The organism is Azohydromonas caseinilytica (assembly GCF_012927045.1).
Taxonomy (GTDB): domain Bacteria; phylum Pseudomonadota; class Gammaproteobacteria; order Burkholderiales; family Burkholderiaceae_C; genus Azohydromonas; species Azohydromonas caseinilytica.
On the sequence record NZ_JABBFW010000036.1, the window covers coordinates 1 to 47,048 of the forward strand.

41 protein-coding genes are annotated in these 47,048 nt (G+C 68.6%); 18 read left to right on the top strand and 23 right to left on the bottom strand.

Going from position 1 to position 47,048, the window contains the following annotated elements; all coding sequences use genetic code 11:
• Together HHL10_RS26995 and HHL10_RS27000 are read left to right on the top strand one after the other, a co-directional pair.
• Positions 1-134: NAD(P)(+) transhydrogenase (Re/Si-specific) subunit beta (locus HHL10_RS26995; protein WP_169163519.1), on the top strand; the 134-nt coding region annotated here is incomplete at its 5' end.
• A gap of 155 nt (positions 135-289) precedes the next feature.
• The gene (locus tag HHL10_RS27000) at positions 290-1,984 is read left to right on the top strand and encodes a long-chain-fatty-acid--CoA ligase (protein WP_169163520.1); all 1,695 of its coding nucleotides are present in this window, start codon (positions 290-292) and stop codon (positions 1,982-1,984) included.
• A 45-nt stretch (positions 1,985-2,029) separates the two neighbouring features.
• Here the strand turns inward: HHL10_RS27000 and HHL10_RS27005 are convergent, their stop codons facing one another.
• Entirely contained in the window at positions 2,030-2,818 is a 789-nt protein-coding gene (locus HHL10_RS27005) for a sulfite exporter TauE/SafE family protein (RefSeq protein WP_169163521.1), read from the bottom strand.
• Positions 2,819-2,934: 116 nt separating this feature from the next.
• Here HHL10_RS27005 and HHL10_RS27010 point away from each other — a divergent pair, with 116 nt between their 5' ends.
• Positions 2,935-3,654: a 16S rRNA (uracil(1498)-N(3))-methyltransferase gene (locus HHL10_RS27010; protein WP_235971822.1), complete on the top strand. Its 720-nt coding sequence runs from the start codon at positions 2,935-2,937 to the stop codon at positions 3,652-3,654.
• Between the two features lie 141 nt (positions 3,655-3,795).
• Here HHL10_RS27010 and HHL10_RS27015 read toward each other — a convergent pair whose 3' ends face one another.
• From HHL10_RS27015 to argS, 7 genes are all read right to left on the bottom strand, one after another.
• Positions 3,796-5,052: a THUMP domain-containing class I SAM-dependent RNA methyltransferase gene (locus HHL10_RS27015; RefSeq protein ID WP_169163523.1), complete on the bottom strand. Its 1,257-nt coding sequence runs from the start codon at positions 5,050-5,052 to the stop codon at positions 3,796-3,798.
• Between the two features lie 181 nt (positions 5,053-5,233).
• Entirely contained in the window at positions 5,234-6,751 is a 1,518-nt protein-coding gene (locus tag HHL10_RS27020) for an RNA polymerase factor sigma-54 (RefSeq protein ID WP_169163524.1), read from the bottom strand.
• A gap of 27 nt (positions 6,752-6,778) precedes the next feature.
• A complete protein-coding gene (gene lptB / locus HHL10_RS27025; protein WP_169163525.1) occupies positions 6,779-7,561 on the bottom strand; it encodes an LPS export ABC transporter ATP-binding protein in 783 nt (260 codons plus the stop codon).
• On the bottom strand, positions 7,561-8,079 hold the full coding sequence (gene lptA, locus HHL10_RS27030; RefSeq protein WP_235971823.1) for a lipopolysaccharide transport periplasmic protein LptA: 519 nt from the start codon (positions 8,077-8,079) through the stop codon (positions 7,561-7,563). The genes lptB and lptA overlap by 1 nt, the downstream gene beginning before the upstream one ends.
• A gap of 149 nt (positions 8,080-8,228) precedes the next feature.
• A complete protein-coding gene (locus HHL10_RS27035; RefSeq protein WP_169163527.1) occupies positions 8,229-8,870 on the bottom strand; it encodes a thiol:disulfide interchange protein DsbA/DsbL in 642 nt (213 codons plus the stop codon).
• A gap of 80 nt (positions 8,871-8,950) precedes the next feature.
• On the bottom strand, positions 8,951-9,733 hold the full coding sequence (locus HHL10_RS27040) for an SPOR domain-containing protein (RefSeq protein ID WP_169163528.1): 783 nt from the start codon (positions 9,731-9,733) through the stop codon (positions 8,951-8,953).
• A complete protein-coding gene (argS, locus tag HHL10_RS27045) occupies positions 9,730-11,436 on the bottom strand; it encodes an arginine--tRNA ligase (RefSeq protein WP_169163529.1) in 1,707 nt (568 codons plus the stop codon). The genes HHL10_RS27040 and argS overlap by 4 nt, the downstream gene beginning before the upstream one ends.
• Positions 11,437-11,490: 54 nt before the next feature.
• On the opposite strand from argS, the gene HHL10_RS27050 reads away from it, so the two are divergent.
• Together HHL10_RS27050 and HHL10_RS27055 are read left to right on the top strand one after the other, a co-directional pair.
• Complete coding sequence (locus tag HHL10_RS27050) at positions 11,491-12,846, top strand: serine/threonine-protein kinase (RefSeq protein WP_169163530.1); 1,356 nt, start codon at positions 11,491-11,493, stop codon at positions 12,844-12,846.
• A gap of 101 nt (positions 12,847-12,947) precedes the next feature.
• Positions 12,948-13,298: a PsiF family protein gene (locus HHL10_RS27055; protein WP_169163531.1), complete on the top strand. Its 351-nt coding sequence runs from the start codon at positions 12,948-12,950 to the stop codon at positions 13,296-13,298.
• A 168-nt stretch (positions 13,299-13,466) separates the two neighbouring features.
• On the opposite strand, the gene HHL10_RS27060 is transcribed toward HHL10_RS27055, so the two are convergent.
• Entirely contained in the window at positions 13,467-14,381 is a 915-nt protein-coding gene (locus HHL10_RS27060; RefSeq protein ID WP_169163532.1) for a LysR family transcriptional regulator, read from the bottom strand.
• A gap of 181 nt (positions 14,382-14,562) precedes the next feature.
• On the opposite strand from HHL10_RS27060, the gene HHL10_RS27065 reads away from it, so the two are divergent.
• Both HHL10_RS27065 and HHL10_RS27070 read left to right on the top strand, forming a co-directional pair.
• Positions 14,563-15,246, top strand: coding sequence for a haloacid dehalogenase type II (locus HHL10_RS27065; RefSeq protein ID WP_169163533.1), 684 nt, complete (start codon positions 14,563-14,565; stop codon positions 15,244-15,246).
• Between the two features lie 24 nt (positions 15,247-15,270).
• Entirely contained in the window at positions 15,271-17,466 is a 2,196-nt protein-coding gene (locus HHL10_RS27070) for a malate synthase G (RefSeq protein ID WP_169163534.1), read from the top strand.
• Between the two features lie 109 nt (positions 17,467-17,575).
• Here HHL10_RS27070 and HHL10_RS27075 read toward each other — a convergent pair whose 3' ends face one another.
• Both HHL10_RS27075 and HHL10_RS27080 read right to left on the bottom strand, forming a co-directional pair.
• Complete coding sequence (locus HHL10_RS27075; RefSeq protein ID WP_169163535.1) at positions 17,576-18,175, bottom strand: DUF2062 domain-containing protein; 600 nt, start codon at positions 18,173-18,175, stop codon at positions 17,576-17,578.
• 89 nt (positions 18,176-18,264) lie between these two features.
• The gene (locus tag HHL10_RS27080; RefSeq protein ID WP_169163536.1) at positions 18,265-18,633 is read right to left on the bottom strand and encodes a TraR/DksA family transcriptional regulator; all 369 of its coding nucleotides are present in this window, start codon (positions 18,631-18,633) and stop codon (positions 18,265-18,267) included.
• A gap of 103 nt (positions 18,634-18,736) precedes the next feature.
• Between HHL10_RS27080 and HHL10_RS27085 the strand changes: the two genes are divergently transcribed.
• Positions 18,737-19,969, top strand: coding sequence for an NAD(P)/FAD-dependent oxidoreductase (locus HHL10_RS27085; RefSeq protein ID WP_169163537.1), 1,233 nt, complete (start codon positions 18,737-18,739; stop codon positions 19,967-19,969).
• A gap of 75 nt (positions 19,970-20,044) precedes the next feature.
• Positions 20,045-20,797: a class II glutamine amidotransferase gene (locus HHL10_RS27090; protein ID WP_169163538.1), complete on the top strand. Its 753-nt coding sequence runs from the start codon at positions 20,045-20,047 to the stop codon at positions 20,795-20,797.
• A gap of 30 nt (positions 20,798-20,827) precedes the next feature.
• On the opposite strand, the gene HHL10_RS27095 is transcribed toward HHL10_RS27090, so the two are convergent.
• The 3 genes from HHL10_RS27095 to HHL10_RS27105 all read right to left on the bottom strand — a co-directional run bounded on the left by HHL10_RS27095 (position 20,828) and on the right by HHL10_RS27105 (position 24,377).
• On the bottom strand, positions 20,828-21,649 hold the full coding sequence (locus tag HHL10_RS27095) for an HDOD domain-containing protein (RefSeq protein WP_169163539.1): 822 nt from the start codon (positions 21,647-21,649) through the stop codon (positions 20,828-20,830).
• Between the two features lie 67 nt (positions 21,650-21,716).
• Positions 21,717-22,478: a sulfite exporter TauE/SafE family protein gene (locus HHL10_RS27100; protein WP_169163540.1), complete on the bottom strand. Its 762-nt coding sequence runs from the start codon at positions 22,476-22,478 to the stop codon at positions 21,717-21,719.
• A gap of 90 nt (positions 22,479-22,568) precedes the next feature.
• Positions 22,569-24,377, bottom strand: coding sequence for a GMC family oxidoreductase (locus tag HHL10_RS27105; protein ID WP_169163541.1), 1,809 nt, complete (start codon positions 24,375-24,377; stop codon positions 22,569-22,571).
• A gap of 489 nt (positions 24,378-24,866) precedes the next feature.
• Here HHL10_RS27105 and rbp point away from each other — a divergent pair, with 489 nt between their 5' ends.
• A complete protein-coding gene (gene rbp / locus HHL10_RS27110) occupies positions 24,867-25,373 on the top strand; it encodes an RNA-binding regulator (RefSeq protein ID WP_169163542.1) in 507 nt (168 codons plus the stop codon).
• Positions 25,374-25,678: 305 nt separating this feature from the next.
• Here the strand turns inward: rbp and HHL10_RS27115 are convergent, their stop codons facing one another.
• From HHL10_RS27115 to HHL10_RS27130, 4 genes are read right to left on the bottom strand one after another with little or no spacing between them, the layout of a single operon-like run.
• Complete coding sequence (locus HHL10_RS27115) at positions 25,679-26,449, bottom strand: SDR family oxidoreductase (protein WP_169163543.1); 771 nt, start codon at positions 26,447-26,449, stop codon at positions 25,679-25,681.
• Positions 26,446-27,111 carry an LPS export ABC transporter periplasmic protein LptC gene (lptC, locus tag HHL10_RS27120; RefSeq protein ID WP_310734685.1) on the bottom strand — a complete coding sequence of 222 codons (666 nt, stop codon included), beginning with the start codon at positions 27,109-27,111 and terminating at the stop codon, positions 26,446-26,448. Before lptC ends, HHL10_RS27115 begins: the two co-directional genes overlap by 4 nt.
• A gap of 14 nt (positions 27,112-27,125) precedes the next feature.
• Positions 27,126-27,698 (bottom strand): KdsC family phosphatase, encoded by a 573-nt coding sequence (locus HHL10_RS27125; RefSeq protein ID WP_169163544.1) that lies wholly within the window; start codon positions 27,696-27,698, stop codon positions 27,126-27,128.
• The gene (locus HHL10_RS27130; protein ID WP_169163545.1) at positions 27,698-28,729 is read right to left on the bottom strand and encodes a KpsF/GutQ family sugar-phosphate isomerase; all 1,032 of its coding nucleotides are present in this window, start codon (positions 28,727-28,729) and stop codon (positions 27,698-27,700) included. Before HHL10_RS27130 ends, HHL10_RS27125 begins: the two co-directional genes overlap by 1 nt.
• 38 nt (positions 28,730-28,767) lie before the next feature.
• On the opposite strand from HHL10_RS27130, the gene HHL10_RS27135 reads away from it, so the two are divergent.
• Positions 28,768-30,768 carry a monovalent cation:proton antiporter family protein gene (locus tag HHL10_RS27135; protein WP_169163546.1) on the top strand — a complete coding sequence of 667 codons (2,001 nt, stop codon included), beginning with the start codon at positions 28,768-28,770 and terminating at the stop codon, positions 30,766-30,768.
• A 46-nt stretch (positions 30,769-30,814) separates the two neighbouring features.
• Complete coding sequence (locus HHL10_RS27140; protein WP_169163547.1) at positions 30,815-31,456, top strand: NUDIX hydrolase; 642 nt, start codon at positions 30,815-30,817, stop codon at positions 31,454-31,456.
• A gap of 524 nt (positions 31,457-31,980) precedes the next feature.
• On the opposite strand, the gene mnmE is transcribed toward HHL10_RS27140, so the two are convergent.
• The 5 genes from mnmE to rpmH form a co-directional block, all read right to left on the bottom strand.
• On the bottom strand, positions 31,981-33,387 hold the full coding sequence (gene mnmE, locus HHL10_RS27145; RefSeq protein WP_169163548.1) for a tRNA uridine-5-carboxymethylaminomethyl(34) synthesis GTPase MnmE: 1,407 nt from the start codon (positions 33,385-33,387) through the stop codon (positions 31,981-31,983).
• A gap of 72 nt (positions 33,388-33,459) precedes the next feature.
• Positions 33,460-35,133 (bottom strand): membrane protein insertase YidC, encoded by a 1,674-nt coding sequence (yidC, locus tag HHL10_RS27150; protein WP_169163549.1) that lies wholly within the window; start codon positions 35,131-35,133, stop codon positions 33,460-33,462.
• Positions 35,130-35,438, bottom strand: a complete 309-nt coding sequence (gene yidD, locus HHL10_RS27155; RefSeq protein ID WP_205833243.1) for a membrane protein insertion efficiency factor YidD — start codon at positions 35,436-35,438, stop codon at positions 35,130-35,132. The genes yidC and yidD overlap by 4 nt, the downstream gene beginning before the upstream one ends.
• Positions 35,439-35,499: 61 nt before the next feature.
• On the bottom strand, positions 35,500-35,916 hold the full coding sequence (locus tag HHL10_RS27160; RefSeq protein ID WP_169163551.1) for a ribonuclease P protein component: 417 nt from the start codon (positions 35,914-35,916) through the stop codon (positions 35,500-35,502).
• 17 nt (positions 35,917-35,933) lie between these two features.
• The gene (gene rpmH, locus HHL10_RS27165) at positions 35,934-36,068 is read right to left on the bottom strand and encodes a 50S ribosomal protein L34 (RefSeq protein ID WP_054021782.1); all 135 of its coding nucleotides are present in this window, start codon (positions 36,066-36,068) and stop codon (positions 35,934-35,936) included.
• 406 nt (positions 36,069-36,474) lie between these two features.
• Between rpmH and dnaA the strand changes: the two genes are divergently transcribed.
• The 6 genes from dnaA (at position 36,475) to HHL10_RS27195 (ending at position 46,934) form a co-directional block, all read left to right on the top strand.
• A complete protein-coding gene (dnaA, locus tag HHL10_RS27170; protein WP_169163552.1) occupies positions 36,475-37,884 on the top strand; it encodes a chromosomal replication initiator protein DnaA in 1,410 nt (469 codons plus the stop codon).
• A gap of 265 nt (positions 37,885-38,149) precedes the next feature.
• Positions 38,150-39,262, top strand: a complete 1,113-nt coding sequence (dnaN, locus tag HHL10_RS27175; RefSeq protein ID WP_169163553.1) for a DNA polymerase III subunit beta — start codon at positions 38,150-38,152, stop codon at positions 39,260-39,262.
• 87 nt (positions 39,263-39,349) lie between these two features.
• A complete protein-coding gene (gyrB, locus tag HHL10_RS27180; RefSeq protein WP_169163554.1) occupies positions 39,350-41,860 on the top strand; it encodes a DNA topoisomerase (ATP-hydrolyzing) subunit B in 2,511 nt (836 codons plus the stop codon).
• 9 nt (positions 41,861-41,869) lie between these two features.
• A complete protein-coding gene (locus tag HHL10_RS27185; protein ID WP_169163555.1) occupies positions 41,870-43,624 on the top strand; it encodes an RNA/DNA-binding domain-containing protein in 1,755 nt (584 codons plus the stop codon).
• Positions 43,625-43,938: 314 nt separating this feature from the next.
• The gene (locus HHL10_RS27190) at positions 43,939-46,230 is read left to right on the top strand and encodes a type I restriction-modification system subunit M (RefSeq protein ID WP_169163556.1); all 2,292 of its coding nucleotides are present in this window, start codon (positions 43,939-43,941) and stop codon (positions 46,228-46,230) included.
• Positions 46,227-46,934: a restriction endonuclease subunit S gene (locus HHL10_RS27195; RefSeq protein ID WP_169163557.1), complete on the top strand. Its 708-nt coding sequence runs from the start codon at positions 46,227-46,229 to the stop codon at positions 46,932-46,934. The genes HHL10_RS27190 and HHL10_RS27195 overlap by 4 nt, the downstream gene beginning before the upstream one ends.
• Positions 46,935-47,048: the final 114 nt, after the last annotated feature.

Here is a 47,048-nt window from a genome sequence, read left to right on the forward strand (position 1 = left end):
TGATCGTGAACAAGCGCAGCATGGCCGCCGGTTATGCCGGGCTGGACAACGAGCTGTTCTACATGGACAAGACCATGATGGTCTTCGGCGACGCCAAGAAGGTGGTCGAGGAGATGGTCAAGGCCGTCGAATAAACATCACTCTTCGGGGTGATGCTTTGGGGCCGCCCGCGGGCGGCTTTTTGCTGTCCGCACGCGTCAGACTTGCGACACCCGGGCCGCTATCGAATCCCCTCATGCCCCCGTGGTGGGGGAGGCCCAGAATGCCTGAACACGACTCCTGACGGCACATGGAAAAGATCTGGCTGAAGCAATACCCCGAAGGCGTGCCGGCGGAGGTGGACACGACGCTCTACCCCTCGCTGGTGGCATTGCTGGAAGACGCGTTCCAGCGCCACCGCACGCTGCCGGCCTGCTCCTTCCTGGGACGCAATTTCGATTACGGCCGCATCGACGATCTCTCCGCCGCCTTCGCGGCCTTCCTGCAGGCGCAAGGGCTCAAGAAGGGTGACCGCGTGGCCATCATGCTGCCCAACACGCCGCAGTACCTGGTGGCGATGGCGGGCGTGCTGCGCGCGGGCTGCATCGTCGTCAACGTCAACCCGCTCTACACCTCGCGCGAGCTGGAGCACCAGCTGCGCGACGCCGGCGCCAAGGCGATCGTGGTCCTGGAGAACTTCGCCGCCACGCTGCAGAAGGTGCTGGGCGAGCTGCCGATGCTGCGCACCGTGGTGCTGGCGGCCATGGGCGACCTGCTGGGCCTGATCAAGGGCACGCTGGTGAACCACGTGGTGCGCCACGTCAAGAAGATGGTGCCGCCCTTCTCGCTGCCTCATGCAATGCGCTTCAACGAGGCGCTGGCGCAAGGGCGCGGCGCCAAGCCGCAGTTGCCGCAGGTCGGGCCCGACGACATCGCGGTGCTGCAGTACACCGGCGGCACCACCGGCGTGAGCAAGGGCGCGGTGCTGCTGCATCGCAACCTGGTGGCCAACATCCTGCAGTCCGAGGCCTGGTACACGCCCGCACTGCACAAGGTGCCCGCGGGCGAGCAGCTCTACACCGTGTGCGCGTTGCCGATCTATCACATCTTCGGCTTCTCCACGATCATGCTGCTGTCCATGCGCGTGGGCGGCTGTTCCATCCTCATTCCCAACGCGCGCGACCTCCCGGCCCTGCTCAAGACGCTGTCGAAGCAGCGCTTCCACAGCTTCCCGGCCGTCAACACGCTGTTCAACGCGCTGGCCAACCACAAGGACTTTGCCAGCGTGGACTGGAGCCACCTGCGCATCTGCGTCGGCGGCGGGATGGCGGTGCAGCAGGCCACGGCGCGGCTGTGGCTGGAGAAGACGGGCTGCCCCATCGTCGAGGGCTACGGCCTGTCGGAAACCTCGCCCTCGGTGTCGTGCAACCCGGTGGACAGCACGCAGTTCAACGGCACCATCGGGCTGCCGCTGCCCAGCACCGACATGAGGCTGGTCGATGACAACGGCCAGCCCGTGCCGCCGGGCCAGCCCGGCGAGATCGCCATACGCGGGCCGCAGCTCATGGCCGGCTACTGGCAGCGGCCCGACGAGACCGCCAAGGCCATGACGCCCGATGGTTACTTCCGCACCGGCGACATCGGCACCATGGACGAGCGCGGCTACTTCCGCATCGTGGACCGCAAGAAGGACATGATCCTGGTCAGCGGCTTCAACGTGTACCCGAACGAGGTCGAGGACGTGCTCACGCAGCTGCCCGGCGTGCTCGAGTGCGCCGCAGTGGGCGTGCCCGACGGCAAGGCCGGCGAGGCGGTGAAGGTCATCATCGTCAAGAAGGACCCGGCCCTCACCGAGGCCCAGGTGCGCGGCTACTGCGAGGCCAACCTCACCGGCTACAAGCGGCCCAAGGTGGTGGAGTTCCGCAACGACCTGCCCAAGTCCCCGGTGGGCAAGGTGCTGCGCCGCGAGCTGCGCGACCAGGAACAGTCCAAGGTCGGTTCCTGAGGCAGCGCGGCCCCGGGCGTGGCGTCCGGGGCCTGCGTACCGCGCTCAGTGCAGCAGCATCTTCAGGCCCACGGCCACCAGCACCAGCGAGATCGCGCCCTGCACCAGCTTCATCGGCGCGCGCGTACCCAGCAGCGAGCCCAGCAGCACGCCGGGGATGGAGCCCAGCAGCAGGTTCACCAGCAGCGTGGTGTCGACGTTGCCGATGAACAGGTGGCCCAGGCCCGCGATCAGCGCCAGCGGGATGGCGTGCGCGAGGTCGGTGCCCACCAGCTTGTGCGGCGTCAGCCGCAGCGGGTAGAGGTGCACCATCATCACCGTGCCCAGCGCGCCGGCGCCGATGGAGGTCAGCGTCACCAGCACGCCCAGGAGGGCGCCCGCCACCGAGGTCAGCCAGCGCTGCAGCCGGCGGAAGGCCTCGGGCCGGGCGATGCGGTGCGCCCGCCCGGCCTGGTGCAACCGCTGCTTGAACAGCATGCCCAGCGCGGTGGCGATCAGCGCCACCGCCACCCCGTTGACGATCAGCCCGTCGCTGACGCGGTGCGAGCCCGACCACTGCATCCAGGCCAGCGTTAGCGCCGCCGCGGGCAGGCTGCCGCGCGCCAGGCGCCCCACCACCTGCCAGTCCACGCTGCCGTGACGGTGGTGCACGGCGGTGCCGAACACCTTGGTGATGGCCGCCACCAGCAGGTCGGTGCCCACGGCGGTCTGCGGTGCGATGCCGAAAAATAGAACCAGGATCGGCGTCATCAAGGCCCCACCGCCCACGCCGGTGAGGCCCACCACGATGCCGACCAGCAGTCCGGACAAGGTGGTCGGGGCGTCAAAGCTCATGCGCGCTACCTCCAGGGGCGAACAGGACAAGGCGTGAAATGGGGCATGCGGGGCGCCGGCCCATGCCGCCTTTCCCCCGCGACTGCGGCACACTCCCGGCCGCGATGAATCCACGAATGCATGTGGCGCTGGCCTTGTCCGCCGGCGCGGAAATTGATTTGCCCGAGGCGGCGGCGCGCCATGTCCAGGTGCTGCGCCTGCAGCCGGGCGCGGAAGTGACCCTGTTCGACGGGCGCGGCGGCCAGTGGCGCGCACAGGTGCTGCAGATGGGCCGGCGCCTGGTGAGCGTGCGGGTGCTGGAGCATGTGGCGCTGGAGCGCGAGTTGCCGATGCCGGTGACGCTGGCGCTGGGCGTGCCGGCCAACGACCGCATGGATGCGCTGGTCGAGAAGGCCACCGAGCTGGGCGTGGCCGCCATCCAGCCGCTGCTCATGGAGCGCTCGGTGCTGCGCCTGGCCGACGAGCGCGCCGCGCGCAAGGTGGCGCACTGGCAGGCGGTAGCGGTGTCGGCCTGCGAGCAGTGCGGGCGCAACCGCGTACCCGAGCTGCTGCCCATGCGCACGCTGCACGAGTGGCTGCAGCTCGACGCCGAGCCCGCGCAGCGCCTGGTGTTGAGCCTGGGGCCGGACACGCAGCCGCTGCCGCGCGTGGTGGCGCTGCCGGCCACGCAGCCGCTGACGCTGCTCAGCGGCCCGGAAGGCGGCCTCTCCCCGGTGGAAGAAGCCACCGTGCGCGACCACGGTTTCCAGCCGGTGACGCTGGGCACGCGCGTGCTGCGCGCGGACACCGCGCCGCTGGCGGCGCTGTCCTGGTTCGGCGTCGCGACGGCGGCTTGATCGCCAACGGAATTGTCAACCCGCAGGCAACAGCGTTCTCATTGAGCGGCCGGGATGTGCGCTGGACATCCACCCGGGGAAAACAATTCCCATGCCGGGCGCGGCCATCGTTCGCCGCGCCGCGCCGCGCCGCGCTCGGGCTCAGCTGCCCGGGTTCTCGTCCGACGCCGGTGTGGCTGACGCGTCGCGGCGCGCCGAGCCGGCCACGAGGTCGAAGCGGAACAGCCGGCACTCGATCGGACCGTTCCACATCGGCACGCGGCGGCTTTCCTTCAGCCGCATCAGCGAGGGCAGCTTCATGTCGGGCGTGAGCACCCAGGCGGTCCAGCCGGCGTAGTTGCGCTTCCAGTGCGCGGCCAGGCCGGAGAAGAACTCCACCGAGCTGCCACCGCCTTCAAAACTCTCGCGCGCCGCGGCCGGCGCCTGGCCGTGGCCCTTGGGCGCCAGGCGCTCGCCGTAGGGCGGATTGAGCATCAGCACGCCGGCCTCCACCGGCGCCGGGCGCTGCAGCGCGTCGGCGGTCTTGAACTGGATGGCCTGCGCCACGCCGGCGCGCTCGGCGTTGCGCGCGGCGAAGTCGGTCATGCGGAAGGCCACGTCGCCGGCGAAGACCTGCGTGCGCGGCGCATGCACGGCCGCGCGCGCGGCCTGCTGCAGCTCGCGCCAGGCGCCCAGCTGGCCGCGGAACACGCCCAGGCGCTCGAAGGCGAAGCGCCGCTGCAGCCCGGGCGCGATGCCGCAGGCCAGCTGCGCCGCCTCGATGGCAATGGTGCCGGCACCGCAGCAGGGGTCCAGCAGCGGCGCATCGCTCTCGCGCCCCTGCCAGCCGGCGGCGGCCAGCATGGCCGCGGCCAGCGTCTCCTTCAGCGGCGCCTCGCCCTGCACCTCGCGCCAGCCGCGCTTGAACAGCGCTTCGCCGGAGAGGTCCACGTACAGCAGGGCCTGCTCCGGGCCCAGGTGCAGCACCAGCGGCAGCTCGGGGTGGCGCGTGTCCACGCTGGGACGCTCGCCGGTGCGCTCGCGCATCACGTCGCACACCGCGTCCTTGATGCGCAGGTTGGCGAAGTTCAGGCTGCGCAGCGGCGAGCGCTGCGCGGTGCTGTCCACGCGCAGCGTCTGGCGCGGCGTGATCCAGTCGGCCCAGGGCACGCTGCGCGCCAGGTCGTAGAGGTCGTGCTCGTCGTGGTACGGGCCCCACACCAGCTCCAGCAGCACGCGCTGCGCCAGGCGGCTGTGCAGGTTGAGCTGCATGGCGGTGCGCAGGTCGCCGTGCACGCGCACGCCGCCGCGCAGCGTCTCGATGTCGCGCTCGTCCAGCGCGGTGATGCGCTGCACCTCGTCGGCCAGCAGCGGCTCCACGCCGGCGGCGCAGGGCAGGAAAAGGACGGTATCGGTCACGGGGTCACGGAGAGAGAGAGTGGTTTCCGTTCGTCCTGAGGTATCGAAGGATGAACGGCCCCCACTGTGCGGCAGCCATGGCCGCCTTGCGGATTCGCCCTTCGATACCTCAGGGCGAACGGGTCATTCGGCGCGCGGGGCCATGACGGACGCGCGTTCGGGGCGGTGCCAGGCAGCCGCTCTACAACGCCTTGCGCAGGTTGGCCGGCGCGATCTTGAGCGCCTCGCGGTACTTGGCCACCGTGCGGCGCGCGACCTGGATGCCCTGCTCCTCCAGCATGGCGCTGAGCTGGCTGTCCGACAGCGGCTTCTTCGCGTCCTCGGCGCCGATGAACTGCTTGATGAGCGCGCGCACCGCGGTGCTGGAGGCGTTGCCGCCGGCGTCGGTGTTGAGCGAGGAGCCGAAGAAATACTTGAGCTCGAAGGTGCCGTAGGGCGTGGCCATGTACTTGGCCGTGGTCACGCGCGAGATGGTGGATTCATGCAGCCCCAGCTCGTCGGCGATCTCGCGCAGCACCAGCGGCTTCATGGCGATCTCGCCATGGGTGAAGAAGGCCTTCTGCCGCTCCACGATGGCGCTGGAGACGCGCAGGATGGTGTCGAAGCGCTGCAGGATGTTCTTCATGAACCAGCGCGCCTCCTGCAGCCGCGCCGACAGCCCCGGGCCCGAGCCGTTGCGCTGGCCGCGGATGGCCTGGGCGTAGAGGTCGTTGATGCGCAGCTTGGGCATCACGTCCGGGTTGAGCACCACCTTCCAGCCCCGGCCGGCCTTCTGCACGATCACGTCGGGCACGATGATGTTGGCCTCGGCCCGCGTGAAGGGCCGCCCGGGTTTGGGTTCGCAGCCGCGGATGAGCGTCTGCGCCTGCTTGAGCATGTCCTCGTCGGCGTGCGTGAGCGCCATGAGGCGGCGCAGGTCGCGCTTGGCCAGCAGTTCCAGGTGCTCGCGGCACACCGCCAGGGCCACCGCCTGCGCCGTGCAGGGCGCGCGCGCCTGCAGCTGCAGCACCAGGCATTCCGAGAGGTTGCGCGCGCCCACGCCGGTGGGCTCCATGCTCTGCAGCCAGCGCAGCGCGCACTGCAGCCGCTCCAGCAGCTCCTCGCGCGCCGCCTCGATGGCCTCGCCCTCGCCGGGCATGAGCTGCGCGGCGATCTCCTCCAGCGGGTCGGCGAGGTAGCCGTCCTCATCGAGCGACTCGATGAGCACGTGCACCGCCGCGGCGTCTTCGGCCGACAGCCGCATGCCCAGCAGCTGCGCGCGCAGGTGCTCCTGCAGCGAGATGCCGACGCTGCCGCGCTCCTGGGGTTCGAAGTCCTCGTCGCTGCCGGCGGCCGAGCTGGGCGTCTCGCGGATGCCGTCGAAGTCGTCGCGCTCGGTGCCGTTCTCCCAGTCCTCGCGCTCGGTGGCGCCGAACTCGGCGCTGTCCACGCCGCTCACGTCGGCATCGTCGCGGCCGTCGGTGTCGTCGCGCTCGGCGCCCTCGCTGCTGCTGCGCTCGGGCGCGGCGGCGCGGTCCAGCGCCTGCTCGAAGGCGGGCACGCCATCCTCGTCGGCTTCCAGGAACGGGTTCTGTTCGAGCATCTGCTCGACTTCCTGGTGCAGCTCCAGCGTCGAGAGTTGCAGCAGCCGGATCGACTGCTGCAGCTGCGGCGTGAGCGCCAGGTGCTGCGACAGCCGAACTTGCAAGGACGGTTTCATGACTTCCCCAACTGCGTGGCGTTCAACTCACATCCGGAAATGCTCGCCGAGATAAACCTTGCGCACGTCAGCGTTCTCGACGATCTCGTGGGGCGTGCCTTCTGCGAGCACATGCCCCTCACTGATGATGTAGGCGCGGTCGCAGATGCCCAGCGTCTCGCGCACGTTGTGGTCCGTGATCAGCACGCCGATGCCGCGCGCCTTGAGGAATCCGATGATTCGCTGGATCTCGATCACGGCGATCGGGTCCACGCCCGCGAAGGGCTCGTCCAGCAGGATGAAGCGCGGCTGCGTGGCCAGCGCGCGCGCGATCTCCACGCGGCGGCGCTCGCCGCCCGAGAGCGCCGGCGCAGGGCTGTGGCGCAGCTTCTCGATGCCCAGTTCGCCCAGCAGCTCCTCCAGCAGCGTGCGGATGGCCTGCGGCTTGAGCGGCCGGCCCTGCGCGTCGAGCTGCAGCTCCAGCACCGCGCGCACGTTCTCCTCGACCGTGAGCTTGCGAAAGATCGAGGCCTCCTGCGGCAGGTACGACAACCCCAGCCGCGAGCGCTGGTGGATGGGGCGCTGCTGCACCTCCTGCCCGTCGATGAGGATGCGCCCGGCATCGGCGCGCACCAGCCCCACCACCATGTAGAAGGTCGTGGTCTTGCCCGCGCCGTTGGGGCCCAGCAGCCCCACCACCTCGCCCGCGCCCACGGCCAGGTGCACGTCCTTGACGACCAGGCGCGCGCCGTAGCGCTTCTGCAGCCCGTCGGCTTCGAGCCGGCTGTTGTTGGACTGCGCGTCCAGGGCGGCGTGGGGGACGGCGCTCATCAGCGGGCCGGGCCGGAGGCCGATGGCGGGGGCGTGAGCACGGCGCGCACGCGCCCGCCCGAGGCGTTGTCGCCGGCCACACTGAAGAGCTCGGCGCGGTTGTCGTAGGTGATGAGGTTGCCGGTGATCTCGTCGGCGACGGTGCTGCCGCGCAGGCGCCGCACATGGGCATTGCCGGTGAGCTTGAGCAGGTCGCTGCGGCTGTCGTAGTCGATGCGGTCGGCCGTGCCCTCGATGTACTCGTCCAGGCCCTCGCGCTTCTGGCGGAAGGTGGCCTGCGTGCCCGGCACGCCCAGCGCGGTGGCGGTGCGGTGGCCCTCGCCCACCTCGCGCAGCTCCATGCGCTCGGCCTTGATGCGCATGGTGCCCTGCGTCACCACCACGTCGCCGTTGAAGACGACGAGCTGCTTTTGCATGTCCACCGTGCCGGGCTTGTTGGCCTCGATGACCAGCGGCTGGTTGCGGTCGGCCTTGTCGGCCAGCGCGCCGCCGCCAGCCAGGGCCAGCAGGACGCTCATGCAGAGGATTCGAAGGCGGTGTGGGCTCATAAGGGCACGAAACTTGCAGACCATTCTAGCCACAGTTCGCGCCCCGCGGGCGAGTTGCCCGCCCATTGCTCAGGAAACAGGTGAGGCCGCCGCCCATCTCGGTCGGCCCGGCAGCGGCTTCAGCCGCTCTTGCGCGCCAGGCCGATGAGGTATTCGGTCGTGGCCAGGGCGCGCTCGTTGGAGCCGGCCAGCGCGCCGGAGGTGAAGTAGCGGCCCTGGATGCCCATCGAGGGCACGCCGTCGATCTTGTAGGCATCGGTCAGCGCCTTGGCCTGGCGCACCTTGGTGGCGACGCCGAAGGACTTGAAGGCTTCCGTGAACTTGGCGCCGTCCACGCCGTTCTCGGTCATGAAGGCGACGATGTCGGCCTCCTTGTCCAGGCGCTTGCGCTGCTGGTGCATGGCGGCGAAGACCTTGCGGTGCATGGCCTCGACCTGCTGCAGCGCCTCCAGCGCGTAGAACAGCCGGGCATGCGTCTCGTGCAGCGCCGTGAAGCCCACGGGCACGCGGCGGAAGGCCACGTAGTCGGGCACCTTCTTGCTCCAGGCGTCGAGCAGCGGCTCGAAGGCGTTGCAGTGCGGGCAGCCGTACCAGAAGAACTCGACCACCTCGATCTTGCCCTGGGCGCTGGTGGGCGCCGGGGTGGCAAGCTTCACGTAGTCCTTGCCCTCGGCGAAGCTGGCCTGCGCCTGCGCGGCGGGCACACCGCCCAAGGCCAAGCCAGTGGCGGCCAGGGCACAGGCGAATTCACGACGTTTCATGTTCCGGTTCCTCGGGTCAACGGGTTGCGGCGGTGGAGGCGGCCCGCCGCGGCACAGGGCTCACTTGTGTCTCCGGGTGCTCAACGCTCCACGCGCACCAGGGCCGATTCGATGGTGCTGCCGCGCAGGCGGTCCTGCGTCATCTCGGCCTCTTCCTTGCGTTCAAAGGGCCCCAGGCGCACGCGGTAGACGGTACGGCCGGACTGCTCACGCTCGGTGACGCGGGCCGTGTAGCCCAGCATCGCCAGCCGCGCACGCTGCTGCTCGGCGTCCTCGACCCGCGAGAAGGCGCCCACCTGAACGAAATACGTGAACGCATCAGCCTCGGCGCGGGTGGACCGCGTCGTCTGCGAAGGCGGCGGGTTCGTGACCGACGGGGGCGTGGCGGTGTCGCCGCCGGAGAGGATGGCGGCGGGGTCGCGCGTGGACTTGGCCGCGGGCGGCGTGGCCGGGGCCGGCGGTGCGGCGGGACGGCGCGGGGTCGCGGGCTCGGCCGGCGCCGGCGGCACCGCCGGCGCGGTGGCGGTGCGGGGCGGCTCGCGCGGCGGCAGCGGGCTGCCGTTGGTGGGCGGCAGCGGCTCGGCGCCGGCCGTGTCGGCCGGCGGCGTGGCCGGTGCGGGCGCAGGGGTGGGCTCGACCGGCGGCGGCACGGGCGTGCGCTTGCCCGCCAGCGGCGCGTTGGGGTCCCAACGCTTGTTGCGCTCGGCCTCGGCCGCCTCCTGGTCAGGAGTGCGCTGCGGCACCTTGTCCACGAAGGGCACCGGCACCTTGGTGACGTACAGCGCCACGGCCAGCGCCAGGCCCAGGCCGACCAGCAGCCCGATCACGATTCCCAGGCCGAAGCCGCCCTTCTGCTTCCTCATGGCTGGACCGTGGCGGGAGCCACCTCCTCGGCACGTTGCATGGACTCGGGCGCCGACACGCCCAGCATCGCCAGCGCGTTGCGCAGCACCTGGCGCGTGGCCGACAGCAGCGCCATGCGCGCGCCGGCCAGCGCGGCGTCTTCCACCAGGAAGCGCTCGGCGGCGTAGTAGCTGTGGAAGGCGGCGGCGACGTCGCGCAGGTAGAAGGCGATGTCGTGCGGCGCCAGGTCGGCCGCGGCGCGCTCCAGCACGGTCGGGAACTCGGCCAGCTTCATCATCAGCGCCAGCTCGGTGGGGGCGGTCAGCAGCGCCAGGTCGGCATCGGCGGGCACGTCCTGGCCGTACTGCGCCAGCACCGAGCAGATGCGCGCATGCGCGTACTGCACGTAGAAGACCGGGTTCTCGTCGCTGTGCTTGAGCGCCAGGTCCACGTCGAACACGAACTCGGTGTCGGCCTTGCGGCTGATGAGGAAGAAGCGCACCGCGTCGCGGCTGGTCCAGTCGATGAGGTCGCGCAGCGTCACGTAGCTGCCGGCGCGCTTGGAGATCTTGACCTCCTGGCCGCCGCGCATGACGGTGACCATCTTGTGCAGCACGTAGTCGGGGTAGCCCTGCGGGATGCCGACATGGGCCGCCTGCAGCCCGGCGCGCACGCGCGCGATGGTGCCGTGGTGGTCGCTGCCCTGGATGTTCACGACCTTGGTGAAGCCGCGCTCCCACTTGTTGATGTGATAGGCCACATCCGGCACGAAGTAGGTGAAGGTGCCGTCGGACTTGCGCATGACGCGGTCCTTGTCGTCACCGTAGTCGGTGGAGCGCAGCCACAGCGCGCCGCCTTCCTCGAAGGTTTTATCCGCATCGATGAGCCGCTGGACCGTCTCCTGGACCTTGCCCGTCGTGTACAGGCTGGATTCGAGGAAGTAGTTGTCGAAGCGCACCCCGAAGGCCTGCAGGTCCAGGTCCTGTTCGTGGCGCAGGTAGGCCACGGCGAACTGGCGGATGCTGTCGATGTCGGCCGGGTCGCCCGAGGCGGTGAAGGCGCGGTCGTCGGCGGTGACGGTCTTGCCGGCCTTGAAGTCGGCGGCGATGTCGGCGATGTAGTCGCCGTTGTAGGCCGCCTCGGGCCACTCGGCGTCGCCGGGCTGCAGCCCCTGCAGCCGCGCCTGCGTCGAAGCCGCCAGGGTGCCGATCTGCACGCCGGCGTCGTTGTAATAGAACTCGCGCGTCACCTGCCAGCCCTGCGATTCGAACAGGTTGCAGATCGAGTCGCCCAGCGCCGCCTGGCGGCCGTGGCCCACGTGCAGCGGGCCGGTGGGGTTGGCGGAGACGAACTCCACCATCACGCGCTGGCCGTTGCCGGCCTTGCGGCCGAAGGCCTCGCCGCCGGCGCGGACCTCGGCGATGACCTGCTGCTTGGCGGCGGGGGACAGCCGCAGGTTGATGAAGCCCGGGCCGGCGATCTCCACCGCCTGCACCCAGCGCTGCACCGCCGGCTGCGCCTGCAGCGCCTGCACCAGCTGCTGCGCGAGCTCGCGCGGGTTCTTCTTGAGCGACTTGGCCAGCGCCATGGCCGCGGTGACGGCCAGGTCGCCGTGCGAGGCCTGCTTGGGCGACTCGAAGCTCAGTTGCGCGGGCACTTCGGCCCCGAGTTCTGCGACGGCTGCGCGCAGCGCGGCGAGCAGCTCCTGCTTGGCTTGGATCATCGGGCGATTCTACGAGGCGGGTCCGGGCGCCCCTCGCGCGCCACAATGCCCCGCATGCCCGCCGACGCCGCCTCCCCGCCCGCCGCCGCGCCGCTGCCGCGCGCCATCGGCAAGTACCGCGTGCTGTCGCGGCTGGGCGACGGCGCTACCAGCGAGGTGTTCCTGGCGCGCGACGAGTTCCTGGGCCGCGAGGTGGCGGTCAAGCGCGTGCACCCGGCCGCCGCGCTGGGCCCCGAGGCCAGCCTGCCGCAGCTGCAGGCGCGCTTCTTCGCCGCCGAGGCGGCGCTGGTGGGCAAGCTGCACCATCCCAACGTGGTGCAGCTGCTGGACGCGGTGCCCGACCCGGTGGCGCCCTACCTGGTGATGGAGTACGTGCCCGGCACCACGCTGCGCCACTTCTGCCGCCCCGACCGGCTGCTGCCCCTGGAGCAGATCGTGGAGATCGGCTTCAAGTGCGCCATGGCGCTGGGCTACGTCTACCGCCAGGGGCTGATCCACCGCGACGTGAAGCCCGCCAACGTGCTGGCCCTGCTGCGGCACGACGAGGTGGTGGACGTGAAGATCAGCGACTTCGGCAGCGTGCTGCAGCTGGAGTCGGACCGCACGCAGGTGTTCCGCGTGGGCTCGCTGACGTACATGTCGCCCGAGCAGCTCGACGGCTCGGCGCTGGACGCGCGCGCGGACATGTACTCGCTGGGCGCGGTGCTCTACCACCTCATCGCCGGCCGCCCGCCCTTCGAGGCGCCGACGCAGGCGGCGCTGATGGCGCAGATCTACACCGCCGCTCCCCCGGCGCTGGCCGGCCTGCGCGAGGGCGTGCCCCCGGCGCTGGAGGCGCTGGTGCACGACGCGCTGGCCAAGCGGGCCGAGGCACGCCCCGCCACCTGGGACGCCTTTGCCCAGCGCCTGGCCGACCTGGTGGCGCAGCGCCTCATTCCGCTGGGGCGGCTGCAGGGGCCGCTGGACTCCGAGCGCTTCAGTCTGCTGCGCACGCTGGAGTTCTTCGGCGAGTTCGACGACGTGGCGCTGTGGGAGGTGGTGCATCGCGCGCGCTGGCAGCGCTTCGACAGCGGCCACGCGCTCTACCGCAAGGGCGAGCACGGCACGAGCTTCCACATCCTGGCGCAGGGCGAGGTCGAGGTGCTGCGCGACGGCCAGCTCACGGCGCGGCTGGGCGCGGGCACCTCGGTGGGCGAGATGGCCTACCTCGCCCCCAGCCCGGAGCTGCGCACCTACAGCACCGACGTGGTGGTGGCGCAGCCCTGCGTCACGGTGAGCTTCACGCCCGAGACGCTGCAGCAGCTCAGCGCCTCCACCCGGCAGCAGTTCGACACCGCCTTCATCCGCGTGCTGGTGCGCCGGCTGCACGCCGCGCACGAGGCGCTGGCGCATCCGCGGCGCATCGTCTGAGGGCGCCGCGCCGCTGCGGGCTTGTGCGCATTGGTGACCCCTGCAGGGCTTTGCTTGAATGCGTGGCGGCAATCCGCCGCGCATCCAGGAAGGAGGACTCCATGACCAAAGCCGCTCTTGCCGCGCTGTTGTGTGCCTGTGCCTTCGCCACCCAGGCGGCCGAACCGGCCGCGGACCCATCCACCGACAAGGCTCCCGCCAAGACCGCCAAAGCGCCCACGGCGCAGCAGAGCAAGATGAAGGCGTGCAATGCCCAGGCCGAGGGCAAGAAGGGCGACGAGCGCAAGACCTTCATGAAGGAATGCCTCTCGGCCAAGGGCGCCGACGGTGCCGACACCCCCGCCGCCACGGCACAGCAGAGCCGGATGAAGCAGTGCAACACCCAGGCCGAAGGCAAGAAGGGCGACGAGCGCAAGGCCTTCATGAAGGAATGCCTGAGCAAGAAGGCCTGAGCGCGGCGCTCGCGCCCCGCACCAGAGCCCGGCACCGCCGGGCTTTTTTTGCGTGCCACCCGCACCGCAGCAGGCGAATTGTCCCCTGCTGGTTTACTTTCCGCTCACTCCATGGCGTCTGGCTGAGGTCACTGTCGCCTGGGAGGCGCCAATGTTTCCCGTGGCCGCTCAGCCGGCGGCCGACTGCCAGTACTGCGGGTCGCCCCAGCTGTGCTTGAGGAAGTCGATCCACAGCCGCACCCGCAGCGGCAGGTGCCGGCGCTGCGGGAACACGGCGTAGATGCCGTTGGGCGGGGCGGCGAACTCGTCGAGCACGCTCACCAGCGTGCCGCGCGCCAGCTCCGCCTCCACCTCCCAGGTGCTGCGCCAGGCCAGCCCCAGACCGGCCAGGCACCACTGGTGCAGCACCTGGCCGTCGCTGCAGTCGAGCCGGCCGCTGGGGCGCAGGTGCTGGATCTGGCCGTCCACCTGGAAGGCCCAGCCGCGCGTCTGGCTGGCCTCGGAGCTCAGCGTCAGGCACTCGTGGCGCTGCAGCTCCGACGGGTGCTTGGGGGCGCCCGCGCGCCGCAGGTACGCGGGCGCGCCCACGCAGCGGCGGCGGTTGTCGGCCAGCCGCACGCTCACCAGGCTGGAATCGGGCAGGTCGCCCACGCGCACGGCGCAATCGAAACCCTCGTTGACGATGTCCACCACCCGGTCGCTGAGGTTGAGCGAAAGGCTCACTTCCGGGTGCTGGGCCAGGAAGCGCGGCACCAGCGGCGCGACATGGCGCCGGCCGAACCCCGCCGGCGCGGTGATGCGCAGGTGCCCGCTGGCCTTGACCCCGCCGGCGCTGACGCTGGCCTCGGCGTTGGCCAGGTCGGCCAGCAGCCGCTGCGCGTCCTCCAGGAAGGCGCTGCCCTCGTGCGTGAGCGTGATGCGCCGCGTGGTGCGCAGCAGCAGCTTCACGCCCAGCCGCTCCTCCAGCGCGTCGATGCGCCGCCCGATCACGGCCGGCGCCACCCCTTCGGCCTGCGCCGCGGCGGTGAGGCTGCCCTTGGTGGCGACGGCGACGAAGGATTCGATCTGCTTGAGGCGGTCCATGGTGCCAAGCGTAGTGCAGGTTTTAGAGGTAATGAACGCTTCAAAGGCTTCAATCCCTGCTGGAAACGTCATTTATCACGACCACCCGGACCGAATGGTGGCCACATCTTTGCATAGAAGTCACTAATCTTTATCAAATCAGGATCTTAATGTGTGCAAAGTGATGGAATAAATTCAAGGAATGGATTCGCCCCTCACGCCGCGCGCGGTGCTCTTCGATGCCTACGGCACGCTGTTCGACGTCTACAGCGTGTCGCTGCTGGCCGAGCAGTTCTACCCGGGCCGCGGCGAGGCGCTGGCGCAGCTGTGGCGCGACAAGCAGATCGAGTACACGCGGCTGCTGACCATGAGCGGGCGCTACCAGCCTTTCTGGGACCTCACCCGCGCCGGGCTGCGCTTCGCGGCGCAGCGCCTGGGGTTGAAGCTGCCGGCCGCCGACGAGGAGCGGCTGATGAACCAGTACCGGCACCTGAGCGCCTTCCCGGAGAACCTGGAAGTGCTGCAAACGCTGCGCGCGCGCGGCATCCGTGCCGGCATCCTGAGCAACGGCGACCCGGAGATGCTGGGCGTGGCGCTGCGCAGCGCGGGCTTTGCCGGCCTGATCGACCCGCTGCTGTCGGTGCACGCGGTGCGCCGCTTCAAGACCGACCCCGCGGCCTACGCGCTGGGCCCGCAGGCCCTGCAGTTGCCCGCACGCCAGATCCTCTTCGTTTCCAGCAACGGCTGGGACGCCATCGGCGCCACCTGGTACGGCTACACCACGCTGTGGGTGAACCGCACCGGCGGGCCGCTGGACCCGCTGGACACCGAGCCCACCCGCCGCGGCAGCAGCCTGCGCGACGTGCTGGCCTTCTTTCCCGAGTGACTTTTCTTTGACTGCGAGCCCAACATGACTGCACGCACCACCGTTCACCGCCTCCAGGTCGCCACCGAGCTGTACCGCTTCGTCGAGGACCAGGTCCTGCCCGGCACCGGCATCGACAGTGCGCGCTTCTGGGCCGGCTTCGACGCCATCGTGGCCGACTTGGCCCCGCGCAACGCCGCGCTGCTGGCCGAGCGCGACCGACTGCAGACCGAGCTTGACAACTGGCACCGCAGCCACCCCGGCCCCATCACCGACATGGCCGCCTACCGCGGCTTCCTGGAGTCCATCGGCTACCTGCTGCCGCAGCCCCAGGGCGTGAAGGCCACCACCTCCAACGTGGACGCCGAGCTGGCGCTGCAGGCCGGCCCGCAGCTGGTGGTGCCCATCCTCAACGCCCGCTACGCCCTCAACGCCGCCAATGCGCGCTGGGGCTCGCTGTACGACGCGCTGTACGGCACCGATGCGCTGCCCGAGACCGACGGCGCCGAAAAGGGCAAGGGCTACAACCCGGTGCGCGGCCAGCGCGTGATCGAGTTCGCGCGCAACTTCCTGGACCAGGCGGCCCCGCTGGCGCAGGGCTCGCACCGCGACGCCACCGCCTACCGCGTCGAGGGCGGCCAGCTGGCCGTCACGCTCAAGGACGGCACCCGCACCGCGCTGGCCGACCCGGCGCAGCTGGTGGGCTGGCAGGGCGAGGCCGGTGAACCCTCCTCCGTGCTGCTGGTGCACAACGGCCTGCACGTGGACATCCGCATCGACCGCGGCACCACCATCGGCGCCTCCGACGCCGCCGGCGTGAGCGACGTGGTGGTGGAAGCCGCGCTGTCCACCATCCTGGACCTGGAAGACTCCGTCGCCGCGGTGGACGCCGCCGACAAGACCCTGGCCTACGCCAACTGGCTGGGCATCCTCAAGGGCACGCTGACCGAGGAAGTCGCCAAAGGCGGCAAGACTTTTACTCGCGGCCTGAATCCGGACCGCATCTACAACGGCCCGAATGGCGAGGTGCGGCTGCACGGGCGCTCGCTGATGTTCCTGCGCAACGTCGGCCACCTGATGACCAACCCGGCCATCCTGTGGGGCGACGAGGGCCGCGAGATCCCCGAAGGGATCATGGACGCCGTCATCACCACCGCCATCGCGCTGCACGACCTGCAGGGCCACGGCGCCAACGGCATCCGCAACTCGCGCACGGGCTCGGTCTACATCGTCAAGCCCAAGATGCACGGCCCGGCGGAAGTGGCCTTCGCCGATGAGCTGTTCGGCCGCGTCGAGGAACTGCTGGGCCTGCCCAAGCACACGGTGAAGCTGGGCATCATGGACGAGGAGCGCCGCACCAGCGTCAACCTGCAGGCCTGCATCGCCGCGGCGGCGGCGCGCGTGGCCTTCATCAACACCGGCTTCCTGGACCGCACCGGCGACGAGATGCACAGCGCCATGCAGGCCGGCCCCGTGCTGCGCAAGGGCGACATGAAGAGCAGCGCCTGGATTCAGGCCTACGAGCGCAACAACGTGCTGGTGGGCTTGGCCTGCGGGCTGCGCGGCCGGGCCCAGATCGGCAAGGGCATGTGGGCCATGCCCGACCTGATGGCGGCAATGCTGGAACAGAAGATCGCGCACCCGAAGTCCGGCGCCAACACCGCCTGGGTGCCCTCGCCCACCGCCGCCACGCTGCACGCGCTGCACTACCACCAGGTCAGCGTGGCCCAGGTGCAGCAGGAGCTGGAGAAGATCGACGCCGCCGCCGAGCGCGACACGCTGCTCACGGGCCTGCTGACGGTGCCGGTGGTGGCCGAGGCCAAGTGGAGCGCCGCCGAAGTCCAGCAGGAGCTGGACAACAACTGCCAGGGCATCCTGGGCTACGTGGTGCGCTGGGTGGACCAGGGCGTGGGCTGCTCCAAGGTGCTCGACATCCACAACGTCGGCCTGATGGAAGACCGCGCCACGCTGCGCATCTCCAGCCAGCACATCGCCAACTGGCTGCTCCACGGCGTGACCAACCGCGAGCAGGTCATGGAGACGCTGCAGCGCATGGCGCGCGTGGTGGACCAGCAGAACGCGGGCGACCCGTTCTACAAGCCGATGGCGGCCAACTTCGAAGGCAGCGCCGCCTTCCAGGCCGCGTGCGACCTGGTGTTCAAGGGCCTGGAGCAGCCCAGCGGCTACACCGAGCCGCTGCTGCACGCCTGGCGCCTGAAGGTCAAGGCCGCCGCGGCCTGAGTGCGGAATGCCGCGCGCTGCCCCAGGGGCGGCGCGGCGGCGGCACCAGCCCCCATGAGAAGAGGCCGCTGACGCGGCCTTTTTTTTTCATGTCCGGAGCTTGCGGGGCTTACTGCGGTGGCGGCGGCCCGGCGACGCGGCGCCAGCATTGGGCCAGCCACCACAGGGCGCTCACCAGCGCGTAGGCGGCCAGCCCGGTGAGCGTGGCCATCAGCGCCAGGCCCAGCAGCAGCGGCTTGCCCACGCCCTGCAAGCGCTGCCACAGCGTGCTCCACCACGACAGCCCGGTGTCGGCCTTGGCCGGGCGCGCCGTGGCGGGCGGAGCCGCCAGCACGGCCGGTGCCGCGGCCTCCTGCTCGCCCAGCACTGTCGCGCCCAGGCGCCAGGCGGCGTAGTACAGCGGCGCCACCGTCACCGGGTTGGTGACGAAGGTGCTGACCACGGCCGTGGGCAGGTGGGCGCGCAGCAGCACCGCGGCGGCGGCTGACAGCGGCATCTGCGCGACGGGAATGAGCAGCCCGAAGAAGATGCCGATGGCCAGGCCCAGGGCGATGGCATGGCGGTTCACGCTCCACAGCCCCGGGTGCTGGATGGAGGGGCCCAGCCAGCGCAGCCAGCGCTGTCGCTGCAGCGCTTCCGGCGTGGGCCTGAAGCAGCGGCCGAGCTGCGCGACGGTTTTGAAGGCGAGGCGATGGACGAACGGGCGCATGCCCCGGAGCATGGCACCAGGCGCCTGGGCCGGCTTCGCCCCTTCGCGCCCCGCGACGGGGGGAAATGCCCTCTTGCGCCGCGCTTTTTCTACAGGCTCATGTGATGAGCCTGCCGGCCCGGGCGCCGCTCGCCGGCGCTTGCGCAGGCTACGCAGCGCAGCACCCAGGGCTGGGCCCGCAGCCGGTCGAAGGCGATGCTGCCGCCGCAATCGGCGCACAGGCCGTAGTCCTCGCCGTGGATGCGGCGCAGCGCCAGGCTCACGTCGCCGAGCTCGCGCAGCTCCAGGTCCGACAGCGCCATGTCCACCTCGCGGCCGCTGTCGCGGGCTTCCAGCAGTTCCTGCGCGTGCGCCACGCGCGAGTCGCCATGGTGCAGCGCGAGCTGGCGCTGCAACTGGTGCAGGCGCTGCGTGAGCAGGGCTTCGAGCAGGGCGCGCTGTCCGGCGGTGAGAGGCATGGCTGGTCTCCTTGTGATGGTTGTGGCGGGCATCGTGGCGTCGTGCCGGGGCGGCGTCGTTGACTCGGGTCAATCGGGGCGGCTGCCTAGAATCCCGCCCACCATGGAAAACCTTCCTCAAGCCTGTGAAGTGCTGGTAGTGGGTGCCGGACCGGCCGGCAGTGCCTGTGCGCAGATGCTGGCGCGCGCCGGCCTGGACGTGCTGCTGGTGGACGAGCAGGAATTCCCGCGCGAGAAGGTGTGCGGCGACGGCCTCATCCCCGACGCGCTGGCGGCGCTGCGCCGCCTGGGCGTGTTCGAGGAGGTGATGGCGCAGGCGCGGCGCGTCACGCATGTGGCCTGCGTCGGCCCGCGCGGCGGCCGCGTGGACGTGCCCGGCACGCTGGCGGTGCTGCCGCGGCGCGAGCTGGACATGATCCTGTGCACGGCGGCGCGCCGCGCCGGGGCGCGCTGGCTGGCGCCGGCACGCTTCGAGGCGCCGCTGCTCGACGGCGAGCGCGTGGTGGGCGCGCGGCTGCAAGTGGGCGGACAGCCGCTGGAGGTGTCGGCGCGCTGGGTGGTGCTGGCCACCGGGGCCCGGCCGCAGGCGCTCATGGCCGCCGGGCTGTGCGAGCGCCACACCCCCAGCGGCGTGGCGCTGCGCGCCCATGTGCGCCACGAGGCGCTGGCGCAGCGGCTGCACGCGCTGGAGGTGGTGTGGCATCCCAGGCTGCGCGGGGGCTACGGCTGGATCTTTCCGGGGCCGGATGGCGTGTTCAACATCGGTACCGGCCTGCTGGGCAGCCACCGCGCCGACGCGCAAGGGCGCGGCCGGATGCAGCCGGTGAACCTGCGCCGGCTGTTCGAGGCCTTCTGCGAGGTTTACGCCCCGGCGCGGGAGCTCATGGCCTCGGGGCAGGTGGTGTCCGAGATCAAGGGCGCGCCGCTGCGCTGCTCGCTCACCGGCGCGCGCTGGTCACGGCCCGGGATGCTGGTGTGCGGCGAGGCCGCGGGCAGCACCTACGCCTTCACCGGCGAAGGCATCGGCAAGGCCATGGAAACCGGGATGCTGGCGGCGCAGGCGCTGCAGGCGGAGCGTCCCGAGTCGCTCGCCGAGGCGCAGCTGCGCGGCCGCTACGAGGAGACGCTGCGTGCGCTGCAGCCGCGCTTCGCGATGTACGAGCAGGGCAACCGCATCAACGACCATCCCTGGGTGGCCGACCTGGTGATCTGGCGCGCGCGCCGCAGCCCGTCCCTGCTGCATCGCATCAGCGGCGTGCTGGAGGAGCGCACCAACCCGGGCAACCTGCTGAGCGTGCGCGGGCTGATGAAGCTGCTGGTGCCGGGCTATTACTGACCGGGAACAAGACCGCGGCGGCCGGCGGGCCTCCGCCGCGGCGCGACGCCGGCGGCCTCCTGCAAAATCGGTTGCATGTGTCAGCTTCTGGGCATGAATGCCAACACGCCAACCGACGTGATGTTCAGCTTCACCGGGCTTGCCACCCGGGCGCAGGAACACAAGGACGGGTTCGGCATCGCCTTTTTCGAAGACCGCGGCGTGCGGCTGTTCGTGGACCACTACAGCGCGCGCCAGTCGCCGGTGGCCGAGCTGCTGCAGCGCTGTCCGATCCGCAGCCAGAACGTCATCGCCCACATCCGCAAGGCCACGCAGGGCCACACCGCGCTGGAGAACACGCATCCCTTCATGCGCGAGCTCTGGGGCCGCTACTGGGTGTTCGCCCACAACGGCGATCTCAAGGGCTTCGAGCCGCGGCTGCATGGCGCCTTCCGGCCGGTGGGCGACACCGACAGCGAGCGCGCCTTCTGCTGGCTGATGCAGGAGCTGGCCAAGGCGCATGCCAGCGTGCCGGCGCTGCCCGAGCTCACGCGCACCCTGGGCGAGCTGATGCCGCAGCTGCACGCCAGGGGCACCTTCAACTGCCTGCTCTCCAACGGGCAGGCGCTGTGGGCGCATGGCTCGACGCGGCTGTACTGGCTGCAGCGCCGCCATCCGTTCCGCGCCACGCGGCTGCGCGACGAGGACCTGACGGTGGACTTCGCTCAGCTGACGACGCCGCAGGACCGCGTTGCCGTGATTGCCACCGAGCCGCTGACCGCGGACGAGGAGTGGACGGCCTTCGAGCCCGGCGAGCTGCGCATGTTCATCGACGGCGCGCCGGCCTGAGCGCGAGCGCGGCGCCGCAACGCGCGGGGCTCAGCCGCCCTGCGTGGCGCTGTCGAGCTGCTGCTGCACGCGCTGCGCCGTCTCCAGCAAGCGCGCCGGGTCCAACCCGGCTTCCGGAGCGACGCGCTGCACCGTCTCGTTCAGGGTGTCGGGCGCGTGCATCTGGCCGTAGGCCACCGCCGACAGCGCCAGCACCGTCGGGCGTTGCGGGCCCTGGGGCAGCGGCGCGCCATGCTGCACCGCCACATGCTGGCGCACGCAGGCCACGGCCGCTCCCGCCAGGCCCCAGCTTTCGCACAGGGCCGCGCCCAGCGCGTCGTGGCTGACGCCAAAGCGCGCGCGCTCCAGCTTGCTCAGCGCGACGTCGTCGTCACCGGCGTCGTGCAGCATGGTGCGGTAGTTGTTGCAGTCATGCCGGAACAGCACCGCCTTGCCGCATTCCTCGAACAAGCCGGCCGAATGCGCGGCCCAGGCGTCGGTGCTGCCCAGGCGCTGCGCCATGCGGCCCATGAGCAGTCCGCGCCGCACCGCGCGCCGCCACACCGGCTCCAGTTCGTGGGCCTGCGGAAAGACGGCGCGCAGTCCGATTTCAAAGGTGATGGCCGCGACTTCGCGCAGCCCCAGGTACGTCAGGGCCTGGTGCACCGTCTGCACCCGGCCGCGCAGGCCGTAGAGCGAGGAATTGACGGCGCGAAGCACCGCCGCGGCCAGCGCCATGTCGGTTTCGATGAGCGCGGACACGGCGGAAAGCGCAACCTCCTCGCGGGCCAGCAGCGGCGACAGCTGGGCCAGGGCGTGGGGTTGGGTGGGAATACTGACGTCGAGACGGCGCAGTTGGGGATCGACGGGCATGGCACGGCTCTGCAGTGCGAGGCGGTCAATGGTAAGGGGCACGCGACACGCGCAGCGTCCCAGGGACTCAAAGCCTCAATGCATCCAGGCCGGTTTTCACGATCAGCGTGCCCACCACCAGGATAAACACGGCCCGCACGAAGCCGGCCCCGTGTCGCAGCGCCAGCCGCGTACCGATCAGGCTGCCGGCGACGTTGGCCACGGCCAGCACCGGCGCGATGTGCCACCACACATGGCCCTTGGGCACGAACAGCGCCAGCGCCGCGACGTTGGTGGCCAGGTTCAGCAGCTTGGCGCTGGCCGAGGCGTGCAGGAAGTCGTAGCCCAGCACGCGCACGAACAGGAACACGAAGAAGCTGCCCGTGCCCGGACCGAAAAAGCCGTCGTAGAAGCCCACCACCGTGCCCACCACCGCCGCGGCCAGTGCCTCATGGCGCCCGACGAAACGAGGACGGTGCGCACGGCCGAGATCCTTGCGCGCCAGCGTGTAGGCGAACACCGCCACCAGCACCAGCGGCAGCGCGCGCTTGAGGCCGGCCGGGTCCACCTGCGTGACGGCCCAGGCGCCGGCGAAGGCCGCCACGAGCGCCGCCACCACCGCTGGCCACAAGGCACGCCAGTTGAGCTGCACGCGGCGTGCGTATTGCGAGCAGGCCCAGGCGGTGCCCCACACCGAGGCGCTCTTGTTGGTGCCCAGCAGCGTCGCGGGCACGGCCTGGGGATAGACGGCAAACAACGAGGGCGTGAGCACCAGACCGCCGCCGCCCACGATGGCATCAATGAAACCCGCCAGGGCCGAAGCCATGGCGACCAGCAGCAGATCGGTCATCGGAGGAACTACAGGGACGAAAAAAAGGCGCCGGGCTGTGCCGGCGCCTTTGAATTGTGACAGCGGGCCGCTATCGGGGCGGCGCTTCGCTCACTTGATCGAATTGTTCTGAACAGTCTCCTCGGCCTCCGTCCAGACGACACCTGCCGAGGAGGCGGCATCGCTGCGAGTCCGCGCAATGTAAGCAGTTGCAGGGGGCACCGCATCGGTATTAACCCGGTTCGCTGTATCGGCCGGTGTGCCTTGCAACATCCAGTGGGCCGCGCGCTCGGCAACCATGAGCGTGGGCGAGTTGGTATTGCCGCTGGTGATGGTGGGCATCACGCTGGCGTCGGCCACGCGCAGGCCGCGCACGCCACGCAGGCGCAACCGGGCGTCGACCACCGCCAGCGCATCGTCGCTGCGCCCCATGCGGCAGGTGCCCACGGGATGGAAGATGGTGGTGCCGATGTCACCGGCCAGGCGGGCCAGCTCCTCGTCGCTCTGGAACTGCACGCCGGGACGGAATTCCTGCGGGTGGTACGGAGCGAGCGCCGGCATCGAGATGATGCGGCGTGTCAGTCGCAGCGATTCGGCCGCCACGCGGCGGTCTTGTTCCGTACCGAGGTAATTGGCGCGGATAGATGGCGCCTGCGCGGGATCGGGCGAAACGATCTGCACTCGGCCGCGCGAGGTGGGATTGAGGTTGCAGACGCTGGCGGTGAAGGCGTCGAAGGGATGCAGGGGCTCGCCGAAGGCGTCCAGCGACAGCGGCTGCACGTGGTACTGCAGGTCGGACCAGGCGCGGGCCGGGTCCGAACGCGTGAAGGCCCCGAGTTGCGAGGGCGCCATGCTCATGGGGCCGCTGCGCCTGAGCAGGTATTCCAGCCCGATACGGGCCTTGCCCGTGAACGAGCTCGCCAGCGTGTTGAGCGTGCGCACGCCCTGGACCTTGAACACGGCGCGGATCTGCAGATGGTCTTGCAGGTTCTCACCCACGCCAGGGAGATCATGCTGCAGCGCGATGCCCAGGCGCTGCAGCAGCGGCGCCGGCCCGATGCCCGAGCGCTGCAGCAATGCCGGCGTGCCCACGGCGCCGCTGCACAGGACCACCTCGCGCGCGGCATGCACCTGTACGGGTGCACCGTTCCCCAATCGCAGCTCGATGCCGGCGGCACGCGGCAGGTCGTCGCCGTCGCGCTGCAGCAGCACGCGCGTGACCGTGGCACCGGTCTGCACCGTCAGGTTCGGGCGCCGGCGTGCCGGACGCAGGAAGGCTTTCGCAGCATTCCAGCGCACGCCGCTGCGCTGGTTGACCTCAAAGTAGCCCACGCCCTCGTTGTTGCCGCGGTTGAAATCCGCGCTGGCGGGGATGCCGGCCTGCTGTGCCGCCTGTGCGAAGGCGTCCAGCACTTCCCAGCGCAGGCGCTGGCGCTCGACCCGCCACTCGCCGCCGGGGCGTGCGCCACTGGGATCGAAGCCCGGGGCGGCGTGCATGTCGTCGGCGCCGCGCCAGTGGTCCTCGTGGCGCAGGAAGAAGGGCAGGCAGTGCTCCCAGTCCCAGTCCGGATCGCCGCAGAGATCGGCCCATTGCGCATAGTCGCGTGCTTGGCCGCGCATGTAGATCATGCCGTTGATGCTGGAGCAGCCGCCCAGCACCTTGCCACGTGGATAGCGCAGGCGCCGGCCGTTGAGTCCCGGGTCGGCGTCGGTGTGGTAGAGCCAGTCGGTGCGCGGGTTGCCGATGCAATAGAGGTAGCCCACGGGAATGTGGATCCACAAGTAGTCATCGCGCCCGCCGGCTTCCACCAGCAGCACGCGGTGCCGGGGATCGGCACTGAGCCGGTTGGCCAGCAGGCAGCCGGCCGTACCGGCACCCACCACGATGTAGTCGTAGATGGAAAGGGTTTCGGTGTGCATGACTTGATCGTGTCGTGGCGGCTGCCGTGGTTCCGGACTTCGGTAGGCGGAGTGAGGCGCCAGCATTGCAGCCCGAAGACAAGGCGCAAGGCGTAGGCTGCTGGAGCGCATCACCGGGGCGTCGTCCCAGTGCTGGACCGGCCGTATGGGATGGGGCCGGGCGGCATTGGCAATGTGGCGCAATGGTCCTCAGCAGGCTGCCAAGGCTGTGCCACTTCAAGGCTTCTTTAGCTACCGACCTATGGGGGCCAAGGGGCTTTTGCGTCCTGCAAGCTGACGGCAAACCCTGTGGTCCGCAGCTTCCCTTGGGTTTTGTACGGGTTTTTCCTCAACCCGCAATACAACATTTAACTTCCCTGCCGCGTGTGGCGCGGAAAGATTCCTTGATAATGGATCGCCTGTGTTTGGATGCGGCGCCTTCGGTTGAGTGGTTCACGATGGGTTGAAGCTCCACATGGTATTGAGTGAGTGATTGAAAGGGGCTTCCCCATGGGAAATAAGTTGTATGTGGGCAATCTGGCCTACAGCGTCCGTGATGATTCTCTGCACGAGGCGTTCTCTCAGTTCGGATCCGTTACCTCCGCGAAGGTCATGATGGATCGCGAAACCGGCCGCTCGAAGGGCTTCGGCTTTGTCGAGATGGGCTCGGATGCCGAGGCCCAAGCCGCCATCAACGGCATGAATGGTCAAGCCCTGGAAGGCCGGGCCATCGTGGTCAATGAGGCCCGTCCGCGCGAAGAGCGCCCGGGTGGTGGCTACGGCGGCGGCGGCGGTGGCCGCGGCGGCTACGGCGGCGGTGGCGGCGGCTACGGTGGTGGTGGCGGTGGCTACGGCGGCGGTGGTGGTTACGGCGGCGGCGGCGGTGGCCGCGGCGGCTACGGTGGTAGCGGCGGCGGTGGCCGCAGCCCCTACGGTGGCGGCGGCGGCGGCGGTGGTCGTGGTGGCTACGGCGGCGGTGGCCGCGGCGGCTACGGCGGCGGCAGCAGCGGCTACTGACCTCCACGGTTGAATTTCCGGCCTCACGGGGCCGGTGTCCTCAAGGGCGCGGGTGGCAACACCAGCGCCCTTTTGCTTTATGCAGAAGCCTTTGCGCTGCAGCCGCTGCAATGGCGCTCTTGCAGTAGCTGTACCGCAGCCTTGCCGGCCTGCAAGGGACTTCATGCGGTGCTTGGCCCATGTAAAGGACGAAGCAGGTGGACCGCTTGCCGCTCTACCTCTTCTAAGGCTTCAACGCTTTTTTCAAGCCGCGGCGTTCAAGCGCCAGCGCTCTATACACCCGCCCGGGGCTGGCAGCCGCAGGCTTAGCCGCCTCGGCGCGGCTTGCGTGGGCGGCCGGCGAAGACGCGGTCGAACAGCGCGTTCGGCAGTATCCGCAGCAGCTTGGCCACCACCGCCATCGGCCAGGGAATCACGCGATAGCTGACGCCCGCGTCAATGGCGCGCCAGGCGCTGCGGGCGAAGGCCTCGGGCGACATCAGGAACGGCATCGGATACGGATTGCCCCGCGTCAACGGCGTGTCCACATAGCCGGGGCTGAGTGTGAGCACCCGCACGCCATAGGGCCGGCACTCGCCGCGCAGGCTCTCGCAGTAGGACAGCACCGCGGCCTTGCTGGCGCAGTAGGCGCCGTGGCCCGGCAGCCCGCGGATGGCCGCGACGCTGCCGATGCCCACCAGCGTGCCGGCACGGCGTTCGCGCATGGCCGCCAGGAACGGATGGAAGGTGGCAGCCATGCCCAGCACGTTGATCTCCAGCGTCTCCTTGAGCACCTGCAGGTCCTCAAGCTCCGCGCTGTCCATGCCGACGCTGATGCCGGCGTTGGCAATCACCACGTCCGGCACCCCATGCGCGGCGATGCAGGCCCGGCCCATGGCCGCCATGGCTTGCGGGTCGCGCACGTCGGCGCCGTAGATCGCCACGCGCTCCGCCGCCGGCTGTGCTTGCGCCCAGGCTTGCAGCAGTTCCGTGCGCCGCGCCACCAGCACCACGCGCCAGCCCGCCTGGAGCGCATGCGCCGCCAGTGCCTGCCCGATGCCGCTGGACGCTCCGGTGATGAGGGCAAGACGGCTCAACGGCGCCGGCCCGGCGGGTCCAGCCTGGCCTTGACCGGGCCCTTGAGCTGCGCAACGCGGCTGCGGTGGTCGTAATCCAGCCCCGCGGCGCGCATGTCGTTGCCAGCCTGCAGCATCTGCACCGGCTGGTCGGTCTGCACGCGCTCGGTGTCCAGGAAGACCTGCAGGAACTCGCTGCGGAACTCGACCGGGGGCTGCCCGTCGCGCGTCTCGCGCACCACCTGCGCGCCTCCAAGCAGCTGCACATGCGTGCCCTTGCCGTCACTGAGCGCGCGCTGTGCGCGGGCGCGGATGACGCTCCCGTCCTCGCCCAACGAGCGCACGCGCACTTCGTCGATCTCGAAGGTGTCCGTGTCCGGGTAGTGGCGCATCTGTGTGCCCTCGATCTGCACCCGCAGCGCCCCCGTGGGCGTGAAGCGCTGCAGGGTGAAGCCCTGCATGGTGTAGTCGGGCTCGTGGCGCAGCGGCCGCTCGCTGCCCGGCGCGGACACGATGGGCGTGTTCTTCACCAGCCACCAGGTGGCCAGCGCCAGCAGCGCCATCAGCAGCAGTGGCAGGTAGGCCAGCACCCACTCGCGCAGCCGCAGCCCCCAGGGCATCTGCACCGGCGCGCGCGGTGGTGGCGGGGGCGGCAGCAGGGGATCGTCGTCGAGTGCCAGCACGTCGGCAGGACCTTTCAGCGTGCGTCCAGCGTGGTGAGGTGGCCGTCGAGCAGCGCCGCGTAGCGGCCGCTGGCCACCAGCAGCAGATCGCAGAACTCGCGCGCCGCGCCCTGGCCGCCCCGTGCACCGGTGACGTGATGCGCCCGCGCGCGCGCCTCGGCATGGGCATTGGCCGGCGCGCAGGCAAAGCCCGCACGCGCCAGCAGCGGCAGGTCCGGCCAGTCGTCGCCGATCACCGCCAGCTCCGCCCAGCCGATGCCCAACTCGTCGAGCACCTGCTGCGCCGCGGCGAGCTTGTCCTTCACGCCGTAGTACGCCCGCTGCAGGCCCAGGTCGGCCACGCGGCGGCGCACCGCCGCGGAGTCGCGCCCGGTGATGACCACCGGCTCGATGCCGCCCTGCGCCAGCAGCTTGAGCCCCTGGCCGTCGAGCACGCTGAAGCTCTTGAAGATCTCGCCGGCGTCGCCGATGTAGAGGCTGCCGTCGGTAAGCACGCCGTCGACGTCGAAGATGGCCGCGCGCATGCCCAGTCCCGGCCCCTGGGCCCGCAACAGCAGCTCGGGCGCGAACGTGAGTGCCGGCTGCATCAGATGACCTTGGCCCGCATCAGGTCGTTGCTGTTGAGCGCACCCACCAGCCGCTCGTTGGCGTCCACCACCAGCACGCTGGTGACGCGGTGCTGTTCCATCAGGTCGGCGGCCTCCACGGCCAGGTCGTCCTCATGCACGCGTTTCGGGTTCGGATGCATCACGTCGGCCGCGGTGAGCGAGCGCAGCTCGGCGCCGCGCTCGATGAGACGGCGCAGGTCGCCGTCGGTGAAGATGCCCAGGATGCCGCCGGACTCGTCGGTGATGGCGGTGAAGCCCAGTCCCTTGCCCGTCATCTCGCGCAGCAGGGTGTTGAAGTCGGCTTGCGGCCCCACGCACGGCACCGCGGCGCCCGCGCGCATCAGGTCGCTCACCAGCACCAGCAGCTTGCGCCCCAGGGCGCCGCCGGGATGCGAGCGCGCGAAGTCCTCGGCCTTGAAGCCACGCGCGTCCAGCAACGCCACGGCCAGCGCGTCGCCGTAGGCCATCTGCGCAGTGGTGCTGGCCGTGGGCGCCAGGTTCAGCGGGCAGGCCTCGACCTCGACGCTGCTGTCCAGCACCACGTCGGCATGGCGCGCCAGTGTCGAGCCGCTGCGGCCGGTCAGCGCCACCAGCGGCACCAGCAGCCGCTTGAGCACCGGCAGGATCACGTTGAACTCGTCGCTCTCGCCGGAGTTGGAGATGGCCAGCACCACGTCGCCGACCGTGACCATGCCCAGGTCGCCATGGCTGGCCTCGGCCGGGTGCACGAACATCGCCGGCGTGCCGGTAGAGGCCAGCGTGGCGGCGATCTTGCGGCCCACATGGCCGCTCTTGCCCATGCCCATCACCACCACGCGGCCGCGGCAGTCGAGCATGAGCCGCACGGCGCGGGCAAAGGCCTCGTCGCGCTGCACGCGCTCCTTGAGCGTCAGCAGCGCGCGCGCCTCGATGTCGAAGGTCTGCGCCGCCAATGCCAGCGCGCGTTGAGTGTCCAGGGCTTTCACTTGAGGGGGTCCGATAGAGTGCGGGATTCTAGGTGGCAGGTTCATGTGCTTGCGACCGCACTGCTGTCCCCCGTGTCCGTTCCATGGCCTCCACGCTCGAACTCGTCCTGCTGTATCTGATCGCCGCCGTCCTGGGCGTGGTGGTGTGCCGTTCCGTCAAGCTGCCGCCGATGCTGGGCTACCTGGCGGTGGGCGTGCTCATCGGCCCCAACGCGCTGGACCTGGCCAAGGACAGTGCCGGCGTGAAGTACCTGGCCGAATTCGGCGTGGTGTTCCTGATGTTCGCCATCGGGCTGGAGTTCAACCTGCCCAAGCTGCGCAGCATGCGCACCCTGGTGTTCGGGCTGGGGCTGTCGCAGGTGGCGCTGACCATGGTCGGCGCGCTGCTGGGCAACGTCCTCCTCACCGTCCTCTTCTCCTTCACGCTGCAGCCCTGGGAGCTGTCGTGGCAGGGGGCGGTGGCCCTGGGCGGGGCGATCGCCATGTCCAGCACCGCCATCGTGGTCAAGCTCATGGCCGAGCGGCTGGAGCTGGAGAGCGAGCATGGCCGCCGCGTGCTGGGCATCCTGCTGTTCCAGGACTTGGCGGTGGTGCCGCTGCTGGTGCTGATCCCGGCGCTGGGCTCCAGCGGCGGCGACATGCTGCAGTCGCTGGGCCTGGCGCTGCTCAAGGCCGTGGCGCTGCTGGCGCTGCTGCTGTCGGGCGGGCAGAAGCTCATGCGCTGGTGGCTGACGCTGGTGGCGCGGCGCAAGAGCGAGGAGCTGTTCGTGCTGAACCTGCTGCTCGTGACGCTGGGCCTGGCCTGGCTGACCGAGCACGCCGGGCTGTCCATGGCGCTGGGCGCCTTCGTCGCCGGCATGCTCATCGCCGAGACCGAATACAAGCACCAGGTGGAAACCGACATCCGGCCCTTCCACGACGTGCTGCTGGGGCTGTTCTTCATCACCATCGGCATGAAGCTCGACGGCCGCCCGATGCTCACGCAGTGGCCGCTGGTGCTGATCCTGAGCACGCTGCCGCTGCTGGCCAAGTTCGTGCTGGTGGCCGGGCTGGCGCGGCTGTTCCGCGCGCCGCCGGGGGTGGCGCTGCGCACAGGCCTGTACCTGGCGCAGGCCGGCGAGTTCGGCTTCGTGCTGCTGACGCTGAGCACGCAGCACGGGCTCATCGACCCGAAGTGGACCAGCCCGGTGCTGGCCAGCATGGTGCTGTCGATGCTGGCCACGCCCTTCGTGATCATGTATGCCGACCGCATCGTGATGCGGCTGTCGGCCACGGACTGGATGCTGCAGTCGGTGCAGCTCACCACCATCGCCAAGAAGGCGATCCGCAACGAGGCGCACGTGATCATTTGCGGCTACGGCCGCAGCGGGCAGGGCCTGGCGCGGCTGCTGGAGGCCGAGAAGATCCCGTACATGGCGCTGGACCTCGACCCCGACCGCGTGCGCCAGGCCGCCGCCGCCGGCCAGAGCGTGGTGTTCGGCGACGCGGCGCGGCTGCGCAGCCTCATGGCCGCGGGCCTGGCGCGCGCCAGCGCCGTGGTCGTGACCTACCACGACACCGCGTCGGCGCTGAAGGTGCTGCACCTGGTGCACGAGCACGCGTCGCACGTGCCGGTGCTGGTGCGCACCATCGACGACAGCGACCTGGAGACGCTGCGCGCGGCCGGCGCCACCGAGGTGGTGCCCGAGGCGCTGGAGGGCTCGCTGATGCTGGCCAGCCATGCGCTGGCACTGGTGGGCGTGCCGGTGCGCCGCGTGCTGCGCCTGGCGCGCGAGGCGCGCGAGGCGCGCTACGGGCTGCTGCGCGGCTTTTTCCACGGCGCCGACGACGACCAGACGCTGGAGGAGCGCCAGCAGGCGCGGCTGAGCACGGTGAGCCTGCCCGCCGCGGCGGGCAGCCTCAACCGCCGCCTGGGCGACCTGGCGCTGCACGCGCTGGGCGTGCGCCCGCTGTCAGTGCGCCGCGCCGCCGGCCAGGTGCTGCCCGCCAGCGACGAGATCGTGCTGCACCCCGGCGACACGCTGGTGCTCTCGGGCGTGCCCGAGGCGCTGGCGCTGGCGGAGGACCGGCTGCTGCGGGGCTGAAGCCTGGCTCCAGGAACCGGACGCCGATTTGCTGCACCCCCTTGCCATGACCCGCGCCCTCACCTTCCATCCCCGGCCTGACGAGCACGGCCAGCCCGTGCCGCTGCGCCGGCCCAGCACGCCCACGCCGCTGTCGCACTGGCTGGACCCGATAGCCGTTGCCACCGTGATCCCGGATGGGCCGCTGCCGCCGCGGCTCAACGGCGTGGCGCTCGCGCCGGCCGCCCTGCTGCCGCTGGACGTCGGCGGCTGGGAGGCGCTGGCCGGTGCCGGGCCGGCCTTTGAGGAACCGCCCTACCCGGCCATGACGACGTTGAAAGCCGCGGCCGGCGTGGCCATCGAGGAGGAGGACGGCCGCGTCTGGCTGGTGTCGCCCAGCAACGCCTTCGGCGGCTACGCCAGCACGCTGCCCAAGGGCCGGGCCGATCCGGGCCTGTCGCTGCGCGCCACCGCGCTCAAGGAGGCCTGGGAAGAGGCCGGGCTGCTGGTGCGGCTCACCGGCTTCCTGCTCGACAGCGCGCGCACCAACACGCTCACGCGCTACTACCGCGCGCGCCGCGTCGGCGGCCACCCCGGCGCGATGTGCTGGGAGACGCAGGCCGTGCACCTGGTGCCGCGTGCGCGACTGGTTGACTTCCTGACCCATCCCAACGACGTGCCGCTGCTGCGCGCCCTGGCCGAGGCCTGAAGACCGTGGCCCGGTTCGGGCACCGCATTGAACAAGGTTGTGGACAGCAACCTGAACAACTTCGAGTTGTGCACAGCCCGACCCGGTCGCCGGCGAGTTGTTGTCTGCTCAACGCCGGGCTTCCGGCTGCGGCACCCACAGCCTTGTGCGCGGGTCAAGCGGTTGATAACTCAGGGGATAAGCCGGTTGTCCACAGCGCGGGCGGCCCTCCACCACGACCACTACCTTGAAATCTTCTTCATAAGACAGAAGAAAACCGCCCGCACGAACCAGGCTGGGCGTTAGTTACCCGCACACCCAGCACCGCCGCGGATAGCGCCAAGCTCAGGGGGTAGGCCTAGATTGTTTCCTGAGCGTTGACAGCAAGCTCACTCAGTGGACCCAAGTGAGAAGTCTGTTGATTGCCTGTTGACAGTGTGGCGACTGTCCACAGCCCTGCCCGCCTCGGGCTGCCGCTCAGGGACGGCGGCTGCGAGGGCCAAGGCGAAGGGGAGCAAAAGAAACCGCGGCGCGATGCCGCAGCCTCATTTGCCGATGCAGAACCGGCTGAAGATCTCCCCGAGCAGGTCGTCGGCCGAGAAGGCGCCGGTGATCTCGCCCAGCGCGTTGTGGGCCAGGCGCAGCTCCTCGGCGAAGAGGTCCAGCGGCGGCTCGGGGGTGTCGATGTGCGCCGCGGCCAGCTCCAGGTGCTCGCGCGTGCGGCGCAGCGCCTGCACATGGCGCGTGCGGGCGATGAACACGCCCTCCGGGCTGGCGTGCCAGCCCGCGCGCTCCAGCAGCGCGGCGCGCAGCGCATCGAGCCCCTGCCCGCTGCGCGCACACAGCGCCAGGCTGCCGTCGGGTGCCCGGCCCAGGTCGGCCTTGTTGTAGACGTGCAGCACGCGCCCGCCGCCGGCGCGCGCATCGGGCAGGCCCAGGCGCTGCGCGATCTGGTCTTCCGCCGCGTCGTAGTCGGGCTGGCCCAGGCGCGAGAGGTCGTGCAGGAAGATGACGGCGTCGGCCTCCTGGATCGCCTGCCAGCTGCGCTCGATGCCGATGCGCTCGACCTCGTCGGCATGCTCCTCGCGCAGCCCGGCGGTGTCGATGACGTGCAGCGGCACGCCCTGGATCTGGATCGTTTCGCGCACGCGGTCGCGCGTGGTGCCGGCAATGGGCGTGACGATGGCCAGCTCCGCCCCGGCCAGCGCATTGAGCAGCGAGCTCTTGCCCACGTTGGGCTGTCCGGCGAGCACCACCTTGATGCCCTCGCGCAGCAGCGCGCCCTGGCGCGCGCGGTCCAGCACCGCGTCCAGCGTCTCGGTGATGCGCCGCAGCTGCCCGCGCGCGTCGGCCTGCTGCAGGAAGTCGATCTCCTCCTCGGGGAAGTCCAGCGTCGCCTCCACCAGCATGCGCAGCTTCACCACGCGCTCGCGCAGCGTCTCGATCTCGGCGGAGAAGGCGCCGCTCAGGGAGCGCCCGGCCGAGCGCGCCGCCGCCTCGGTGCTGGCGTCGATCAGGTCGGCCACGGCCTCGGCCTGCGCCAGGTCGAGCTTGCCGTTGAGGAAAGCGCGCTCGGTGAACTCGCCCGGCTCGGCCAGGCGCAGCCGCGGCAGCAGGGCGCGGCCGTCCTTGCCCGTCAGCGCCGCGGCCTGCAGGCAGCGCGCCAGCAGCAGCTGCAGCAGCACCGGGCCGCCATGGGCCTGCAGCTCCAGCACGTCCTCGCCGGTGTAGGAATGCGGCGCCGGGAAGAACAGCGCCAGGCCCTGGTCGATGGGCTGGCCGTCCTCGGCCAGGAAGGGGCCGTAGGCGGCGCGCCGGGGCTGCAGCGCGCGGCCGCACAGCGTTTCGGCCAGCGGCGCGAGGCCGCGGCCGGAGACGCGCACGATGCCCACCGCCCCGCGTCCGGGCGCGGTGGCGATGGCGACGATGGGGTCCTGGTGTCGGGCAAGCATGGCGGCAATTGTGAGGGGCCAAAGAAAACGCCCCGCACGGGGCGGGGCGTCGAGGCGATCAGCGCAGCGGGCTCAGGTGTTGAGCACGCCCAGGCGCTTGTTGATCAGGTACTGCTGCGCGATGGACAGCAGGTTGTTGGTCAGCCAGTACAGCACCAGGCCGGCCGGGAAGAAGAAGAACATCACCGAGAAGGCCAGCGGCATGATCCACATCATCTTGGCCTGCACCGGGTCCGGCGGCGTCGGGTTGAGCCAGGTCTGCAGCATGGTCGAGGCGGTCATGAGCAGGGGCAGGATGAAGTACGGGTCCTTGGCCGAGAGGTCCGTGATCCAGCCGATCCAGGGCGCGTTGCGCATCTCTACCGAGCTCAGCAGCACCCAGTACAGGGCGATGAAGAAGGGCATCTGGATGAAGATCGGCAGGCAGCCGCCCAGCGGGTTGACCTTCTCCTCGCGGTAGATGCGCATCATCTCCGTCTGGAGCTGCTGCGGGTTGTCCTTGTAGCGCTCGCGCAGGGCCATGATGCGCGGGTTCACCGCCTTCATCTTGGCCATCGACTTGTAGGCGTTGGCGTTGAGCCAGTAGAAGGCGATCTTGAGCAGCACCACCAGGGCGATGATCGACCAGCCCCAGTTCTTGAGCATGCCGTGCAGCTTGTCCAGCAGCCAGAACAGCGGCTTGGACAGGATGGCGAAGTAGCCGTAGTCCTTGACCAGCTCCAGGCCCGGGGCGATGGCTTCCAGGCGCTTTTCCTCCTGCGGGCCGGCGAAGAGCTGGGCGTCCTGCGCCTTGGTCGCGCCCGGGGCCACCTCGCCCAGCGGCAGCACCATGGCGATGGAGTACAGGTCGTTGCCGATCTTGGCGCTGCGGAACTCGCGCGGCTGCGCCTGGTTCACCAGCCAGGCCGAGGCGTAGTAGTGCTGGACCATGGCGATCCAGCCGTTGTCGGCGCGCTTGTCGTGCTCGGCCTTGCCCTTGGCGATGTCCTCGAAGCTGACCTTGTGGAACTTGCTGGCCTCGGTGTAGAGGGCCGGGCCGGTGAAGGTCGAGTAGAACGAGGAGCCGCCAGGCAGCGCCTTGCCGTCGCGCACGAGCTGCAGGTAGAGCTGCGGCGTCACGGGGGCGGCCGAGCGGTTGATGACCTCGTGGCGCACGCCCACGGTGTACTCGCCGCGGCGCAGCGTGTAGGTCTTGACCAGCTGCACGCCGCCGACCTCGGGCGACTCGAAGCGCAGCTGCAGCTCGTTGCCCTCTTTCAGCTCGCGCGGACCCGGCGCCACGTTCATGGGCGTCAGGTGCGTGGGCAGCGGCGCCCCGGTGGCCGAGACCAGGCCGGTCTGCGCCAGGTAGGTGCGCTCGGCGCTGCGGTCGAACAGCACCACGCGCTTGCCCGGCTCGTGCTCGTCCACCTGGTTCAGCAGCTCCAGGCGCACGAGGTCGCCGCCCAGGCTGCTGAAGGTGGCCTTGACCACGTCGGTGGTCAGCGTGACCTGCTGGGCCGCCACGGGCGCGGCCGCTGCCGCAGCCACCGGCGCGGCGCCGGGGGCGGTGGCCGTCGCGGCCGGGGTGGGCACGCCCGCGGGTGCGGAGGCCGGCGGCGTGCCGGCGCCGGCGGCCGGGGCGGTGGCCGTGGTGCGCGGGCCGAAGAACGAGGGCTGGCCGTTGTGCTTGTTCCACGCGTCCCACAGCAGGACGAGCGACATCGTGAACACCACCCACAGCAGGGTGCGGCGTATATCGGTCATGGAGATTTCCGGGTCGGAAGGGAGTCGGCGGACGAAGGCGTTTCGGCCGTCGCCGGCGTGCGCAGCAGCCGGGTGAACAGCTTGGGCGGCTGCGCCGGCACGGGATCATGGCCGCCGGCGCACCAGGGATGGCAGCGCAGCAGGCGTGTGGTGGTGAGGCAGGCGCCGGCGGCGGCGCCGTGGCGCTGCAGCGCCTCCAGCGCGTAGGCCGAGCAGGTGGGCTCGAAACGGCAGGCGCTGCCCAGCCAGGGGCTCAGCAGCAGCCGATAGCCGCGTACCAGGCCGATCAGCAGCTTCTGCGGCAGCTCGGACAGGAACGTGGCCATGGCGTGTGTTGCGGTCGGGCCAGCGAGCGCGCGGGCGCGCTCAGGGCGTGATGCGGCCGAGCAGCTTGTCGAGCTCGGTACGCACCGCCACGCGCAGCGCGTCGGACGCCGCGGAGGGGAACTGCTTGGGATCGATGGGCGCGCGCAAGCGCAGCACCCACTGCCCGGGAGGCAGGTGCTGTTGATGGCGCCGCAGGGCTTCTCGCATCTGGCGCTTGATGAGGGTGCGCGTGACGGCACGGCGGGCGTGGCGCTTGGGCACCACCAGCCCCAGCCACCAGCCGCAAACCGGGTCATCCACAGGGGCCCCGGTCGGCTCGGCCGGGGCTGTTGACAACTGCGCCGGGGCGCCGGGGCGCTGGCGCAGATGGTGGGCCGCGAAATGCGGGCTGCGCGAGAGCTGCCGGGTCTGCAGCGCGCGCTGGAAGTCGGCCGCGCTCGTAAGGCGGCCGATCACCGTGCGGGGTTCTGCGCTCAGACGGCCAGGCGCTTGCGGCCCTTGGCGCGGCGGGCGGCGATGACGGCACGGCCGCCACGGGTCTTCATGCGCACCAGGAAACCATGGGTGCGGGCGCGGCGGGTCTTGGAAGCTTGATAGGTGCGTTTCATGGCGAAGTCCTCGGCAGTGTTCTCGGGAAGGGGCCCGGCTGGGGGTCGCTCCCGGGTGCAGCCAGGTCAGTGACCTGCGCCGCACGGCCGCGTCGCGACGGCGCGCGAGGCGAGCACAGCTCCTGACGCACGCGCCCACGCCGGCGCCGCTGCTGCGGCATCTTCAAAGCAGGAGTTAGTTCTGCTGCGGGGGCCCGGCGCAGGGTGCGATCAGCTCAGGTAGGCGCAAAAGCGCACCCGAAATCTCGCGCATCCGGGAAACCCGCGATTACAGCAGAAGCGCCGCGCGCGGTCAATGAAGCCCGCAACAGCCCCTGTTGACGACTGGCGCCAATCTGTGGATAACCACCGCCTCGCCCCGCGGCGGACCCGTACAATCCCGCCGCTCATGAAAGAGTTTTCCACAATGAGCAACGATCTCTGGCAACAGGGCTGCGCGCGCCTCGCAGCCGAGTTGCCCGAACAGCAGTTCAACACCTGGATTCGACCGCTGCCCCCCGCCGACGTGGCCGAGGACGGTGAGGCCACGGTGGTGAGCCTGCGGGTGCCCAACCGCTTCAAGCTCGACTGGATCCGTTCGCAGTACGCCGCGCGCATCGAGCAGGTGCTCTCCGACGTCGCCGGCAAGGCGGTGCGGCTGGAGCTGACGCTGGCCGCGCGCCCGGCTACCCCCATCGAACGCCCCGCCCCGCGCAGCACGCCCACCGCCGACCTCTTCAACGGCACGCCGCACGCGCCGGCCGCGGGCACCGCGCCGGCGGCCCGGCCCGCGCCGCCGGCGCCGCTGCAAAACGCATTGAACCGCCTCAACCCGGCGCTGACCTTCGACACCCTCGTGCCCGGCCGCGCCAACCAGATGGCGCGCACCGCGGCGCTGCACGTGGCCGGCGCGCCGGGCCACATGTACAACCCGCTGTTCATCTACGGCGGCGTGGGCCTGGGCAAGACCCACTTGATCCACGCCGTGGGCAATGCGCTGCTCAAGGACAACCCCGAGGCGCGCATCCTGTACCTGCACGCCGAGCAGTTCATCACCGACGTGGTGAAGAACTACCAGCGCAAGACCTTCGACGAGCTCAAGGCCAAGTACCACTCGCTGGACCTGCTGCTCATCGACGACGTGCAGTTCTTCGCCGGCAAGGAGCGCACGCAGGAGGAGTTCTTCAACGCCTTCGAGGCGCTGCTGGCCAAGCGCGCGCACATCATCATGACCAGCGACACCTATCCCAAAGGACTGGTGGACATCGACGAGCGCCTGACCAGCCGCTTCGACGCCGGCCTGACGGTGGCCATCGAGCCGCCGGAGCTGGAGATGCGCGTGGCGATCCTGATGAAGAAGTCCGACGCGGAAGGGACGGCCATGCCCGAGGACGTGGCCTTCTTCATCGCCAAGAACGTGCGCGCCAACGTGCGCGAGCTCGAAGGCGCGCTGCGCAAGGTGCTGGCCTACTCGCGCTTCAGCCAGAAGGAAATCAACATCAACCTCGCGCGCGAGGCGCTGAAGGACCTGCTCTCCATCCAGAACCGCCAGATCGGCGTGGAGAACATCCAGAAGACGGTGGCCGACTTCTACAAGATCAAGGTCGCCGACATGTACTCCAAGAAGCGCCCGGCCAGCATCGCGCGCCCGCGCCAGATCGCCATGTACCTGGCCAAGGAGATGACGCAGAAGAGCCTGCCCGAGATCGGCGAGCTCTTCGGCGGACGCGACCACACCACCGTGCTGCACGCCGTGCGCAAGATCGGCGGCGAGCGCCAGAAGAACACCGAGCTGAACCAGCAACTGCACGTGCTGGAGCAGACGCTCAAGGGCTGAGGCCGCTCGGGTTGAGAGCCCCGGTTTCGCCCCCATCTGCCAAGGCTCGGACAACTAACGTCCGGGCGTTGCGGAGGCGAACGGGGCGGGTGGGCCGACAGCGCGTTCGCGGCCTCCTCCGGTGGCGCGCCGCGCCCTCTTCCCGGCTTGACAGCCGCCTCGCGCTGCCCTTGCCGGCCCGCGGCGCGCTGCTTGCCGGCAGGTGAAAGGCGCCCGCGCCGGGCGAAAATAGACGGATTTCCCAAATCAAAGCAAAGAGGACGACATGATTGTTCTGAAGGCACCCCAGGAACAACTGCTGGGGGCGCTGCAGGCGGTCTCCGGCATCGTCGAGCGCCGCCACACGCTGCCGATCCTCGCCAACGTGCTGCTGCGCAAGAACGGCGACGACATCGAGCTCACCACCAGCGACCTGGAGATCCAGGTCCGCACCCACGCGCAGCTCGGCGGCGACGCCGGCACCTTCGCCACCACCGTCGGTGCGCGCAAGCTCATCGACATCCTGCGCACCCTCCCGGCCGACCAGCTCGTGTCGCTGTCGGCCAGCCAGAACAAGCTCGCGCTGCAGGGCGGCAAGAGCCGCTTCACGCTCCAGACGCTGCCGGCCGAGGACTTCCCGCTGGTGCAGGAAGCGTCGGACTACGGCCCGGCCTTCTCGGTGCCGCAGAAGACGCTGCGCGACCTGATCGACCAGGTGCACTTCGCCATGGCGGTGCACGACATCCGCTACTACCTCAACGGCATCCTGTTCGTGGCCGAGGGCAAGAAGCTCACGCTGGTGGCCACCGACGGCCACCGCCTGGCGCTGGCCCAGGCCACGCTGGAGACGGAGATCCCGAAGCAGGAGGTAATCCTGCCGCGCAAGACCGTGCTGGAGCTGATGCGGCTGCTCAAGGACGGCAAGGAGGACGCCGCCATCGAGATGAGTTTCGCGGGCAACCAGGCCAAGTTCGCGTTCTCGGGCATGGAATTCGTCACCAAGCTGGTCGAGGGCAAGTTCCCCGACTACAACCGCGTCATCCCCAAGAACCACCGCAACAGCGTCACGCTGGGCCGCGCGCCGCTGCTGGCGAGCCTGCAGCGCGCCGCGATCATGACCAGCGACAAGTTCAAGGGCGTGCGCGTCAACATCGAGCCCGGGCTGCTGCGCATCGCCTCCAGCAACGCCGAGCAGGAAGAGGCCAAGGAGGAGCTGGAGATCGACTACAACGGCGACGCCATCGAGATCGGCTTCAACGTGACGTACCTGATGGATGCGCTGGCCAACATGGACCAGGACATGGTCAAGGTCGAGCTGCAGGACGCCAACGCCAGCGCGCTGATCACGGTCCCGGAACGTGACGACTTCAAATATGTCGTGATGCCCATGCGCATCTGACGTCAAGACCACACAGCGGGCCGCGAGCCCGCTTCGGCATTTTTATGGGCCTGCGACGGCAGCGCCGCAGGCCTTGCGAGACAGCACATGAGCGACCAAATCATTCCTCCGACCCCCGTTGTGAACCAGGGCGACGGCGGCTACGGCGAAGGCAGCATCCAGATCCTCGAAGGCCTGGAGGCGGTGCGCAAGCGCCCCGGCATGTACATCGGCGACACCTCCGACGGCACCGGCCTGCACCACCTGGTGTTCGAGGTGGTGGACAACTCCATCGACGAGGCGCTCGCCGGCTACTGCGACGACATCATCGTCACCATCCACTCCGACAACTCCATCAGCGTCATCGACAACGGCCGCGGCATCCCGACCGGCGTGAAGATGGACGACAAGCACGAGCCCAAGCGCTCGGCCGCGGAGATCGCGCTCACCGAGCTGCACGCCGGCGGCAAGTTCAACCAGAACAGCTACAAGGTCTCGGGCGGCCTGCACGGCGTGGGCGTGAGCTGCGTCAACGCGCTGTCCAAGGGCCTGCGCCTGACGGTGCGCCGCGACGGCAAGGTGCACTTCCTGGAGTTCAAGCGCGGCGTGCCGCAGGACCGGCAGATCGAGGTGCGCGACGGCGTCGAGATCAGCCCCATGAAGATCATCGGCGACACCGAGAAGCGCGGCACCGAGGTGCACTTCCTGCCCGACGAAACCATCTTCACCAACATCGACTTCCACTACGACGTGCTGGCCAAGCGCCTGCGCGAGCTCTCGTTCCTGAACAACGGCGTGAAGATCAAGCTCGTCGATGAGCGCAACGCCAAGGAGGACGACTTCGCCTATGCCGGCGGCGTGCGCGGCTTCGTGGAGTTCATCAACGCCGGCAAGAAGGTGCTGCACCCCAACGTCTTCCACGCCACCGGCGAGAAGGTCAGCGACCAGAACACCACCATCGGCGTCGAGGTCTCGATGCAGTGGAACGAGAGCTACAGCGAGCAGGTGCTGTGCTTCACCAACAACATCCCGCAGCGCGACGGCGGCACGCACCTCACGGGGTTGCGCGCGGCCATGACGCGGGTGATCAACAAGTACATCGAGGACAACGAGCTGGCCAAGAAGGCCAAGGTCGAGATCAGCGGCGACGACATGCGCGAGGGCCTGGCCTGCGTCATCAGCGTCAAGGTGCCCGAGCCCAAGTTCAGCAGCCAGACCAAGGACAAGCTGGTCAGCTCCGAGGTGCGCGGCCCGGTGGAGGACATCGTCGCCACCAAGCTCAACGACTGGCTGCTGGAGAACCCCACCGACGCCAAGATCGTGTGCGGCAAGATCGTCGAGGCCGCGCGCGCCCGCGAGGCCGCGCGCAAGGCGCGCGAGATGACGCGGCGCAAGGGCGTGCTCGACGGCCTGGGCCTGCCGGGCAAGCTCGCCGACTGCCAGGAGAAGGACCCGGCGCTGTGCGAGATCTACATCGTGGAGGGCGACTCCGCCGGCGGCTCGGCCAAGCAGGGCCGGGACCGCAAGTTCCAAGCGATCCTGCCGCTGCGCGGCAAGATCCTGAACGTCGAGAAGGCGCGCTACGAGAAGCTGCTGAGCTCCAACGAGATCCTGACGCTGATCACGGCGCTGGGCACGGGCATCGGCAAGGGCATGGGCGGCGATGACTTCAACCCCGACAAGCTGCGCTACCACCGCATCATCATCATGACCGACGCGGACGTGGACGGCGCCCACATCCGCACGCTGCTGCTGACCTTCTTCTACCGGCAGATGCCCGACCTGGTGGAGCGCGGCCACATCTACATCGCGCAGCCGCCGCTCTACAAGGTCAAGCACGGCAAGCAGGAGCAGTACCTCAAGGACGCCTCCGAGCTGGACCGCTACCTGATGCGCGTGGCGCTGGACGGCGCCGTGATCGAGCCGGGCGAGGGCCGCGCGCCCATCTCCGGCGACGCGCTGGAGGAACTGGCGCGCGCCTACGTGCAGGCGACCAACGTGATCGACCGGCTGCAGAACTGGATGGACGTGGAGGCGCTGCGCGCCATCGCCGACGGCCTGACGCTGGACCTGGACAGCGCCGCCGCCGCCGAGGCCAGCGCCGTGGCGCTGAAGGCCGCGCTGCATGACGCCGAGGTGGTGGCCGAGTTCGACGAGCGCACCGACAAGCACCAGCTGCGCATCAGCCGCCGGCACCACGGCAACCTCAAGAGCAGCGTGATCACGCCCGACTTCGTGCACGGCGCCGACTACGAGGCGCTGAGCAAGGCCGGCGTGACCTTCAAGGGCCTGCTGGGCCCGGACGCGGTGGCGCGCCGCGGCGAGGGCGACCGCGCCAAGGAGCAGAAGGTGGCCGACTTCCGCGCCGCGATGGCGTGGCTGATGGGCCAGGCCGAGAACAGCGTGGGCCGCCAGCGCTACAAGGGCCTGGGCGAGATGAACCCCGCGCAGCTCTGGGAAACCACCATGGACCCGACCGTGCGCCGCCTGCTGAAGGTCCAGATCGAGGACGCCATCGAGGCGGACCGCGTGTTCACGATGCTGATGGGGGATGAGGTCGAGCCGCGGCGCGACTTTATTGAGACCAATGCCCTTAGGGCGGCGAATATCGACGCGTGACGCTATTCGATGGAGCAAGCCGCGCTGCTTGAAACACTGGAGCGCCTGCGTGGCTTGCCACGCGAGGCTGCTTCAGTGGAATTCAAGCTCAACCTGAACCAGCCAGACGAAATTGGCCAGTACCTGTCGGCGCTCGCCAATTCGGCTGTTCTGGAAGGGCATGAGCGAGCCTGGTTGGTCTGGGGCGTGGATGACCAAAGCCATGAAGTCAAGGGCACGACCCTCGATCCATTCTCATTGAAGGTCAAGGGGGGCAACCAAGCTTTCATCATGTGGTTGCAGCAGATGACTGCGCCGCGGGCTGACTTTGAATTTCACGCGCTGGCCCACCCACAAGGCCAGGTGATATTGCTGGAGATACACCCGCCACGAAACGCACCCATTGCCTTCCAGAATGTGCGTTATGTGCGCATCGATAGCCACAAGACCAAGCTGTCGGAGCATCCTGATAAAGAAGCTCGGCTCTGGGCGCGGCTGGGGCAGAAAGAGGACTGGACCGGTGAATTGGTGCCCGGGGCCACACTGGACGATCTGGACCCAGAGGCGCTGGACGTGGCGCGGCAACGGTTTGCCGAGTATTTGGTGAAAAGCGAGCCGGACGTGTCGCGCCATGCACGCTTGCGGGAGGAGGCCGCTGCCTGGTCAATTCCTACGCTGCTCAACAAAGCACAAATCACCAAGCAAGGACGGGTCACGCGCTCAGCGCTGTTGCTGCTTGGCCGCGACGAGGCTGCCCACTTTCTGAACCCGGTCGATACCAAGATCAGCTGGGTTTTGCGGGATGAACGCAATGGCACGGTGACGTCGCAGCACTATGGCTTGCCCATGCTGCTGGCCACTGAAAAGGTATTTGGCCGCATCCGCAACGAGACGGTGGACCATATGCCTGACGGTACGCTGTTTCCCACGCCCGTACCTTGGTATGACGCCTTTGTTATTCGTGAAGCCCTGCACAACTGCGTGGCCCATCAGGATTATCGCCTGGGCGGAAAAATCAACGTGGTGGAGCATCCGGACAAGCTCGTCCTGAGCAATCTGGGCCAGTTCATTCCTCCAAGCGTGGAATGGATGCTGGAGCATGAGTCTCCTCCGGAGCATTACCGCAACCAGTGGCTGATCAACGGCATGATCCGGCTGCGCATGATCGAGCAGGTCGGCAGCGGTATTCGCCGGATGTTCCAGACCCAGCGGGACCGCTTTTTTCCACTGCCGGATTACGCCTTTGAATCCTCGTCGCTGGGATACCCGCGCGTTGAGCTGACCATCACCCGGCAGTTGCTGGATAGCCACTACACCCAGGCGCTCATGCGCAGGAGTGATTTGACGCTGCGCCAAGTGCTGCTGCTCGACAAGGTGCAAAAGCGCCATTCCATCACTGCCGATGAGGCTCGGGAACTGCGACAGCTGAAACTCATCGAGGGACGGGCTCCCAATTACTTCATTGCGGCCAAGGTGGCGGATTGGACGGACCAGAAGGCCCGATACATCCACAACCGCGGGTTTGACGACGATTACTACCGCAAGCTGATCCTGGACTACCTGGAAAAGTATGGCCAGGCGAGCCGGCAGGATCTCGACAAGCTGATCCTGCCCAAACTGCCCGACGTGCTCGATGACGAACGCAGGCACAACAAGTTGCGCAACCTGCTGCAGGCGATGCGGCGTGAAGGGTGGATTCGGCGGGAAGGACCCAAAGCCGCTCCGATCTGGAAGGCCTGCCTGCAGGAACGCTTTGCTAAAGCAGCGCCGTCTAGCAATGCTTAGCAAAGATGGTAATGCTAAGTTGTTGTTTTCATTGATATCTAAGCCGATATCGGCGCTAAGCTTCGGGCAGGCTTCAAGCCATGGAGCACGGCAGCAGCCGGCCCGGTAGGCGCGTGCCACGGCGGAGCAGGTGCGAAGGCTTGTGCCCGTCATGCTTGCGCAACGCGATGCGAGCCCAGGGCTTGGGTTCTCACCGCAGGCCGGGCACTGCTTGTGGCAACGGCGACGACATGCGGCCCGAACCGGGCCAAGAACTCAACAGGGCCGGCCCATGCCGGCCTTTTTACCTGTTTTCCTGACCAGAATTTCCGGGAATGAAAAACTACGAAGCTCTCAAACAGCAAGGCGATGTCATCTGGAACATCGCCAATATCCTGCGTGGTCCGTATCGCCCACCGCAGTACCGGCGCGTGATGATTCCGCTCACGGTGCTGCGCCGCCTGGACTGCGTTCTGGAAGAAAGTAAGGACGCCGTCCTTACTCGCTACAAGGCACTCAAGGCCTCCGGCAAGCATGACGAAATCACCATTGAAAAAATGGTGAACCACCAGTTCAAGCTGAGCTTCTTCAATACCAGCGAGTTCACCTTCCAGAAGCTTCTGGGCGATCCGGACAAGCTGGCGGCCAACCTTATCAATTTTATTGCCGGTTTCTCGTCCAACGCGCGCAAGATCCTCGAAAAATTCAAGTTTGAGGAAGAAATCCATAGGCTGGATGAGTTCAACCGGCTTTTCGAGGTGGTCCAGGCCGTGGCTGGGGTGAACCTGCACCCGAACCGCATCAGCAACATCGAAATGGGCTACCTGTTCGAAGACCTGGTGCGGCGCTTCAATGAACAGGCCAATGAGGAGGCGGGCGACCATTTCACGCCCCGCGAAGTGATCAAGCTCATGGTGAACGTGCTGTTTGCCCATGATGACCTGGTATTCCGCGAAGGCAAGCTGATCAAGATTTACGACCCGACCTGTGGGACGGGTGGCATGCTCTCGGAGTCGGAAAAACTCATCCTGGACCCGCAATTTGGTCTCAATCCCAGCGCGAATCTGAAACTGTATGGGCAGGAATACAATTCCGAGTCTTACGCCATTTGCGGATCAGATCTAATGATCAAGGGCGAAGACGTTTCCCATATCGTCTTTGGTAACACCCTGGGTACCGGAAAATCCAAGGAAGATTTTGTTGACGGCGACGGGCATCCGGGTCAGCTTTTCCACTATATGCTGGCCAATCCTCCCTTCGGCGTGGAGTGGAAGCCGGAAAAGGACAAGGTCACTGGCGAGCACAACGAGCTGGGATTCAGGGGGCGATTCGGCCCTGGTCTGCCGCGCATCAACGATGGTGCGCTGCTGTTCCTGCTGCACATGATTTCCAAGATGCAGCCCTCTCCGGCCCAAGGAGGCGAGGGCTCGCGTATCGCGGTGGTCTTCAACGGCTCGCCGCTTTTCACCGGGGATGCCGGCAGTGGCGAGAGCAATATCCGGCGCTGGATCATCGAAAACGACATGCTGGAAGCGGTAATCGGCCTGCCCGACCAACTCTTCTACAATACCGGCATTTCCACCTACGTCTGGATCGTCACCAACCGCAAGCCGCCCGAGCGGGCCGGCAAGGTGCAATTGATCAACGGCGTCGAATTCGCACGCCGGATGAAGAAAAGCCTGGGCGACAAGCGCAAGCGCCTGGGCGACGGTACGGACGGCAGCTCCGAGCGCAAGGACGGCTCGCCCGACCATATCGCTATGCTCACGCGCCTGTATCACGGCTTCCAGCACGACGTGCGCATGACGCTGGCGGACATCGGGACCAATATCGACCCGCAGCGTGACCAGAGCCAGTCCTTGTGCGTGAGCAAGGTATTGCGCAACCAGGAATTCGGGTATTTGAAAATCACGGTGGAGCGGCCGCTGCGGCTCAATTTCGCGGTCACGAATGAGCGTATTCGGCGTGCCAGCCGAATGGGCGCATTTGCCGGCCTTGCAATTTCGCGCAAGCGCAAGAACAAGGCGGAAATCGAGCAGGAAATCCTGGTGGGCCGCAAGGCGCAGGCCGCGGTCCTGCGCGTGCTGCGGGGCATGAAGCGTGATTTCGCCCATGGCGAGCTGGTCAAGGACCGCGAGGTGTTCGACAAGCAGCTCACGGCTGCCTTCAAGGCCGCGGAGCTGCCGCTGGATGCCGGGCTGAAGGCCGCCCTGCTGGCCCCGGGTAGCTTGGGCGAAAAGGACCCCAAGGCCGAAATCTGCTGGAACAGGAAGGGTGAGTCCGAGCCCGATCCTGACCTGCGCGACACCGAGAACGTGCCGCTGCCTCTGGATATTCCGCTGCCGCTGCCCCTGGATTACGAGAGCAAGAAGAACAAGGGCAAGGTGGATCTGGAGCCCTTGCTGGCGCTGGTGCAGGACCACTGCGAGGCTTACTTGAAAGCCGAGGTGCTGCCTTATCACGAGGATGCTTGGATCGACCACGGCAAGACCAAGGTGGGCTACGAGATTCCGTTCAACCGCCATTTCTACGAATACCAGCCGCCGCGTCCGCTGGAGGACATCCAGAAGGACATCGAAGCTCTGGAGCGGGACATCATGGCCATGCTCAAGGAGGTCACGGCGTGAAGGTTTTGAAGAAGACACCCACTGAGCAGGACGCAGCAGTGGTTCAAATGTGTTTGGATCCGACTGAGGTGCCTTCGGAAAGTAGAAAGGGCAACCGGTATCCGGCCTATCCAGTCTATAAACCAAGTGGAATTTACTGGTTGCCGAAGGTCCCGCAAAACTGGACGGTTCATCGCTTGAAGTGGTCTATTACGGCGTGTGAAAACGGTGCATGGGGCGAAGATCCCGACGGCGGGCAAGATGATGTTGTTTGTCTTCGTGTTGCTGATTTCAATCGGGATAAATTTACTGTTGATAACGTTAATCTAACGTTTAGAGCTATTGATGAACGCCATCGCAAGGAAAGAGGCGTTCAGAAGGGAGACTTGCTTATTGAGAAGTCAGGTGGAGGAGAGAAACAATTGGTCGGGTGCGTAGTGCGCTTCGATCATGATTTTCCAGCAGTTACCTCTAACTTTGTGGCAAGGATGCCTATCGCAGATAATCAGTGTTCGCGTTATTGGGCCTACGCTCATGCTGCACTTTATATGGGGCGTTTAAACTATCCTGCGATAAAGCAAACAACTGGTATTCAAAACCTTGATACGGGCGAGTACTTGAATAACAAAATTGCCTACCCGCCGCTGTCAGAGCAAGAAAAAATTGCTGCTTTTTTAGATTGGAAGACTGCTCAGATAGATGAAATTCTTTCTAAGAAGTTCTAACTTTTTGGCCTACGAGGGCAGCAAGTGGTTCCAGCAAATGAGCGCGCAGCCCAGGGTCACAAAGGCCTGATGGATGTCGGCACGGCGCTCAAAGCGCGTGCGCAGCCGGCGCAT

Coding starts and splice junctions, on each gene's coding strand:
- lptA (WP_235971823.1), bottom strand. CDS start 8,079: ATGAGCGTCCTGCTGGCCCTGGCTGGCGGCGGCGCGCTGGCCGACAAG.
- rbp (WP_169163542.1), top strand. CDS start 24,867: ATGGGAAATAAGTTGTATGTGGGCAATCTGGCCTACAGCGTCCGTGAT.
- HHL10_RS27050 (WP_169163530.1), top strand. CDS start 11,491: ATGCCCGCCGACGCCGCCTCCCCGCCCGCCGCCGCGCCGCTGCCGCGC.
- HHL10_RS27010 (WP_235971822.1), top strand. CDS start 2,935: ATGCATGTGGCGCTGGCCTTGTCCGCCGGCGCGGAAATTGATTTGCCC.
- HHL10_RS27105 (WP_169163541.1), bottom strand. CDS start 24,377: ATGCACACCGAAACCCTTTCCATCTACGACTACATCGTGGTGGGTGCC.
- HHL10_RS27185 (WP_169163555.1), top strand. CDS start 41,870: ATGGAGCAAGCCGCGCTGCTTGAAACACTGGAGCGCCTGCGTGGCTTG.
- HHL10_RS27080 (WP_169163536.1), bottom strand. CDS start 18,633: ATGCCTCTCACCGCCGGACAGCGCGCCCTGCTCGAAGCCCTGCTCACG.
- HHL10_RS27055 (WP_169163531.1), top strand. CDS start 12,948: ATGACCAAAGCCGCTCTTGCCGCGCTGTTGTGTGCCTGTGCCTTCGCC.
- HHL10_RS27020 (WP_169163524.1), bottom strand. CDS start 6,751: ATGAAACCGTCCTTGCAAGTTCGGCTGTCGCAGCACCTGGCGCTCACG.
- HHL10_RS27090 (WP_169163538.1), top strand. CDS start 20,045: ATGTGTCAGCTTCTGGGCATGAATGCCAACACGCCAACCGACGTGATG.
- HHL10_RS27135 (WP_169163546.1), top strand. CDS start 28,768: ATGGCCTCCACGCTCGAACTCGTCCTGCTGTATCTGATCGCCGCCGTC.
- yidC (WP_169163549.1), bottom strand. CDS start 35,133: ATGACCGATATACGCCGCACCCTGCTGTGGGTGGTGTTCACGATGTCG.
- mnmE (WP_169163548.1), bottom strand. CDS start 33,387: ATGCTTGCCCGACACCAGGACCCCATCGTCGCCATCGCCACCGCGCCC.
- HHL10_RS27000 (WP_169163520.1), top strand. CDS start 290: ATGGAAAAGATCTGGCTGAAGCAATACCCCGAAGGCGTGCCGGCGGAG.
- HHL10_RS27140 (WP_169163547.1), top strand. CDS start 30,815: ATGACCCGCGCCCTCACCTTCCATCCCCGGCCTGACGAGCACGGCCAG.
- HHL10_RS27085 (WP_169163537.1), top strand. CDS start 18,737: ATGGAAAACCTTCCTCAAGCCTGTGAAGTGCTGGTAGTGGGTGCCGGA.
- gyrB (WP_169163554.1), top strand. CDS start 39,350: ATGAGCGACCAAATCATTCCTCCGACCCCCGTTGTGAACCAGGGCGAC.
- argS (WP_169163529.1), bottom strand. CDS start 11,436: ATGATCCAAGCCAAGCAGGAGCTGCTCGCCGCGCTGCGCGCAGCCGTC.
- dnaA (WP_169163552.1), top strand. CDS start 36,475: ATGAGCAACGATCTCTGGCAACAGGGCTGCGCGCGCCTCGCAGCCGAG.
- HHL10_RS27060 (WP_169163532.1), bottom strand. CDS start 14,381: ATGGACCGCCTCAAGCAGATCGAATCCTTCGTCGCCGTCGCCACCAAG.
- HHL10_RS27040 (WP_169163528.1), bottom strand. CDS start 9,733: ATGAGGAAGCAGAAGGGCGGCTTCGGCCTGGGAATCGTGATCGGGCTG.
- HHL10_RS27125 (WP_169163544.1), bottom strand. CDS start 27,698: ATGCAGCCGGCACTCACGTTCGCGCCCGAGCTGCTGTTGCGGGCCCAG.
- HHL10_RS27035 (WP_169163527.1), bottom strand. CDS start 8,870: ATGAAACGTCGTGAATTCGCCTGTGCCCTGGCCGCCACTGGCTTGGCC.
- HHL10_RS27005 (WP_169163521.1), bottom strand. CDS start 2,818: ATGAGCTTTGACGCCCCGACCACCTTGTCCGGACTGCTGGTCGGCATC.
- rpmH (WP_054021782.1), bottom strand. CDS start 36,068: ATGAAACGCACCTATCAAGCTTCCAAGACCCGCCGCGCCCGCACCCAT.
- HHL10_RS27095 (WP_169163539.1), bottom strand. CDS start 21,649: ATGCCCGTCGATCCCCAACTGCGCCGTCTCGACGTCAGTATTCCCACC.
- lptB (WP_169163525.1), bottom strand. CDS start 7,561: ATGAGCGCCGTCCCCCACGCCGCCCTGGACGCGCAGTCCAACAACAGC.
- HHL10_RS27070 (WP_169163534.1), top strand. CDS start 15,271: ATGACTGCACGCACCACCGTTCACCGCCTCCAGGTCGCCACCGAGCTG.
- HHL10_RS27130 (WP_169163545.1), bottom strand. CDS start 28,729: ATGAACCTGCCACCTAGAATCCCGCACTCTATCGGACCCCCTCAAGTG.
- dnaN (WP_169163553.1), top strand. CDS start 38,150: ATGATTGTTCTGAAGGCACCCCAGGAACAACTGCTGGGGGCGCTGCAG.
- HHL10_RS27075 (WP_169163535.1), bottom strand. CDS start 18,175: ATGCGCCCGTTCGTCCATCGCCTCGCCTTCAAAACCGTCGCGCAGCTC.
- HHL10_RS27065 (WP_169163533.1), top strand. CDS start 14,563: ATGGATTCGCCCCTCACGCCGCGCGCGGTGCTCTTCGATGCCTACGGC.
- HHL10_RS27100 (WP_169163540.1), bottom strand. CDS start 22,478: ATGACCGATCTGCTGCTGGTCGCCATGGCTTCGGCCCTGGCGGGTTTC.
- HHL10_RS27190 (WP_169163556.1), top strand. CDS start 43,939: ATGAAAAACTACGAAGCTCTCAAACAGCAAGGCGATGTCATCTGGAAC.